At 71.4% G+C, this 53,944-nt stretch carries 55 protein-coding genes and 1 pseudogene; 31 read left to right on the top strand and 25 right to left on the bottom strand.

The annotated features are described in order from the left end of the window. Window positions 1-70 precede the first annotated feature (70 nt). Window positions 71-454, bottom strand: coding sequence for a thioredoxin (trxA, locus tag ACFWZ2_RS03700; protein ID WP_384541239.1), 384 nt, complete (start codon window positions 452-454; stop codon window positions 71-73). A gap of 165 nt (window positions 455-619) precedes the next feature. Between trxA and ACFWZ2_RS03695 the strand changes: the two genes are divergently transcribed. Continuing rightward, entirely contained in the window at window positions 620-2,053 is a 1,434-nt protein-coding gene (locus ACFWZ2_RS03695) for a dihydrolipoyl dehydrogenase family protein (RefSeq protein WP_384541237.1), read from the top strand. A 23-nt stretch (window positions 2,054-2,076) separates the two neighbouring features. Here the strand turns inward: ACFWZ2_RS03695 and ACFWZ2_RS03690 are convergent, their stop codons facing one another. From ACFWZ2_RS03690 to ACFWZ2_RS03680, 3 genes are all read right to left on the bottom strand, one after another. Beyond that, a complete protein-coding gene (locus ACFWZ2_RS03690; RefSeq protein WP_384541234.1) occupies window positions 2,077-2,538 on the bottom strand; it encodes a hypothetical protein in 462 nt (153 codons plus the stop codon). 174 nt (window positions 2,539-2,712) lie between these two features. Further along, on the bottom strand, window positions 2,713-3,033 hold the full coding sequence (locus tag ACFWZ2_RS03685) for a hypothetical protein (RefSeq protein ID WP_384541231.1): 321 nt from the start codon (window positions 3,031-3,033) through the stop codon (window positions 2,713-2,715). A 97-nt stretch (window positions 3,034-3,130) separates the two neighbouring features. After that, window positions 3,131-4,195, bottom strand: a complete 1,065-nt coding sequence (locus ACFWZ2_RS03680) for a methyltransferase (RefSeq protein ID WP_384541228.1) — start codon at window positions 4,193-4,195, stop codon at window positions 3,131-3,133. 154 nt (window positions 4,196-4,349) lie between these two features. On the opposite strand from ACFWZ2_RS03680, the gene ACFWZ2_RS03675 reads away from it, so the two are divergent. From ACFWZ2_RS03675 to ACFWZ2_RS03665, 3 genes are read left to right on the top strand one after another with little or no spacing between them, the layout of a single operon-like run. Further along, window positions 4,350-4,757, top strand: a complete 408-nt coding sequence (locus ACFWZ2_RS03675; RefSeq protein WP_384541226.1) for a lipocalin-like domain-containing protein — start codon at window positions 4,350-4,352, stop codon at window positions 4,755-4,757. Then, window positions 4,754-5,887, top strand: a complete 1,134-nt coding sequence (locus tag ACFWZ2_RS03670) for an acyl-CoA dehydrogenase family protein (RefSeq protein ID WP_384541224.1) — start codon at window positions 4,754-4,756, stop codon at window positions 5,885-5,887. The genes ACFWZ2_RS03675 and ACFWZ2_RS03670 overlap by 4 nt, the downstream gene beginning before the upstream one ends. Continuing rightward, window positions 5,880-7,511, top strand: coding sequence for a phytoene desaturase family protein (locus ACFWZ2_RS03665; RefSeq protein WP_384541222.1), 1,632 nt, complete (start codon window positions 5,880-5,882; stop codon window positions 7,509-7,511). Before ACFWZ2_RS03670 ends, ACFWZ2_RS03665 begins: the two co-directional genes overlap by 8 nt. On the opposite strand, the gene ACFWZ2_RS03660 is transcribed toward ACFWZ2_RS03665, so the two are convergent. Genes ACFWZ2_RS03660 through ACFWZ2_RS03650 form a run of 3 tightly spaced genes read right to left on the bottom strand, consistent with a single transcriptional unit; the run spans window position 7,480 to window position 10,238 of the window. Next, a complete protein-coding gene (locus tag ACFWZ2_RS03660; RefSeq protein ID WP_384541220.1) occupies window positions 7,480-8,433 on the bottom strand; it encodes a fumarylacetoacetate hydrolase family protein in 954 nt (317 codons plus the stop codon). The two genes, ACFWZ2_RS03665 and ACFWZ2_RS03660, sit on opposite strands and share 32 nt — an antisense overlap. Window positions 8,434-8,468: 35 nt before the next feature. Next, complete coding sequence (locus ACFWZ2_RS03655; protein ID WP_384541217.1) at window positions 8,469-9,398, bottom strand: VOC family protein; 930 nt, start codon at window positions 9,396-9,398, stop codon at window positions 8,469-8,471. A gap of 18 nt (window positions 9,399-9,416) precedes the next feature. Beyond that, window positions 9,417-10,238 (bottom strand): BTAD domain-containing putative transcriptional regulator, encoded by an 822-nt coding sequence (locus ACFWZ2_RS03650; protein ID WP_384541215.1) that lies wholly within the window; start codon window positions 10,236-10,238, stop codon window positions 9,417-9,419. 163 nt (window positions 10,239-10,401) lie between these two features. On the opposite strand from ACFWZ2_RS03650, the gene ACFWZ2_RS03645 reads away from it, so the two are divergent. From ACFWZ2_RS03645 to ACFWZ2_RS03605, 9 genes are all read left to right on the top strand, one after another. Beyond that, the gene (locus ACFWZ2_RS03645) at window positions 10,402-11,226 is read left to right on the top strand and encodes an aromatase/cyclase (protein WP_384541213.1); all 825 of its coding nucleotides are present in this window, start codon (window positions 10,402-10,404) and stop codon (window positions 11,224-11,226) included. After that, on the top strand, window positions 11,223-11,981 hold the full coding sequence (locus ACFWZ2_RS03640; protein ID WP_384541211.1) for a cyclase family protein: 759 nt from the start codon (window positions 11,223-11,225) through the stop codon (window positions 11,979-11,981). Before ACFWZ2_RS03645 ends, ACFWZ2_RS03640 begins: the two co-directional genes overlap by 4 nt. A gap of 15 nt (window positions 11,982-11,996) precedes the next feature. Continuing rightward, a complete protein-coding gene (locus tag ACFWZ2_RS03635) occupies window positions 11,997-12,608 on the top strand; it encodes a malonic semialdehyde reductase (protein ID WP_384541209.1) in 612 nt (203 codons plus the stop codon). 74 nt (window positions 12,609-12,682) lie between these two features. After that, window positions 12,683-14,398 (top strand): acetyl-CoA carboxylase, carboxyltransferase subunit beta, encoded by a 1,716-nt coding sequence (gene accD, locus ACFWZ2_RS03630; protein ID WP_384541207.1) that lies wholly within the window; start codon window positions 12,683-12,685, stop codon window positions 14,396-14,398. Beyond that, the gene (locus tag ACFWZ2_RS03625) at window positions 14,395-14,865 is read left to right on the top strand and encodes an acetyl-CoA carboxylase biotin carboxyl carrier protein (protein WP_384541204.1); all 471 of its coding nucleotides are present in this window, start codon (window positions 14,395-14,397) and stop codon (window positions 14,863-14,865) included. Before accD ends, ACFWZ2_RS03625 begins: the two co-directional genes overlap by 4 nt. Window positions 14,866-14,879: 14 nt before the next feature. Then, window positions 14,880-16,241: an acetyl/propionyl/methylcrotonyl-CoA carboxylase subunit alpha gene (locus ACFWZ2_RS03620; protein WP_384541201.1), complete on the top strand. Its 1,362-nt coding sequence runs from the start codon at window positions 14,880-14,882 to the stop codon at window positions 16,239-16,241. Then, window positions 16,238-17,506: a beta-ketoacyl-[acyl-carrier-protein] synthase family protein gene (locus tag ACFWZ2_RS03615; protein WP_384541199.1), complete on the top strand. Its 1,269-nt coding sequence runs from the start codon at window positions 16,238-16,240 to the stop codon at window positions 17,504-17,506. The genes ACFWZ2_RS03620 and ACFWZ2_RS03615 overlap by 4 nt, the downstream gene beginning before the upstream one ends. Then, window positions 17,503-18,753, top strand: coding sequence for a ketosynthase chain-length factor (locus tag ACFWZ2_RS03610; protein WP_384541197.1), 1,251 nt, complete (start codon window positions 17,503-17,505; stop codon window positions 18,751-18,753). The genes ACFWZ2_RS03615 and ACFWZ2_RS03610 overlap by 4 nt, the downstream gene beginning before the upstream one ends. Window positions 18,754-18,767: 14 nt before the next feature. Beyond that, window positions 18,768-19,025: an acyl carrier protein gene (locus ACFWZ2_RS03605; protein WP_384541195.1), complete on the top strand. Its 258-nt coding sequence runs from the start codon at window positions 18,768-18,770 to the stop codon at window positions 19,023-19,025. A 35-nt stretch (window positions 19,026-19,060) separates the two neighbouring features. Here the strand turns inward: ACFWZ2_RS03605 and ACFWZ2_RS03600 are convergent, their stop codons facing one another. From ACFWZ2_RS03600 to ACFWZ2_RS03590, 3 genes are read right to left on the bottom strand one after another with little or no spacing between them, the layout of a single operon-like run. Continuing rightward, on the bottom strand, window positions 19,061-20,224 hold the full coding sequence (locus tag ACFWZ2_RS03600; RefSeq protein ID WP_384541193.1) for an MAB_1171c family putative transporter: 1,164 nt from the start codon (window positions 20,222-20,224) through the stop codon (window positions 19,061-19,063). 40 nt (window positions 20,225-20,264) lie between these two features. After that, entirely contained in the window at window positions 20,265-20,825 is a 561-nt protein-coding gene (locus tag ACFWZ2_RS03595; protein ID WP_384541191.1) for an ImmA/IrrE family metallo-endopeptidase, read from the bottom strand. A gap of 9 nt (window positions 20,826-20,834) precedes the next feature. Beyond that, window positions 20,835-21,260: a helix-turn-helix domain-containing protein gene (locus ACFWZ2_RS03590; protein ID WP_384541188.1), complete on the bottom strand. Its 426-nt coding sequence runs from the start codon at window positions 21,258-21,260 to the stop codon at window positions 20,835-20,837. Between the two features lie 212 nt (window positions 21,261-21,472). Here ACFWZ2_RS03590 and ACFWZ2_RS03585 point away from each other — a divergent pair, with 212 nt between their 5' ends. The 3 genes from ACFWZ2_RS03585 (at window position 21,473) to crcB (ACFWZ2_RS03575) (ending at window position 23,384) form a co-directional block, all read left to right on the top strand. Then, window positions 21,473-22,363: a BTAD domain-containing putative transcriptional regulator gene (locus ACFWZ2_RS03585; RefSeq protein ID WP_384541185.1), complete on the top strand. Its 891-nt coding sequence runs from the start codon at window positions 21,473-21,475 to the stop codon at window positions 22,361-22,363. Between the two features lie 158 nt (window positions 22,364-22,521). Beyond that, window positions 22,522-23,013 (top strand): fluoride efflux transporter CrcB, encoded by a 492-nt coding sequence (crcB, locus tag ACFWZ2_RS03580; RefSeq protein WP_384541182.1) that lies wholly within the window; start codon window positions 22,522-22,524, stop codon window positions 23,011-23,013. Continuing rightward, a complete protein-coding gene (crcB, locus tag ACFWZ2_RS03575) occupies window positions 23,010-23,384 on the top strand; it encodes a fluoride efflux transporter CrcB (protein WP_384541177.1) in 375 nt (124 codons plus the stop codon). The genes crcB (ACFWZ2_RS03580) and crcB (ACFWZ2_RS03575) overlap by 4 nt, the downstream gene beginning before the upstream one ends. A gap of 87 nt (window positions 23,385-23,471) precedes the next feature. On the opposite strand, the gene ACFWZ2_RS03570 is transcribed toward crcB (ACFWZ2_RS03575), so the two are convergent. Continuing rightward, a complete protein-coding gene (locus tag ACFWZ2_RS03570; protein WP_384541174.1) occupies window positions 23,472-24,755 on the bottom strand; it encodes a glycosyltransferase family 4 protein in 1,284 nt (427 codons plus the stop codon). 183 nt (window positions 24,756-24,938) lie between these two features. Here ACFWZ2_RS03570 and ACFWZ2_RS03565 point away from each other — a divergent pair, with 183 nt between their 5' ends. Then, a complete protein-coding gene (locus tag ACFWZ2_RS03565; RefSeq protein ID WP_384541170.1) occupies window positions 24,939-25,661 on the top strand; it encodes a response regulator transcription factor in 723 nt (240 codons plus the stop codon). Between the two features lie 8 nt (window positions 25,662-25,669). After that, the gene (locus tag ACFWZ2_RS03560; RefSeq protein WP_384541167.1) at window positions 25,670-27,118 is read left to right on the top strand and encodes an ATP-binding protein; all 1,449 of its coding nucleotides are present in this window, start codon (window positions 25,670-25,672) and stop codon (window positions 27,116-27,118) included. A gap of 62 nt (window positions 27,119-27,180) precedes the next feature. Here ACFWZ2_RS03560 and ACFWZ2_RS03555 read toward each other — a convergent pair whose 3' ends face one another. From ACFWZ2_RS03555 to ACFWZ2_RS03535, 5 genes are all read right to left on the bottom strand, one after another. After that, on the bottom strand, window positions 27,181-27,528 hold the full coding sequence (locus ACFWZ2_RS03555) for a tetratricopeptide repeat protein (protein ID WP_384541276.1): 348 nt from the start codon (window positions 27,526-27,528) through the stop codon (window positions 27,181-27,183). A 99-nt stretch (window positions 27,529-27,627) separates the two neighbouring features. Beyond that, window positions 27,628-29,301: an ABC transporter family substrate-binding protein gene (locus ACFWZ2_RS03550; protein WP_384541165.1), complete on the bottom strand. Its 1,674-nt coding sequence runs from the start codon at window positions 29,299-29,301 to the stop codon at window positions 27,628-27,630. Between the two features lie 53 nt (window positions 29,302-29,354). Then, on the bottom strand, window positions 29,355-31,466 hold the full coding sequence (locus ACFWZ2_RS03545) for a dipeptide ABC transporter ATP-binding protein (protein ID WP_384541163.1): 2,112 nt from the start codon (window positions 31,464-31,466) through the stop codon (window positions 29,355-29,357). Continuing rightward, window positions 31,463-32,368, bottom strand: coding sequence for an ABC transporter permease (locus ACFWZ2_RS03540; protein ID WP_384541160.1), 906 nt, complete (start codon window positions 32,366-32,368; stop codon window positions 31,463-31,465). The genes ACFWZ2_RS03545 and ACFWZ2_RS03540 overlap by 4 nt, the downstream gene beginning before the upstream one ends. A 1-nt stretch (window position 32,369) precedes the next feature. Then, complete coding sequence (locus ACFWZ2_RS03535; protein ID WP_384541158.1) at window positions 32,370-33,350, bottom strand: ABC transporter permease; 981 nt, start codon at window positions 33,348-33,350, stop codon at window positions 32,370-32,372. Between the two features lie 386 nt (window positions 33,351-33,736). Between ACFWZ2_RS03535 and ACFWZ2_RS03530 the strand changes: the two genes are divergently transcribed. The 6 genes from ACFWZ2_RS03530 to ACFWZ2_RS03505 all read left to right on the top strand — a co-directional run bounded on the left by ACFWZ2_RS03530 (window position 33,737) and on the right by ACFWZ2_RS03505 (window position 38,307). After that, on the top strand, window positions 33,737-34,654 hold the full coding sequence (locus ACFWZ2_RS03530) for an endo-beta-N-acetylglucosaminidase H (protein ID WP_384541156.1): 918 nt from the start codon (window positions 33,737-33,739) through the stop codon (window positions 34,652-34,654). Between the two features lie 140 nt (window positions 34,655-34,794). Beyond that, the gene (locus ACFWZ2_RS03525) at window positions 34,795-35,154 is read left to right on the top strand and encodes a hypothetical protein (RefSeq protein ID WP_384541154.1); all 360 of its coding nucleotides are present in this window, start codon (window positions 34,795-34,797) and stop codon (window positions 35,152-35,154) included. A gap of 130 nt (window positions 35,155-35,284) precedes the next feature. Beyond that, window positions 35,285-36,205 carry a zinc metalloprotease HtpX gene (htpX, locus tag ACFWZ2_RS03520; protein WP_384541152.1) on the top strand — a complete coding sequence of 307 codons (921 nt, stop codon included), beginning with the start codon at window positions 35,285-35,287 and terminating at the stop codon, window positions 36,203-36,205. Then, window positions 36,202-36,798: a hypothetical protein gene (locus ACFWZ2_RS03515; protein WP_384541149.1), complete on the top strand. Its 597-nt coding sequence runs from the start codon at window positions 36,202-36,204 to the stop codon at window positions 36,796-36,798. The genes htpX and ACFWZ2_RS03515 overlap by 4 nt, the downstream gene beginning before the upstream one ends. Before the next feature lie 149 nt (window positions 36,799-36,947). After that, window positions 36,948-37,442: a hypothetical protein gene (locus ACFWZ2_RS03510; protein ID WP_384541147.1), complete on the top strand. Its 495-nt coding sequence runs from the start codon at window positions 36,948-36,950 to the stop codon at window positions 37,440-37,442. Window positions 37,443-37,488: 46 nt separating this feature from the next. Further along, the gene (locus tag ACFWZ2_RS03505; RefSeq protein WP_384541144.1) at window positions 37,489-38,307 is read left to right on the top strand and encodes a barstar family protein; all 819 of its coding nucleotides are present in this window, start codon (window positions 37,489-37,491) and stop codon (window positions 38,305-38,307) included. A 34-nt stretch (window positions 38,308-38,341) separates the two neighbouring features. Here the strand turns inward: ACFWZ2_RS03505 and ACFWZ2_RS03500 are convergent, their stop codons facing one another. Beyond that, complete coding sequence (locus tag ACFWZ2_RS03500; RefSeq protein ID WP_384541142.1) at window positions 38,342-38,740, bottom strand: hypothetical protein; 399 nt, start codon at window positions 38,738-38,740, stop codon at window positions 38,342-38,344. A gap of 70 nt (window positions 38,741-38,810) precedes the next feature. On the opposite strand from ACFWZ2_RS03500, the gene ACFWZ2_RS03495 reads away from it, so the two are divergent. Further along, window positions 38,811-39,419, top strand: a complete 609-nt coding sequence (locus tag ACFWZ2_RS03495; RefSeq protein WP_384541273.1) for a TetR/AcrR family transcriptional regulator — start codon at window positions 38,811-38,813, stop codon at window positions 39,417-39,419. Between the two features lie 26 nt (window positions 39,420-39,445). On the opposite strand, the gene ACFWZ2_RS03490 is transcribed toward ACFWZ2_RS03495, so the two are convergent. After that, entirely contained in the window at window positions 39,446-40,201 is a 756-nt protein-coding gene (locus tag ACFWZ2_RS03490) for a phosphotransferase family protein (protein WP_384541140.1), read from the bottom strand. 173 nt (window positions 40,202-40,374) lie between these two features. Between ACFWZ2_RS03490 and ACFWZ2_RS03485 the strand changes: the two genes are divergently transcribed. The 3 genes from ACFWZ2_RS03485 to ACFWZ2_RS03475 all read left to right on the top strand — a co-directional run bounded on the left by ACFWZ2_RS03485 (window position 40,375) and on the right by ACFWZ2_RS03475 (window position 42,839). Further along, window positions 40,375-40,536: a hypothetical protein gene (locus tag ACFWZ2_RS03485; RefSeq protein ID WP_384541138.1), complete on the top strand. Its 162-nt coding sequence runs from the start codon at window positions 40,375-40,377 to the stop codon at window positions 40,534-40,536. Between the two features lie 91 nt (window positions 40,537-40,627). After that, a complete protein-coding gene (locus ACFWZ2_RS03480) occupies window positions 40,628-41,530 on the top strand; it encodes a LysR family transcriptional regulator (protein WP_384541136.1) in 903 nt (300 codons plus the stop codon). Between the two features lie 67 nt (window positions 41,531-41,597). Continuing rightward, on the top strand, window positions 41,598-42,839 hold the full coding sequence (locus ACFWZ2_RS03475) for an MFS transporter (protein ID WP_384541133.1): 1,242 nt from the start codon (window positions 41,598-41,600) through the stop codon (window positions 42,837-42,839). 45 nt (window positions 42,840-42,884) lie between these two features. On the opposite strand, the pseudogene ACFWZ2_RS03470 reads toward ACFWZ2_RS03475, so the two are convergent. Further along, a pseudogene (locus tag ACFWZ2_RS03470) lies at window positions 42,885-43,001 on the bottom strand (GNAT family N-acetyltransferase); the annotation flags it as partial. Between the two features lie 56 nt (window positions 43,002-43,057). Next, the gene (locus ACFWZ2_RS03465; RefSeq protein ID WP_384541131.1) at window positions 43,058-43,855 is read right to left on the bottom strand and encodes an SDR family oxidoreductase; all 798 of its coding nucleotides are present in this window, start codon (window positions 43,853-43,855) and stop codon (window positions 43,058-43,060) included. Window positions 43,856-44,053: 198 nt separating this feature from the next. Here ACFWZ2_RS03465 and ACFWZ2_RS03460 point away from each other — a divergent pair, with 198 nt between their 5' ends. Beyond that, window positions 44,054-44,989 carry a helix-turn-helix transcriptional regulator gene (locus ACFWZ2_RS03460; RefSeq protein WP_384541129.1) on the top strand — a complete coding sequence of 312 codons (936 nt, stop codon included), beginning with the start codon at window positions 44,054-44,056 and terminating at the stop codon, window positions 44,987-44,989. Here the strand turns inward: ACFWZ2_RS03460 and ACFWZ2_RS03455 are convergent. The 3 genes from ACFWZ2_RS03455 to ACFWZ2_RS03445 all read right to left on the bottom strand — a co-directional run bounded on the left by ACFWZ2_RS03455 (window position 44,887) and on the right by ACFWZ2_RS03445 (window position 48,365). Continuing rightward, complete coding sequence (locus ACFWZ2_RS03455; protein ID WP_384541127.1) at window positions 44,887-46,293, bottom strand: M20/M25/M40 family metallo-hydrolase; 1,407 nt, start codon at window positions 46,291-46,293, stop codon at window positions 44,887-44,889. The two genes, ACFWZ2_RS03460 and ACFWZ2_RS03455, sit on opposite strands and share 103 nt — an antisense overlap. 69 nt (window positions 46,294-46,362) lie before the next feature. Beyond that, window positions 46,363-47,094, bottom strand: coding sequence for a response regulator (locus ACFWZ2_RS03450; RefSeq protein ID WP_384541124.1), 732 nt, complete (start codon window positions 47,092-47,094; stop codon window positions 46,363-46,365). Next, on the bottom strand, window positions 47,091-48,365 hold the full coding sequence (locus ACFWZ2_RS03445) for a sensor histidine kinase (RefSeq protein ID WP_384541122.1): 1,275 nt from the start codon (window positions 48,363-48,365) through the stop codon (window positions 47,091-47,093). Before ACFWZ2_RS03445 ends, ACFWZ2_RS03450 begins: the two co-directional genes overlap by 4 nt. A gap of 145 nt (window positions 48,366-48,510) precedes the next feature. Here ACFWZ2_RS03445 and ACFWZ2_RS03440 point away from each other — a divergent pair, with 145 nt between their 5' ends. Together ACFWZ2_RS03440 and ACFWZ2_RS03435 are read left to right on the top strand one after the other, a co-directional pair. Next, window positions 48,511-48,927, top strand: a complete 417-nt coding sequence (locus ACFWZ2_RS03440) for a DUF4190 domain-containing protein (RefSeq protein WP_384541120.1) — start codon at window positions 48,511-48,513, stop codon at window positions 48,925-48,927. A gap of 43 nt (window positions 48,928-48,970) precedes the next feature. Next, window positions 48,971-50,500, top strand: coding sequence for an alpha/beta hydrolase (locus ACFWZ2_RS03435; RefSeq protein ID WP_384541118.1), 1,530 nt, complete (start codon window positions 48,971-48,973; stop codon window positions 50,498-50,500). A 37-nt stretch (window positions 50,501-50,537) separates the two neighbouring features. Here the strand turns inward: ACFWZ2_RS03435 and ACFWZ2_RS03430 are convergent, their stop codons facing one another. Further along, window positions 50,538-51,503, bottom strand: a complete 966-nt coding sequence (locus tag ACFWZ2_RS03430; RefSeq protein WP_384541116.1) for a pirin family protein — start codon at window positions 51,501-51,503, stop codon at window positions 50,538-50,540. A 92-nt stretch (window positions 51,504-51,595) separates the two neighbouring features. After that, complete coding sequence (locus tag ACFWZ2_RS03425) at window positions 51,596-53,809, bottom strand: hypothetical protein (RefSeq protein ID WP_384541114.1); 2,214 nt, start codon at window positions 53,807-53,809, stop codon at window positions 51,596-51,598. Window positions 53,810-53,944 lie beyond the last annotated feature (135 nt).

Below are 53,944 nucleotides of genomic sequence, written 5' to 3'. Positions count from 1 at the left end.
ACCCTGGCCAGCACCCTCATCTGGCTCACCACATGATCGACAAGACGCTCCCTAGGCCCGGCTCATCGGCTCACTGCTCCTGCTGCTTGGCCTGCTCCTCGGCGACCTGGCGGCGGACCTCGTCCATGTCCAGCTTCCTCGCCTGACCGATGACGTCCGTGAGCGCGGCCTCGGGGAGCGCGCCGGGCTGGGCGAACACCGCGACCTGGTCCCGGATGATCATCAGGGTCGGGATCGACTGGATGTTGAACGCGGCGGCCAGCTCGGGCTGGGCCTCCGTGTCGACCTTGGCGAAGACCAGGTCGGGGTTGGCCTCCGCGGCCTTCTCGTAGACCGGGGCGAACTGACGGCAGGGCCCGCACCACGACGCCCAGAAGTCGATCAGGACGAATCCGTTGTCCGTGACCGTCTGGTCGAAGTTCTCCTTGGTGAGCTCCACGGTCGAGCTGCTCATGGTGTTCCCTACTTCCTGGTATCGGGCGTAGCCGCTGTGCACAACCGCCGGGGTGACGGACGTATTCCGACCGTCCCACGCGCGGGGCGGCCCGCGCGCGCAACCGGGGTGTTCCGCGCGCGTACCCGTGTGGCCACGGCGCACACCTGCGGAGAGACTGTCCTCATGACGGAAGCCATCACGTACGACGTAGTAGTCATCGGAGCGGGCCCCGTGGGGGAGAACGTCGCCGACCGCGCGAGGGCCGCAGGGCTCAGCGCGGCGATCGTGGAGAGCGAACTCGTGGGCGGCGAGTGCTCGTACTGGGCGTGCATGCCGAGCAAGGCCCTGCTGCGCCCCGTCATCGCCCGCGCCGACGCCCGCAAGGTGCCCGGCCTGCGGCAGGCGGCGCAGGGCCCCCTCGACGCGGCCGCGGTCCTCGCGCACCGCGACGACTACACCTCGCACTGGAAGGACGACGGCCAGGTCGGCTGGCTGGAGGGCGTCGGCGTCGACCTGTACCGCGGGCACGGCCGCATCGCGGGCACCCGCAAGGTCACGGTCACCGGCCAGGACGGCACCGAGCGGACCCTGGAGGCCCGGCACGCCGTCGCCGTCTGCACCGGCACCCGCGCGGCGCTGCCCGATCTGCCGGGCCTCGCCGACGGCGGACCGGTCAAGCCGTGGACGAGCCGCGAGGCGACCAGCGCCGACCACGTGCCCGGGCGGCTGCTCGTCGTCGGCGGGGGAGTCGTCGCCGTGGAGATGGCCACGGCCTGGCAGGCGCTCGGCTCGGCCGTGACGGTGCTCGTGCGCGGCGGCGGTCTGCTGCCCCGCATGGAGCCGTTCGCCGGTGAGCTGGTGCGCGAGGCGCTGACCGAGGCGGGCGCACAGGTCCGTGACGGCGTCTCCGTCACGGCCGTACGGCGCGAGAACGGCACGGTGACGGCGACCCTCGACACCGGCGAGACCCTCGACGCCGACGAGATCCTCTTCGCCACCGGGCGCGCGCCGCGCACGGACGACATCGGCCTGGAGACGGTGGGCCTGGAGCCCGGCTCCTGGCTGCCCGTCGACGAGAGCCTGCGGGTCCAGGGCAGCACCTGGCTGTACGCGGTGGGCGACGCGAACCACCGGGCGCTCCTCACCCACCAGGGCAAGTACCAGGCCCGCATCGCCGGTGCCGCGATCGCCGCCCGCGCCCAGGGCGTGCCCCTCCTGGAGACCGACCGGTGGGGCGCCCACGCGGCCACCGCCGACCACGCCGCGGTCCCCCAGGTCGTCTTCACCGACCCCGAGGCGGCCTCGGCGGGGCTGACCCTCGCCGAGGCCGAGGCCGCGGGCCACCGCGTCCGCGCCGTCGACTACGACCTCTCCGGTGTCGCCGGTGCGGGCCTCTACGCCGACGGCTACCGGGGCAAGGCCCGCATGGTCGTCGACCTGGACCGCGAGGTGCTGCTCGGCGTCACGTTCGTCGGCCCCGGCGTGGGCGAGCTCATCCACTCGGCGACGATGGCCGTGGCGGGCGAGATCCCCATCGACCGGCTGTGGCACGCGGTCCCTGCGTACCCGACGATCAGCGAGGTGTGGCTGCGGCTCCTGGAGACGTACCGGGGCTGAGCGGGCCGGGGAGGCGGGTGCTCTCAGAGCGACAGGGCGGCGTGGTTGGTCCACACGACCTTGTACGGGTACTTCGCCTGCCATCTGGTCCGGAAGTCGTTGAGCGGCTGATATCCCGTGAGGCGCTCCAGCGTGGCCAGGTCCTTGCAGCGGAGTTCGGCGATGCCGCTGGAGACGAAGACGGGGGCCTGGGCGTCGTCGGGCAGCGGCAGATGCGGCTTGTGGTCGACGCTCAGGGCGAGCCCGGAGCCCATGACGACGTCGCGCAACTCGTCGTAGAACGTGGCCTGTTGGTCGGCGGGCATGGTGCCGGGGAACGAGAAGATCAGGGTGTGGACGACCGACGTGTCCGCGGCCGCGCGCGCCGGGGCCGCGGCCGTCACCTCGGCGGTGCCGATCGCCAGCGCGGCGACGCCCCCGGCGATGAGGAAGGAACGGCGGCCGAACCCGCCGCGGGATATGGGTGAGGTGTGGTCAGCAGCCACGGGATGCCTCCGGAGTGTGGGGTGTCGTCGAACAACGCGGGGTGTCTTCACCGAACAACGCGGGGTGTCTTCAACCAAACAGAAGAGGCGCCTCCCTCCCGTGGCTGATGACGCGTGCGAGTCATCAGCCAGGCGAGACGGAGACGCCTCAGACTTTGACCGGGTCCCGTGACCTCAGACGGTCAGCTTCTCGTGGTTCACCCAGATCACCTTGTACGGGTACTTGGCCTGCCACTTGTCGCGGAACTTGCCGAGCTCCGGGTACCCGGTGAGCTTCTGCAGGGTGGGCAGGTCCTTGCAGCTGATCTCGGCGATCGCGCTGGAGACGAAGACGGGCGCGTAGTCGTCGTCCGGCAGCCGGAAGTGCGGCTTGTGGTCGATCTTCTCGGCCAGTCCGGAGCCGAGGATGACTTCGGTCATCTCGACGAAGAACTGGTCCCGTTCCGCGTCGGGCATCTCGTCGGAGAAGGAGAAGACCAGCGTGTGGATGATCATGTTCGCCTCTGAACCTCTGGGGTGTGGTCAGTTCGTACGTGCCGACACAAATGATCCTTAGCCGTACTCAAGGAGCACTAAAGCCGGATGGTGCAGGTCAGGACGCGGGGATGGCCGCCTCGACGGCGTGCAGATGCGAGTTGATCGGGCCGACGCCCACCACCTGGAGGCCCGCCCGCTCGATGAGCGCGGTCACGCCCTTCTTCGTGTGGCGCTTGCCGTTGGTGTTGAGCAGGAAGAGCAGGTCGATGCCCGTCGCGTAGCGGATCTCCGGGCTGTCGTCGACGAGGTTGGTGATCAGGACGATGCGGCTGTCGGGGCGGCCCGCCCGCGCGGCGTTGCGCAGCGCCGTCACCGTCTGGTCGTCGCCCCATTCGAGGATGCTCTTGAAGAGGTACACGTCGGCCTCCACCGGCACCTCCTTGAGGCAGTCGCCCGCAAGGACCCGCGACCGCGAGGCCAGCGCGCCCCCGGGGCGCAGCCGCGGGTCGGGCGTGGCCACGGCCGCGGGCAGGTCGACCAGGACGCCGTCGAGGTGCGGGTTCTTCTCCAGGAGCGTGGCGAGCGTGAAGCCGCGGCCGCCGCCGATGTCCGCGAGCGTGCGCACACCGTCCAGGTCCAGGCGGTCGGCGACCGCGTCAGAGGCGAGCCGGCTCAGCTCGGTCTGCGACTTGTTGAAGACCTCGGTCGACTCCGGCCACTCCTTGTGCAGATAGGTGAAGAAGTCGGTGCCGTACACCTCCTCGAAGTCGCCCTTGCCCGTGCGGACCGCCTTCTCCAGGCGCGGCCACAGCTCCCACGTCCACGGCTCGGTGACCCAGAGCACCCAGAACTTCAGGCTCTCGGGGTGGTCGTCGCGCAGCAGCCGGGAGGCGGGGGTGTGCACATGGCCCGCCTCGGTCTCGGTGAAGATGCCGTAGTGCTTCAGGGTGCGCAGCAGCCGCTCCAGGATGTCCGGGTCGACCTTGAGGGCCCGCGCGAGGTCGCCCGCGGTGGCCGGTTCGTCGCCCAGTTCGTCCGGCAGGCCGACCTGGACGGCGGCCCGCAGCGCCGCCGCGCCCGCCGAACTGAGGGAGAGCTCCCGCAGCACGGTCATCGGGACGGGTCCCGTGTCGCCGCCGCCCGCGCCCTGCTCGACCTGATCGGTCCGAATGATGCTCATTCACGCCTCCGCAGTCAGGAACCGCACTGATCCGCACGGCCCGGTGGCCGCCGACCCCTCCGACCCTGGTGACGCGTCCTCAGACGACACTCAAGTCCGGCTAACCAATGGGCGCTTGACATGGTCTTGAGCGGTGCCCGACAGCGTGACGGGCATGCAGCGAAGTGATCTCTCCGGCGTGTGGAGCCTCGTCGCGTTCGACGACCTCGGCTCCGGCGACGAACGACTCGAGGGCCCGCTGGGGCCCGACCCGCGCGGCCTGCTGATCTACAGCGGGGACGGACACATGTCCGTGAGCATCATGCGGACCGCCGACTCCACCCGCCCCCCTTCGACTCCCGTGCCGCTCGACTTCATGGGATACGCGGGCACGTGGCGGCTCGACGGCGACCATGTGATCCACCGGGTCACCGTCACGCACACGCCGCGGATGAAGGACCACGACCAGGTGCGGGAAGTCCGCCTCGACAGCGACCGCCTGAGCCTGTTCGGCACGGTGCGCGGCGGCGACGGGCCGCTGCGGCGGGTCCTCGAGTGGAACCGGGCCGGTGACCGCGGATGACCACGACCACCGGGACCACGACCGCGGCCACGTCGTCGGACGGCGTGCTGGCCGCGGCGCGACGCCTCGCCGATCTGCTCGATGGCCACGCGGCCGAGGCCGACCGCACCGGGCAGTTGCCCCCCGAGGTGCTGAAGGGCCTGCTCGACGCCGGATTCGCCCGGCACTTCGTACCGGCCCGGCACGGCGGCACCGAAGGCACCTTCACCGACCTCGCGCACGCGGTGCGCGACGTCGGGACCGGCTGTGTGTCGACCGCCTGGGTCGCCCTCATCTACGCCACCGCGGGCCGCATGGCCGCCTTCCTGCCCGAGGCGGGACAGGACGAGCTGTGGGCCGAGGGCCCCGACGTCGCGGTCGCCAGCGCGCTGCGCCCCTCGGGGAGCGCGACCCTCTCCGGCGACACCTGGACCCTGACCGGACGGTGGGACTTCCTCAGCGGCGTCGACTTCGCCGGGTGGGCGCTGCTGTGCGTCGCGGGCGACGCCTGCACCGGCGAACCGGCGCAAGGGGTGCGGTACTTCGCGGTGCCCCGCGACGCATGGACCGTCGAGCAGACCTGGGCGCCCACCGGCATGCGCGCCACGGCCAGCAACTCCGTGCACATCGACCGGGTGCGGGTGCCCCGCTCCCGGTCCTTCGCGCACAGCAGGCTCCTCACCGGCACCGACGACCCGGACGCCGCCGCCTGCTACCGGGCGCCCCTGCAGGGCAGCGGCCCGCCGCTGTTCGTCGCCCCCGCGCTGGGCGGCGCCGCCCAGGCCCTGACCCGATGGGCCGAGCGGCGCACGAAACGGGACGACACCGCGCGCCTCGCCCTCGCCCGGGGCACCGCCGAACTCGACATCGCCGAACTGCTCCTCGACCGCTCCGTGGCGGCCGCCGACACACCGGGCATGTCCCGCGAGACCGTCGCCCGCGTCATGCGCGACGCGGCGGTGGCCGCGCGGCTCGTCAGGGACGCCGTCGACCGCCTGGTCGACCTGTCCGGGTCCGCGATGCTCTCCGAGGCCGACCCGTTGCAGCGCGCCTGGCGCGACGTACGCACCGCGACCGCGCACGGCGCCCTCGATCTGGACCGAAGCAGCACACAGTACGTACGAGACGTCTGGGGATGGACACATGACTGAACCCCTGCACACCGGGACCACGCGGAGCGACGTCGTGGTGATCGGCGCCGGTCACAACACGCTGATCGCCGCCGCGTACCTCACCCGCGCCGGCCTGTCGGTGACGGTCCTGGAGGAACAGGACGAGCCGGGCGGCGGCACCTCCACGCGCGAGGTGACCCTGCCCGGATTCCACGACGACCTGGCGTCGACCTTCCACATGTACGCCCAGCTCAACCCCGCCGTGGGCGGCGACGAGCTGGGCCTGGTCGCCGAGCACGGACTGCGCTACGTCGCCCCCGACCCGGCCCTGGTGTCCCTCCAGGACGGCGCCGAACCGGTCGTCATGGAACGCTCCGTCGAGGCCACCGCCGACGCCATCGGGCGCTACTCCGCGGCGGACGCGCAGGCGTTCAGGGAGATGGTCGCCTCGTACGAACCGCTGCTCGCCGAGCGCGTGCGGCGGTCCGCGGTGCCGCCCGGCACGCTGCCCGACAACGACGCGTCGCGCCGGCTCGACGCGCTGGCCGCCCGCGACGGCTACAGCGTCGTCCACGAAACCTTCGCCGACGACCGCACCCGCGCCCTGCTCCTAGGCTTCGCCGCGGCGATCGGCGACCTGAGCCGGCCGGGATCGGGCTTCGTGCCCGCGGAGTTCGCGCTGCTGCTGACCCGGATTTCCGGCGTCACCCCGATCGGCGGCTCCGCCGCGCTGCCCCGCGCCCTCGCGGAGGCCGTCCGCTCCGGCGGCGGGCAGGTCCTGTGCGGTCGGCGGGTCGACCGGATCGTCGTCGAGAACGGGCGCGCCACCGGGGTGCTCACCACCGGCGGCGAGCGCTTCGACGCGGCGAAGGCCGTGCTGTCCGGGGCCCATGTGACCCAACTGGCCGCGCTGCTCGGCCCGGACGTGGCGCTGCCCGCCGAGTTCGACGCGCTGCGCCGGTGGAACAACGGCGGATCGGTGTTCCAGGTCCACCTCGCCCTGCGGGACGCACCGGCCTTCCCAGGACCCGGCGGCCCGCTGCGGCCCGTCACCGCCACCATCGGCACGGCGGGCGGTCTCGCGGCCCAGTGGCGGGACATCGCGGCGGGCACCCTGTCGGGCGACGACCGGATGACCGTCGCGCTCGCGCCGTCGGTCGTCGACCCGAGCAGGACACCCGAAGGGCGCGCATCGGTACGGCTGTTCACCTACGCCCCCTACCGGCTGAACGGCGATCCGGCGCGGTGGGATGCGGAGAAGGAGCAGTACGCCGAGCAGCTCGTGGCCGCCTACGCGCGCAACGTCACGGGGTTCGCGTCCGGCGACGAACTCGCCCGCTCGGTGCACACCCCGGTGGATCTCGCCACGATGAACCGGCACTTCGTCGACGGCGGCTACATGGGCGGTGCGATGGTCCCCGACCAGCTCGGCGTCAACCGCCCCGTCAAGGGCTGGAGTTCCTACCGCATGCCGGTTCCCGGGCTCTACCAGACCGGCGCCTGTACGCACACCGGCGGCGGAGTGAGCGGCTGGCCCGGGCGCAATGCCGCCCGGGCGCTGCTCGAAGACCTCGGGATCGACCCGGGCAAGGTCATGCGGGACCTGAAGGACCTCAAAGACCTGAAGGACCTCAAAGACCTGAAGGACCTGCAGAACCCGTAGGACCCGTAGAACCCGTAGGACCGGAGCGCGGCCCGACCGAGTGGCACAGCCTGCCGAGCCGTTCGATCTCGATGACGATCTCGTCGCCGGGTACCAGGAATTCGCCGAGAGCCATCCCGACACCGGCCGGCGAACCGGTCAGGATCACGTCGCCGGGCAGCAGGGTCATGTCCTTGGCGGCGACGGAGAGCAGCTCCATCACCGGCCTGATCATGTCGCCGGTGGTGGAGTTCTGCTTCACCTCGCCGTTGACCGAGAGCCGGATGCCGAGGTTCTGGGGATCGTCGACGAACCAGCTCGGGACGATGCCGGGCCCCAACGGGCAGAATCCGTCGAGGGACTTGGTGCGCAGCCAGTCGAACTGGAACGGCGGCCCCACCGCCTCCGGACGCTGCAGCGCGTCACGGGCCGACATGTCGTCGGCGATGGTGTACCCGGCGATGTACCCGGGCGCCTCCTCCGGGGAGAAGCCCTTGCCCTCGCGGCCGATCACGACGGCCAGTTCGGCCTCCCAGTCGAGCCGCCGCCCCGCGCCCGGGGGGTAGGGCACCGCGTCGCCGGGGCCGATCACCGTGGTCCGCGGCGTCTTGCTGAAGAAGTAGGCCTCGGCCGGTTCCGCGCGCTTCTCGACGCCCATCTCCTCCAGGTGGCCGTAGTAGTTGGCGCCCGCGCACAGCACCTTGGACGGGTAGGCCAGCGGTGTGCGCAGTTCCGCGTCGGGCACGACGGCCGCGGGATCGGGCCGCCAGGCCCGCAGCGTCTCGCCGAGCCGCTGCCACTCGCCGATGATCTCCAGGAGGGGTGTCTCCGCGAGGGTGCCCGGCGCGGCGTGCACGGTGCCGTCGGCGGTGCGGATGCCGGTGCGGGGCAGGTGCTTCCCGGGGGTCCCGTAGGTCACCAGCGACCAGGGTTCGTCCGTCACTGAGGGGGTCTCCTTCGTTGCTGCCGATGTGTTCGTCACGGGGTGGGCTCGTTGTTCTCGGTGAACTCGGCGGGGCGCAGGGGGCACCAGACGGTGGAGGGGACGTCCTGCCAGTCCCGCGGCTGCCAGTTCTCCGTGATCTGGTCCATGTCGAGGAAGTACTCGACCCAACTGCCCCACGGATCACGGATGTAGTGGAAGAGGTTGGAGCCGAAGGTGTGCCGCCCGAGGCCCCAGCCGAGTTCGCTGCCGCGGTCGGCGAGGTTGCGCGCGCCGAGCACGATCTCGTCGACGCTGCCGACCTCCCAGCTCGAATGGTGCAGTCCGGGATGGGTGCTCTGGACGAGGCCGAAGACATGGTGGTCGCCGGGGCCGCAGTTCAGGAACGTGACCACGCCCGGCACCCGGTCGGAAAGGCCGAGGCCGAGGACACCGGCGTAGAACCGCTCGGAGGCGGCCACGTCCGGCGAGAAGATCAGCATGTGGCCGAGCCTGCGGGGCCTTGCGGGGGCGTCGGCGGTCAGCCAGCGCGCGACGTCCTTGCGCCGGTAGTCGCCGGGAAGGTTCATCGGCGGCGCGTCGGCCGCGGCCGCGGGGAGCGGCGGCTGCTCGCGCACGGTGATGAGGTTGCCGTGCGGATCGCGGAACCACAGGCCGCCCGCCACGGCGTCCGGCAGACCCCGCGCCACGTCGTGCGCGGGCGCGTCCTCCAGACGTACGCCCTGCTGCTCCAGATGCCGCTGCATCGCGGGGAGTTCACCGGGGGCCACCCCGAACGCGACGTGGTGGAGGCGTTTGTCGGGCCCCTCCGTCAGCAGCGTGCGGTCCAGGTCCTGATCGGCGCAGCGCACGGCGAGGACGGAGCCGCGCTCGGACACCGAGAGGCCGAAGTCCTCGTAGAACTTTCCTCCCCGGCTCAAGTCCGGTACCTGCAAACCGTAATGGAGGAGACTGGAAACCCGCATTGCATACTCCTTTCACACTCAGGGACAGGTCAACGCCGGTGAAATGTCCGGCGCCGACGCATCGCCCTCTTCCGAAGCCAGGATCTCCCGCCGCAGCAACTGCAGTTCCTGGCCGGGTTCAAGGCCTATCTGTTCGGTCATCGCCCGGTGCAGCCGCTGAAATACCTCAAGGGCTTTCTCGCGGAAACCGCTGCGTTGCAGGGCGACCATGTAAGAGGCGTGCAGATTTTCGTCGAAGGGGTACTCGGCGATCAATTCGGCCAGTTCGGCAAGAAGAAACCGATGGTGCCCGAGGCGCAGATCGGCCTCGATGCGCAGGGCGCGCGCCGCCGAGCGGGATTGTTCGAGTCCGGCGATCTCGGCCCGCAGGGGCGAGCCCTGATCGACGTCGGACAGGGGCCTGCCGCGCCACAGCCCTTCGGCCTGGCGCAGGATCCCCACCCCCAGGTGCCGGTCGCCCTCGCGCAGCGCACGGCGGCCCGCGAGCACCAGCTCGCGGTACTGGGTGAGGTCGAAGTCGCACGTCTCCGTGTGGAAGACGTACCCCTTGTTCTTCGTCAGGAGCAGTTCGTTCCTGACGTCGGGGCCGTGCAGACCGAGCGCGATCGACAGGCTCCTGCGGATGTTGAGGACATAGGTCTGCAGCGCGGTGATCGCGGTCTTGGGCGGCCGCTCGGGCCACAGTTCGTCGATCATGGTGCTGATCGGCACGACCTGACCGGAATTCATCAGGAGCAGCGCGAGCAGCTCCCTTTCCTTGGGGGCGGTCGGTGTGGGTATCGAATCGCCGGAACGCAAGTGCAGCGGCCCCAGCACTCTGATGTCGAAGGAACTCTTCATCGATACTCCAGATGTCCGGTGGATCTGGAACTTTCGCCAGGATCTGCCGCACCGCTCAAGCCCCGGTCAAGGCGGTTTCCCTGAGCCGGGCTTGAGGACCGCTTGAGCCCCGCTTTCCAGGATGAATCAGGTACCGCAACCGCCGGGCACCGGGAAGGCATCCATGATTCTGCACACCCTGATCTACCGTTTCGACGCATCGGTCACCGAATCCGACCGGCGTCGATTCTTCGACGGACTGCGGGAATTGCTGCTCGACTCCGAGTACATCGAGGGCTTCGCCGTCGAGCCGCACCACTGGCTGCCCGTGGACGAGAACTCGCGCGGCATGACCGGCACGGCGATCGCCCAGTACGCGGCGCGGGACCTGGACTCCCTGCGGAAGTTCTCCGAGCTCCCGCAGGTGCACGACTTCCTGGCGGGCTGGCACTCGAAGATCTCGTACGAGGCCGCCTACGCCAACCACCGCGAACTCACCCTCACCGGAAGGCGCGTCATGCGACACACCGAGCACACCGTCACCGTCGATGCCCCCGTCGCCGCGGTCTGGGACGTCCTGGTCGACGTCGAGGGCTACGCCCGGATCTTCCCGCCCACCCAGGAGGCGAAGATCATCGAGGACTCCGAGACCCACCAGATCGTCCGCCTCGTCGTCGACGTCAACGGCGAGACCCAGTCGTGGGTGTCGCGCAGGGACATCGACCACGACCGTCACGTGATCGCCTACCGCCAGCTCGAACTCGCCCCGATCATCGGCCACATGGGCGGCGAATGGCGCGCCTACCCGCTCACCGAGAACCGCACGCAGCTCGTCCTCACCCACGACTTCAAGCCCAAGGACCCGGTCGAGGGCAAGGTCGCGGGCAAGTTCACCTACGAGGAGGCCGACGAGCTGCTCCAGGGCGGCGTCGAGCGCAACAGCGTCGACGACCTCGGCGCGGTCAAGACCGAGGCCGAGCGCCGCGTCGGCGGGGCGTCCGCGGCATGACGCGCCTCGTCGATCTGAGCGTGACCACGCGGTCGACGCCGAGCGAGGCCACCCCGGTCACCGTCGAACTGCTCGACCACGAGACCGGCGCCACGGTCCTCGGCCTCACGCCCGGGGACTTCCCCGACGGCATGGCGATCTCGAACGAGACGGTCACGCTGACCACCCACACCGGCACGCACATGGACGCGCCGCTGCACTACGGCCCGCTCAGCGGCGGCGTGCCGGCCAAGAGCATCGACCAGGTCCCGCTGGAGTGGTGCCACGGACCCGGCGTACGACTGGACGTACGCGACGTACCGCCGGGCGAGGGCATCACGACCGACCATCTGGAGGCGGCGTTCAAGGCGGCGGAGCACGATCCTGCCCCCGGCGACATCGCCCTCCTGTGGACGGGGGCCGACCGGCTGTGGGGCAGCGCCGACTATCTGCGGGAATTCCCCGGACTCACCGGCGAGGGAACGGCGTTCCTCGTCGAGCGGGGCATCCGCGTCATCGGCATCGACGCATGGGGCCTGGACCGCCCCATGCACCGCATGATCGAGGACTACCGCCGCACCGGGGACAACGCGCACCTGTGGCCCGCGCACATCTACGGCAGGACCGCCGAGTACCTCCAGCTGGAGAAGCTCGCCCACCTCGGCGACCTGCCCGCGGCCACCGGATTCACCATCTGCTGCTTCCCCGTGGCCGTCGACGGCGCAGGCGCGGGCTGGACCCGCGTCGTCGCCCTCGTCGACGACGCGTCCACCTGACCGTACGGAGGCCGCATGACGCCCACGCACACATCCCAGCTCCTGGCGCTCGAACCGGCGGCGCAGGACCTCCTCTTCCGCGAGGCCCGCACGGCCAACGTGTTCACCCCCGAGCCCGTCGGCGACGACCAGGTGCGGGCGATCTACGAGTTGGTGAAGTACGCGCCGACCTCGATGAACCAGCAGCCGATGCGCGTGGTGCTCCTGCGCTCCCACGGCGCCCGCAGGGAACTCCTCGGACACCTGGCCAGGGGCAACCGCGCCAAGGTCGCGGCAGCGCCCCTGGTCGCCCTGCTCGCCGCGGACCTGCGCTTCCACGAGACGCTGCCCGAGGTCTTCCCGCATCTGCCGGGCGCCAAGGACCTGTTCGCCGACGCGGCGGTCCGGCGGGAGTCGGCGCTGTTCAACACGGCGCTGCAGGTCGCGTACCTGATCGTCGGCATCAGGGCCGCGGGGCTCGCCGCCGGGCCGATCGTGGGATACGACGCCGACGCCATCAACAAGGCGTTCTTCGGCGACGGCAGCAGGGAGATCGTCACCGTCGTCAACATCGGCCACCCGGCCCCCGGCACGGGGCACCCCCGGCTGCCCCGGCTCGCCTTCGAGGACGTCGTCAGCACGGTCTGAGCCGCACCGGCCACGGTCCGCACCCCATCCGAACCCCGTGGGCCGCGCCAGCGGTCCGACGAGAAAGGGCCACGATGAAAGCAGGAGAGGACCCCGCAGGACAGGGGTCCGGCGACTGGGCGGTCTGCCCCCGCTGCCGGGACATGATCTACGGCCCGCGCCTCGAAAGGAATCTCCGGGTGTGCCCCGCCTGCGGGCACCACCACCGGCTCACCGCCCACGAACGCATCACCCAGCTCTTCGACGCGGACAGCGTGGAACTGCTCGGCACGCGGGTGCGGACCGGCGACCCGCTGCTGTTCGCGGACACCGAGCCGTACTCCGCGCGCCTCGCGGCGGCACGCGCCGCCACCGGCCTCGACGAGGCCGTCGTCCTCGCCGAGGGGTCCGTCCAGGGACACCGGGTGATGGCCGCGGTGATGGACTTCCGCTTCCTCGGCGGAAGTCTGGGCTCCGCGGTGGGCGAACTGATCACCCTGGCCGCCGAACGGGCGCTGGACGAGCGGCTTCCGCTGCTGATCGTGGCGGCGTCGGGCGGCGCCAGGATGCAGGAGGGCACCCTGTCCCTGATGCAGATGGCCAAGACCGCGCAGGCACTCGGCGCGCTCGACACGGCGGGCATCCTGACCCTCTCGCTCATCACGGACCCGACGTACGGCGGCGTCGCGGCCTCGTTCGCCACGCTCTGCGACGTGATCATCGCGGAGCCGGGGGCCCGCATGGGCTTCGCGGGTCCCCGCGTGATCTCCCAGACCATCCGGCAGACGCTGCCCGCCGGATTCCAGACGGCGGAGCACCTCCTCGCACACGGTCTGGTCGACACGATCAGGCCGCGCGCCGAACTGCGCGACACCCTGGCCAGATTGCTGGCCACGGTGGCGGAACCGGCCGCCCGCACCGGCCGCACGGAACCGCCGCCGGACGGCGAACCGCTGATCAGGGACCCCGCCCAACTCCCGGAGTCCGCCGTCTGGGAGACCGTCCAACGGGCCAGGCACCTGGGCAGGCCCACCACGCTCGACTACTTCGGACGCCTCTTCACCGGCTTCGAGGAGCTGCGCGGCGACCGCCAGGGCGGCGAATGCCCCTCGATCGTCGGCGGCACCGCCTGCCTGGACGGCATTCCGGTCATGGTGCTCGGCCACCAGAAGGGCCACACCAGCAAGGAGCTCAACGAACGCAACTTCGGCATGGCGACCCCCGCCGGATACCGCAAGGCCGCACGCCTGCTCCGGCTCGCGGGCAAGCTGGGCCTGCCGGTGATCACCCTCGTCGACACCCCGGGGGCGTTCCCCGGCCTCGAAGCCGAGGAGCAGGGGCAGGCCGTCGTCATCGCCGAGAACATCCGGCTCATGACGGCGCTGCCCGTGCCGGTGGTCACGCTCGTCACCGGCGAGGGCGGCAGCGGCGGCGCACTGGCGCTCGCCGTCGCCGACCGGGTCCTGGTGTGCGCCAACGCCGTGTACTCCGTCATCAGTCCCGAGGGCTGCGCGGCGATCCTCTGGAACGACGCGGCGATGGCGCCCGTCGCGGCGGAGGCCCTGCGCATCGACGCGGGCGCGCTGCTGCGCCTCGGCATCGCCGACGCGGTCGTCCCGGAACCCGCGGACGGGGCCCACAACGATCCGGCGCTCGCCGCCGACTACGTGCACGCCGCGCTCGCCTCGGTGCTCGACGAGCTGCGCCCGATGCCCGTCTCCGAACTCGTCGCCGCACGGTACGCGCGCTTTCGCGCCTACGGCGCCGTCGAGTCCTTCATGAATGCCACGGAAGAGGCGATGCAATCGTGACCACGACCACGGAGGGAACAGCGGGCGCACCGGCACCGGACGCGGCGGGCGCGCTGGACGAGCTGCGCCGCCACGCGGTGCGCCTCGCCGAGGAGTTCCCGCGACCGCCGAGGACGCTGCGCGTGCGCGCGGGCGACCTCCTGGTGGAAGCCGAATGGGACGAGCTGCGGGAACCGGCACCGGACCCCGCACGGACGGTGCCCGCCGAGGCCGGGCAGACGGCCGGCGAGGCACTGTGCGCCGAAACCGTCGGCGTCTTCTACCTCGCGCCGTCCCCCGAGGCCCAGCCGTTCGTCGGCGCGGGCGACGTGGTGGAGCCGGGCCAGCAGGTGGGGATCATCGAGGCGATGAAGCTGATGATCCCCGTCGAGGCGGACCGGTCCTGCCGCATCGTCGAGGTCCTCAAGAAGAACGGCGAGCCGGTCGAGTACGGCGAACCGCTCTTCGCCCTCGCCCCCGCGGCCTGACGGCGAGGACCCCGATGTTCAAGAAAGTACTGATCGCCAACCGCGGCGAGATCGCGCTGCGCGTGGCACGTGCCGCCCGCGAACTGGGCATCCGCACGGTCGCCGTGTACTCCTCCGCGGACGAGGAGTCCGCCGTCGTGCGGTGCGCCGACGAGAGCGTACGCATCGGACCGCCGCCCGCGGGCCGGAGCTATCTGTACGTCCCCGCCGTCCTCGAAGCCGCCCTGCGCACCGGAGCGGACGCCATCCACCCCGGGTACGGATTCCTCTCCGAGGACGCCGACTTCGCCGCGATCTGCCGCGACCACGGCATCGCCTTCGTCGGACCGCCGCCCGAGGTCATCGCCCGGCTCGGCGACAAGGCGGCGGCGCGCAGCGTGATGGCGGCGGCCGGAGTGCCGCTGCTGCCCGGCAGCCTGGAGCCGCTGCGCACGGTCGCCGCGGCGCGGGCCGTGGCCGACGACATCGGCTATCCGGTCATCGTCAAGGCGGTGGCGGGCGGCGGCGGACGCGGCATGACCGTCGTGCACGCGGCCGCCGACTTCGACGCCGCCTACCGCGACACGGTCGCCCGCGCACAGACCCTCTTCGGCGACCCGGCCGTCTTCGTGGAGCGCTATCTGCCCACGGGCCGCCATGTGGAGGTCCAGATCCTCGCCGACCGCACGGGCCGCACCGTGTACGTCGGCGACCGCGACTGCTCCGTGCAGCGCAGGCACCAGAAGCTCATCGAGGAGGCGCCCGCGCCGCACCTCTCCGACGACCTCAGGACCCGCATGGGCGAGGCCGCCGTGCGGGGCGCCAGGGCGGCCGGGTACGTGGGCGCGGGCACCTTCGAGTTCCTCGTGGACGACGCGGGCGACTTCTCCTTCATGGAGGTCAACTGCCGTATCCAGGTGGAGCATCCGGTCACCGAGATGATCACGGGCATCGACCTGGTGCAGGAGCAGTTCCACATCGCGGCGGGCCGGCCGCTCGCGCTGCGGCAGGAGGACGTGGACCCGCGCGGGACCGCGATCGAGTGCCGCATCAACGCCGAGGACCCGGAGCGGGACTTCGCGCCCGCGCCCGGCGAACTCACCGAGTTCGAAACCGCGGGCGGGCCCTTCGTCCGCGTCGACACCCACGCCCGTCCGGGCTACCGGGTGCCCGTCGCGTACGACTCGCTGCTCGCCAAACTCGTCGTCTGGGCGCCCACGCGCGAACAGGCGCTGCACCGCATGGACCGGGCGCTCGACGAATGCCGGGTGGCGGGTCCAGGGGTGCACACCACGCTCGGATTCCTGCGGCGCGTCATGGCCGACCACCGCTTCCGGTGCGGGGAGTACAACACGTCAATCGTCGCTCAGGTGCTGGGAATGGGGGCTTTCCAATGACACGTCGTGTGGTCATCACAGGGATAGGGGTACGGGCGCCGGGCGGCGCGGGCAAGAAGCAGTTCTGGGATCTGCTCAGCTCGGGCCGCACCGCGACCCGGCGGATCTCCTTCTTCGATCCGAGCCCCTACCGTTCACAAGTGGCCGGGGAGTGCGATTTCGACCCGGTCCACGAAGGATTGACGCCGCGTCAGATCAGGCGGATGGACCGCTCGGCGCAGTTCGCCGTGGTGTGCGCGCGGGAGGCGGCCGCCGACAGCGGCATCGAGTTCGAGGAACTCGACCCGCACCGCACCGGCGTCAGCCTGGGCAGCGCCGTGGCGGCCGCCACCAGCCTGGAGCGCGAGTACCTGGTGCTCTCCGACGGCGGCAGGCAGTGGCAGGTGGACCCCGACTATCTGTCCCCGCACATGTTCGACTACCTCACCCCCGGCGCCGCCGCCGCGGAGGTGGCCTGGGCGGTCGGCGCCGAGGGCCCGACCGCGATGGTCTCCGACGGCTGCACCTCGGGACTCGACGCGATCGGCCACGCCTGCCGGGTGATCCAGGAGGGCAGCGCGGACGTGATGGTCGCCGGGGCCGCCGACACCCCCGTCACACCGATCGTCGTGGCGTGCTTCGACGCGATCAAGGCGACGACCCCGCGCAACGACGAACCGGAGCGCGCCTCGCGCCCCTTCGACCGGACCCGCAACGGATTCGTCCTCGCCGAGGGCGCGGCCATGTTCGTCCTGGAGGAGTACGGGCACGCGCGGCGCCGCGGGGCGCACATCTACGGCGAGATCAGCGGGTACGCGACCCGGCTCAACGCCTACCACATGACGGGTCTGAAGGCCGACGGCCGCGAGATGGCCGAGGCGATCAGGGCCGCGCTCGACGAGTCGAGGACCGACGGCAGCGCGGTGGACTACATCAACGCGCACGGCTCGGGCACCAAGCAGAACGACCGCCACGAGACCGCCGCGTTCAAGCGCAGCCTCGGCGACCACGCCTACCGGGTGCCCGTCAGCTCCATCAAGTCCATGGTGGGGCACTCGCTCGGCGCGATCGGCTCCATCGAGATCGCCGCCTGCGCGCTCGCCATCGACCAGGGCGTGGTCCCGCCGACCGCCAACCTCCATGAACCCGACCCCGAATGCGACCTGGACTACGTGCCGTTGACGGCGCGCGAGATGCGCGTGGACACGGTGCTCAGCGTGGGCAGCGGATTCGGCGGATTCCAGAGCGCGATGGTGCTGCGCCGCCCGGAAGGAGTGCAGGAGTGACCGACAAGGCAGTGGTGACCGGCATCGGCGTGATGGCGCCCAACGGGCTCACCGTCGAGGACTTCTGGGCGTCGGTCGTCGAGGGCCGCAGCGGCATCGGTGAGATCGACCGGTTCGACGCCTCCGCCTACCCGGCCAGGATCGCGGGCCAGATACGCGACTTCGACCCGCTGGAACACATCCCGAAACGGCTCCTGCCGCAGACGGACGTCTCCACGCGCTTCGCCCTCGCGGCGGCCGCGGCCGCCCTGTCGGACGCCCGGGTCGATCCCGCCGAACTCGCCGAGTTCGACATGGGCGTGATGACGTCGAACGCCACCGGAGGCTTCGAGTTCACCCACAAGGAGTTCAAGAAGCTCTGGTCGGAGGGGCCTTCGACGGTCAGCGTCTATGAGTCCTTCGCCTGGTTCTACGCGGTGAACACCGGCCAGATCTCCATCCGGCACGGCATGCGAGGACCCGGCAGCGTCGTCGTCGGCGAGCAGGCGGGCGGGCTCGACTCGGTCGGCAACGCGCGCCGCGCCATCCGGCTCGGCACCCCGTTCATGGTCTGCGGCGGCGTCGACTCCGCCTTCGACCCCTGGGGCTGGGCCTCCCATATCTCCGGCGGCAGGGTCAGCACGACACCCGACCCGCGCCGCGCGTACACCCCGTTCGACGTCGGCGCGAACGGCTATGTGCCCGGCGAGGGCGGCGCGATCCTCATCGCCGAGAACGCCGACACGGCACGGACCCGCGGCCGCGCACCGTACGGCGAGATCGCCGGCTATGCCGCGACGTTCGACCCGGCCCCCGGCCTCGACCGGCCGCCGGGGCTGCGCAGGGCCGCCGAACTCGCCATCGCCGACGCCGGGTTGCGGCCCGGGGACATCGACGTTGTCTTCGCCGACGCGGCGGGCCTGCCGGCGCAGGACACCGCGGAGGCGGCGGCGATCAGGGAGCTGTTCGGACCCGGGGCGGTGCCGGTCACCGCACCCAAGGCGCTGACCGGGCGGCTGTTCGCGGGCGGCGGTCCGCTCGACCTGGTGGCCGCGCTCCTCTCGATCCGCGAGGGCCTGGTCCCGGCCACCGCGCACACCACCGAGGTGCCCGCCGCGTACGGCATCGACCTCGTGCTCGGGGCGCCCCGCCCCTGTCGCATCGACTCCGCCCTGGTGCTCGCGCGCGGCAAGGGCGGCTTCAACTCGGCCGTCGTCGTACGCCGTGCCGAGGCGGCGGACATCCCCCACAGCAACGCAAAGAACTGAAGGAGACGATCCACATGACCGAGATCACCGCACAGGACATGGTCCGCCTGCTCACCGAGAGCGCGGGGGACCTCGCGTTCTCCGGCGACGCGGAGGACGTCCTCGACCTCACCTTCGAGGACCTCGGCTGCGACTCGCTCGCCCTCCTGGAGACCACGGCACGGATCCAGCAGGACTACGGCGTCGAGCTGCCCGACGACCTGGCGACCCAGCTGGCCACCCCGCGCTCGCTGATGGAGGCGATCAACGGCACGCCCGCCAAGGCCTGTTGAGTCCTGCGGGGCCGCACGGCGCGGCCCCGCCCAGGTCAGCGGGCGCGCACGAAGGCGTCCGCGACCCGGCCCAGCCACACGATGTCGTCGCTGAGCCCGGCCGACTCCCGGCCGCCGCCCGAGGGCTCCGGTTCGACCGCGGCCGAGGGGTCGGGCGCGCTCGCGGCCCGCTTCTCCCGCAGCGCGATCCGCAGGGCGCGCGCCTCGGCCTCGGCGCCGGCCGGTCCGGCCTCGATCCGGTGGTCCTTCGGCAGGTAGGGGCGCAGCGCGTGCTGGCCGTCCCGGATCTCGATGACACGGCGGTAGAGCCGGTAGTCGAGATCCCGCAGCGGCAGCACGTCGCCGATCCTGTGCAGGACCGGCGGGTCCAGGACGATGTCCGGCACGGCCCTGCTGAGCGCGACCCACAGGGGCCGCAGCCGCCGGTAGGAGCGGTACTTGCCGATCCACCGCGCGGCGAGGCTCAGGCTGGGGCCCCACGCGGGCACGGTCCAGCCGAACACCTTGAGCGCGGCGCCGATGTCACCGGTCAACCAGTCGGGGGAGTGCAGGACGTTCATGCCGCGCCCCGACAACGTACCCGTGATCTCCCAGCAGCGGATGCCGCAGTGCAGGACGGAGAGGAGCGCGCCGAGCATGGCGGCCCGCATGCCCCAGCGCAGCCAGGGGCGTTGGGCGATGCGCATGTAGCGCAGGGAGAGCCGGAACGTCTCGAACTGCCCCAGCGCGCAGACCGCGAAGAAGAAGTAGAGGTACGCCGCGTATCCGGGGTCGTGCATGTCCGTGAGGGTGAGCCGCTCGGCCACGGCCCTGCGCCCGCTGAGACCGAGCGCGAAGTTCAGTACGACCAGGGCGAGGGCGAGGCCCGCGAAGACCAGCACCCGCCGTCGGGCCCTGCGGCGGGCCACCTCCGGAGGGTGGGACCAGTACATCAGGAAGACCGTCTGGGAACCGGTGAGCCCGACGACCGCCACCTCGGTCAGCAGGGGAGTCAGATGCTGTTGGTCGCGCAGCAGGATGCCGGTCGGGGGCAGCGCGCCGAGCTGTTCGAGGAAACTGAGGGACGAACACAGGAAGTGCACGCACAGGGCGAGCACGGCCGGGTCCCTGCGGCCGCGCAGCAGGAGCGGGATGGTGTAGAGGAAGGCGGCCAGCGCCGCCACGGCGCAGACCCACCCGATGAGTTGGCTGGGAAGCATGCCGGTTGTTCCGTCCCCCCGTGGCCGTACGACGGGCCATTCAGTGCGGGCCGAGCGTGGCCTCGATACGAGCGATGATCTCCGCGTCCGCGCACGGGACCTCGGGAACGGTCTCCTGCGGGGCCGACGCGGCGGCCTGTTTGAGGAACAGCGACGCGAGCATCTCCGCCTCGCGTTCCTGGGGGTCGGTGTACGCCGTGCGGTAGAGGGCGTCCCGCACCAGCGCGGGGTCCAGGTCGGGGAAGAGCGATCCCGCCGCACCCTGGTCGAGGGGTTCGTCGGATCCGCGGTGCCCGCACAGGATGTGGGCCAGTTCGTGCACGATGATGTGGTCCTGGTGCGCCGGGCTGGTGTCCGCCGCGTACACGATGACGTCGATGTCCTGCCAGGCGATCCACATGCCGCAGGGAGCCGGTGCCTTGAGCCGCATCGGGGCGGTCACCACCGGCCGTCCCCGCAACTGGCTGACGTGGGCGCACAGATGGGCGATGGTGCGTTCGCCGGGCATGCCGAGGGCGGCGAGGCGCAGCTCGCAGGAGCGGCGCAGCGGTCCGGAGTTCCTCCTGAACCAGTCCCGGCGGGGTCTTAATACGGAGGACACTGCTTCGATCTACTCCTCGACGGGCGGCAATCCCTGCAACTTGCGGACCTGGTCGATGACGGCGCTGATCGCCGCCAGGCTCTCCGGCGGCAACCCCACCGCTCGCAGGGCCACTTCACGCACCCCAGACTGGCTCAGTTCGTTGAGCGCCGCCAGCTGTGTGTCGACCCTGGCGGCGTGATCCGGATCGACGAAATAGGCCGGTGAGACACCGAAGAATTTCGCCAGCGCGCTCAGCAGATCGGTGGACGGGTTGGTCCGTTTTCCCGTACGCAGGGCGGATAGATAGGCACCGCTCACCTTCAGTCCGGGATTGGCCAGTTTCACCTCCTCTGCGACCTCGCGATTGGTCCAGGTCCTGCCCTGTGGGCGACTGGCGCGAAACAGATGGTTGAGTCTCGCGGCGAGCGGCGCCCCGTCGTCGTTCTCCGGCATGTCCTCACTCTCCACAGCGTCACTCTCCACAGCGTCATGGGCACCAGGGGTGCGGCACCGCGAGTCTGGTCGTTGACACCAAGTCTCCCCGATCAACCCACAGTTGACAATCCTTCCGGGATCCATGCAGACTGCAGTCAACTAACAGTTGTCTCCATAATCTCTACCGATCATTGGCTGGCCGCCTGCAGGCGCGGACACAGGGGGAGTCCATGGGAGTCCAGATCAGCATCGACGTACTCGGTTCGTTATCGCTCCACTCGGACCACGGGCAGGCGACCCCAACCGCCCCAAAAGAACGCAAAGTTATCGCTCTGCTCCTCATGAGCCACTCACGTGTCGTCCCCGTGTCGCAGCTGGTCGAGGAGTTGTGGCACGACAGTCCGCCGCGGACCGCGCTCACGGCGCTGCAGACCTACATCCTCAACATCCGCCGCAGCATCGCGGTGAACTTCGCCCTGCCGCAGAGCGTGGTGAGCAGTGAGCTGCTCCAGACCAAGAGCATGGGCTATGTGTTCAACACAGAGTCGTGCGCCTTCGACCTCGCGGAGTTCCGGCGGCTCGACGCGGCGGGACGGATGGCGCTGCGCGCCGGCGACCAGGCCGACGCGGTCCGCCAGCTTCAGCGGGCCGACGACCTCTGGCAGGGCGCCGCGCTCGTCGACGTCGAGCGGGGCCTTCCGCTGCAGGCCGAGGTGTCCGGACTCGAACAGTCGCGGCAGGCCGCCCGCGGGCTGCGCATCGAGACCGTGCTGCGGATCGGCCGCCACGAAGAGGTGCTCAGCGAACTGGCGTCCCTGGTCCTCCAGCACCCCTTCGACGAGCATCTGCACGCCTACTACATGCTCGCGCTGCAGCGCTCCGGACGCAGGACCCAGGCCCTTGAGGTCTACCACCACCTGCGCCGCGCCATGAACGACGAACTCGGCCTCGAACCTTCGCCCGATCTGCAGCGCCTCCAGCAGGAGATCCTCAGCTCCGCGGCGCCCCGCAGGCGCCCCGAGCGGCACCTGGAGACCGCGGGCGCGCCCTCGTCCGACTCCCGCAGGATGAACGACCTCCTCCAGCGCACCCGGCTCGGCGCACTGCCCCCCGCCGTGTGAGCCGCCGCGCGGGCGGTTAGCCTGGTGGAAGCGGCGGCCTCCACCGGGCGCCGCGCGGCGGTGGGGCCCGCCGTACCCGAACCGCGGCACGGACGCCGCCGACGGTCCCTACTTGCGAACGAGTGCGCCCCTCCACGGGCGACGCGAGTAGGAGGCACATGCCCACGCACGACCGGCGGCCCGCGGCGGTGGACGAACCCACGGACCCCGACATCGACCTGTCCGTGCCCGCGCAGCGGTACGAACTGACGCGCGGGCAGGGCCTGATCCTCGCGGCGGTCGCCGTCGGCGGCGCGCTCGGCGCCTCAGCCCGCTACGCCGCGTCCCTCGCCTGGCCGGTCGGTCCCGGCGCCTTCCCCTGGTCGACGCTCGCGGTGAACGCGGCGGGCTGCGCGCTGATCGGCGTCCTGATGGTGCTCGTCACCGAGGTGTGGACGGCACACCGCCTGGTGCGGCCGTTCCTCGGTACGGGCGTGCTCGGCGGCTTCACCACGTTCTCGACGTACGCCGTGGACATCGAGCGCCTGCTCGGCGGGGGCTATGCCCGCACCGGCCTGGCCTATCTGGCGCTGACCCTGCTCGCGGCCCTGGCGGCCGTGTGGTGCGCGGCGTGGACGACGCGCCGCCTGGTCGCGGGGAGGCGCCGGTGAACTGGCTGCTCGTCGCCGCGGGCGCGCTGGTCGGCGCCCCGCTGCGCTATCTGACGGACCGCGCGGTACAGGCACGGCAGGGCGCCGCCTTCCCCTGGGGCACCCTCACCGTGAACGTGGCCGGCTGTCTCGTCCTCGGCGTCGTCACGGGCGCGGTGGCGGTGGGCGCCGCCTCCTCGCACACTCAGCTGTTCCTGGGCACCGGCCTGTGCGGGGCCCTGACCACGTACTCGACCTTCTCGTACGAGACGCTGCGGCTCGCCGAGCAGGGCGAGGGGTTCTCCGCGGCGGCCAACGCGGTGGGCAGCGTCGTCGCCGGACTCGGTGCGGCCTTCGTGGGAGTGGCCCTCGCCGAGGCCCTGTGGCTGTGACGCCGGGCGAGGGGCGCGTACCGCGTCGGTGCGTGAGCTCGTGGCGGAGCAGGACGACGGCGTAGGCGTGCGGCCAGAGCGCTGCCATCAACTCCCAGGTGACCCGGCCCTCCAGGAACGCGCCACCCGCAAGCGGCCGAGCGCCGCTCCGCACCCTCGCCGTACGGCGCGGACGCGGGCCCGGGCCCAGGACCGTGCCCTGGCGCGGGAACGCTCCCTGGCGCGCCCGCGCCGCGTCGCCCGGAGCTCGGCGAAGAGCGCCTCGTGGCGGCGGACGATCGGGTCGGGGTCGAAGCGGCGGGCGCTGCGCAGCGCGGCCTCGCCCATCCGGTGGCGCAGCGGGGCGTCCTCGATCAGCTCGACGAGCGCCTTGGCCAGCGCGTGGCCGTCGCCGCACGGCACGAGACGGCCGTCGTGCCCGTCCTCGATGATCTCCGCGGGGCCCAGCGGGCAGTCGGTGCTGACCACCGGAAGGCCGCAGCGCATCGCCTCGACGAGCGTCATGCCGAAGGACTCCGCGTCGGACGCGGACGCGACCAGGGACGCCTGCCTGAACTCCGTCTCGAGCGGCGAGCGCACCCCCATGAGCGTGATGTGGCCGCCGAGCCCGAGCCCGTCGATCATGCTCTGGAGGCCCGCCTTGCCGGGACCGCCGCCGTAGATCCGCAGCCGCCAGTCGGGATGCTGCGCGGCGACCGCGGAGAACGCCTCCACGAGCAGGTCGAACCGCTTGCCCGGCACGAGCCGCCCCGCCGCGGCCACCACCTTCGCCGCACCGTCGCGGGGCCCGTCCGCCGGAGCGGGCACGATGTTCGGCACCGCGAGAACCCGCACGCCCGGCAGCGGCATCCGTCTGCGGTAGACGGCCGCGTCCGCCTCCGTGGTGGTCACCACGGCGTCCAGCACGCGGTAGTGGCGGGCGAGTTCGGCCCGCAGGCGCTTGCTGTGCGCGTCGTGGCGCAGATGCTCCTGGGCGATGCGCAGGGCGCGGCGCGGACCGAACCGGGCCAGATAGACGTTGAGCCCCGGGCGGGTGCCGATGACGACGTCGGCGTCGCAGCCGCGCAGAAAGTCCGCCGCGCGCACGTCATGGAGGCGGGTGTACTGGTGATGGCGCCGGTCGGCCACGGGGAAGTCCCGCGCGGGCTCGGCGAACAGCGGATCCGCCATGTCCGCGCCGCCCACCCGGATGTCCACGAGCGGCACCAGCACGACGCGCGGATCCACGGCGAAGCGCGGCGCCTCGCGGTGCCGCATCAGCGACACGACCCGGACCTCGTGGCGGTCGGCGAGCGCGGCCGCGAGGTTGAGGGTGGTGCGGATGGTGCCGCCGACCGCGTAGGCGTTGTGCAGCAGGAACACGACCTTCATGCGGTGCATTTCTCCCTGGTGGAGCGCGATGTGAGGGGCGCGGGCGGAATGGATCGGACGGAGCCCCACCCTGGCAGCGCGGGGTAAGCCGAGGGCCCGGCGAAGGTGAGAGCCGGGTAAGAGAAGCGGAGGCGCCGGGCCCCGGGGGACGGTCCTGCGCGGACGGCTTGGCAGACTGCCCGTATGCCCCACACCGTGCTGCTCGCCGAGGACGACCGCGCCATCCGCAACGCCGTCGCGCGTGCGCTGACCCTGGAGGGATACGAGGTCACGGCCGTCGCCGACGGCGTCCAGGCGCTCGCCACCGCCCATCGGCGGCCGCCGGACATCCTCGTGCTCGACGTGATGATGCCCGGCATCGACGGCCTCCAGGTCTGCCGGGTGCTGCGGGCCGAGGGCGACCGCACGCCGATCCTGATGCTCACGGCCAGGGTGGAGACCGCCGACCGGATAGCCGGTCTCGACGCGGGGGCCGACGACTACGTGGCCAAGCCGTTCGAGATCGAGGAGGTCTTCGCACGGCTGCGGGCGCTGCTGCGCAGGGTCGACGGGGAGACGCCCTTCGGCAGGGCGGCGGCACACACGGCTGAAGGTGTCCCTGCCGCGCTGGTCGAGACGGCCGACCTCAGGATCGACCCGCTGGCCCGCCGGGTCTGGCGCGGCGGCACGGAACTCGACCTCACCCGCACGGAGTTCGACCTCCTCGAGCTGCTCGCCCGCAACGCGGGGATCGTCCTCGACCACACCGCCATCTACGACCGCATCTGGGGCTACGACTTCGGGCCCAGCTCCAAGAACCTCGCCGTGTACGTCGGTTATCTGCGCCGCAAACTGGATGTCGTCGCCGACGGCGCCCCGCTGATCCACACGGTGCGGGGCGTGGGCTACGTCCTCAGGGAATCCTGAGCCCGCCCATGCCCGAGCCTCCCCGCCCCCGCCGTCCCGCCCGCGTGCGGCTGCCGCGCCGCTCCCGCACCAGTCTGCGGACGACCCTCGCCGCCTCGTTCGCCGCGGTCGCCGCCGGGGTCACGCTCCTCGTCGGCATCCTCAGTTACGACGCGGCGGCCCAACTCGTGCGCAGGGACCAGCAGTCGATGTTCATGGAGGTCGTCGGCGACCTGCGGGCCCAGGTGCGGTCCAGGAACCTGGACGCCGAGGACTACGCGACCGGGGACCTCGACCACGACGGCCTGCGCGACGATCTGGCCAAGCACACCCGCGCCGACATCCAGGTGCTCGCCGCGGGCGGCCGGATCGTCGACCAGGGCAGCCCCGCACTGCCGGTCGGCACGACGGACCGCACCCTCACGACCGACCTGGAGCCGGGCAAGGTGGCACGCCGCGACCTCGAGATCGGCGGCGAGGACTACCGCCTCGCGACCGTCGCGCTCGGCGGCGGCCGGGGCGCCGTGCAGGTCGCGCAGCAGTTCAGCGACACGGAGGACCTCCTCAAAGACCTCCAGGACCGCACGCTGCTCTTCGCCGGACTCGTGGTGTTCTCCGCGGGCCTGGTCGGCTGGTGGCTGGCCCGCCGCATCACCGGACGCCTCGTACGCCTCGCGCACGCGGCGGAAGGCGTCGCCGCCACCGGCAGGGTCGACACCCAGGTGCCCGTCGTCGGACGCGACGAGGTCGGCAGGCTCGGCCGCTCCTTCGACCACATGCTGGGCCGTCTCGCCAAGGCCGAGGACGACCAGCGCCGCCTGGTCCAGGACGCGGGCCACGAACTGCGCACCCCGCTGACGTCCCTGCGTACGAACATCTCCCTCCTGCACCGCATCGACGAACTGCCGCCCGGCGCACGGGCGGAACTGGTCGCCGATCTCGCCGATGAGTCCCGCGAACTGACCGACCTGGTCAACGAGTTGGTCGACCTCGCGGCGGGCAGGCCGGACGACGAGCGCGCCGAAGAACTCACGCTCGTCGAACCGGCGCAGGAGGCGGCCGCCGTGGCGCGGCGCCGCACCGGCCGCACGATCACCCTGCGGGCCGGGCATCCGCAGGTCTTCCGGGGACGTCCCGCCGCGCTGCAGCGCGCCGTCACCAACCTCCTGGAGAACGCGGCCAAGTTCGACCGCGACGGCACCGAACCCATCGAGATCGTCGTCGAGGGCCGCCGCGTCACGGTCCTCGACCGGGGTCCCGGCATCGATGCCGCCGACCTGGCCCATGTATTCGACCGCTTCTACCGCGCCCCGGTGGCCCGCAGCCTGCCGGGCTCGGGCCTCGGCCTCTCCATCGTGCGGGAGGTGGCCACGACGCACGGGGGCGTGGTCTTCGCCGAGGGGCGGCCGGGCGGGGGAGCGGTCATCGGATTCGTGGTGGGAGCGGGGGAGCCCTCCGGCGAGGGGTGGGACGCCTGAGGCGTGCCACCCCTGCCGGGGGCTCCCATGGGTTCCGCGCGGCCCGTCGGACCTGCGGCATGTCAGACCTGCGGCATGTCCCCGGACAGCGCCGCGGCCATCCGCAGATGCGGCGTCGCGTCCGCCTGCCTGCCCTGCCGCTCCAGGGTGCGGCCGAGCATCAGCCGGGCGTAGCTCTCGACCGGGTCGAGGTCGAGGACCTTGAGCAACTCGGTCTCGGCGCGCAGGAGCTGGGCCGAGTGGTAGTAGGCGCGGGCGAGGAGGAGGCGCGGGGCGACCTGCTCGGGAACCTCGTCGGCCAGGCCGTCGAGGATGCGCGCCGCCGTGGCGTACTCCTTGGCGTCGAAGAACTGCCGCGCGCGCTCCCAGCGCTCCGCCGCGGTCCCGTGGTCGTAGTAGGTCATTTCCAGCTTCTGCTGCACTGTCTGCCTCCTTCTGTGGGCTGCAACGACCACGGGTAGTTGAATATTCCACTTCGTGGCGGAGGGGGGCGGACGGGCGCCGCGGGGCTACTTCTCCCAGCCCACCGTCTCCGGCAGCGGGCTGTAGAAGATGGTCGCGCCCACGTTCGCCAGGCCCTTCCTGACGCTGTACGTCGACGGGCCGCTGAACAGCGGGAGCCGGGCGTACTCCTGGAAGGCCTTCTTCTCGAGCTTGTTCACCGCCGCCTGCTGCTCGTCCAGATCGCCGATGTCCGCGGTGGCGCGGATCTCCTTGTCCAGCGCGGGCGACCCGGCCCCCGTGATGTTGGAGTCACGGTCCGAGCAGAACATCTCGCACATGTAGCGGGCCCCGAAGGGGTCCATGGAGCGGTTGCCCGAGAGGATCAGATCGAACTTCCGCTCGTTGATGACGCTGGCGAAGTCCGCCTCGGCGACCTTCTTGACCGTGAGGTGGACGCCGATGGGCTTCAGCATCGCGGCGAACGCGCCGGCGGTGGCCTTGTCCAGCGGGGCGTCGCCCACAAGCGTGTAGCTGATCTCCAGCTTCTTGCCGTCCTTCTCCCGGATCCCGTCGCTCCCCGGCTTCCAGCCCGCCGCGTCGAGGTCCTTCTTCGCCTGGTCGGGGCCGTACTTCAGGACGGTGGAGACGTTGTCCTCGTACCCCTTCTGGAAGCTGTAGAACAGGGCCGAGCCGGGCAGCGGCTCCTTGTAGTCCAGGCCCTGGAACTGGATCTTCGCGATCTGGCTGCGGTCGACGCTCTCCTGGATCGCCTTGCGCACCGCCTTGTCCGCGAGGACCGGCGACTTGGTGTTGAAGTTGAGCGCGTACCCGAAGGGGCTGCCACCGCTGCGGATCTCGGTGCCCTTGAGCCCCTTGACCTGCTTCAGGCTCTCGGCGTCGATCGCGGAGACGTAGTCGAGCTGACCGTTCTTGAAGGCGTTGACCTCCGCGGTCTGCTCCAGGTTCACATAGACGCGCTTGTCGAGCCTGCCCTTCTTGCCCCACCACTTCGGGTTGCGGACGAAGGTGATGTTGCCCGAGTGGGTGTCCCACTTGCCGACCGTGTACGGGCCCGCACCCCACTCGGGGCGCGCCTTCTTCACGTACGCCTTGTTGAAGTTGTCGACCTGCGCGGCCTTCGGGTGCAGGAACGTGTAGAACAGGCTCGGCCAGGAGGCGTAGACGTCCTTGAAGGTGATGACGGCCTGCTTGTCGTCCTTGCCCCGCGCGACGTCGGTGATCTGGTCGTAGCCCTCCGTGGTCTGGGCCGCGTACTCCTTGTCGGAGCCGTTGTTCGCCTTCCACGTGGCCTTGATCGCGGTCCAGTCGATCGGCGTCCCGTCGTTGAAGGTGGCCTTCTTGTTGATCGTCAGGACGACCTTCTGCTTGCCGCCCTTGACGGACACCTGCACATCGCTGAAGTAGTCCGGGTTGTACTGCACGTCACCGGTCGGCGAGAAGGTGATCGCGTTCGCGTTGTACCAGGCCCACACCCGGGACGCCGCCAGCGTCCCATTGACCTGGAACGGGTTGCCCTGGTCGTCGAACGTCCCCGACGTCGTGTACGTCCCGCCGTCCCTGAGCTTGTCGTACGCCGTCGGGTTGTAGTCGGCGGCGCCCGGAGCGGCGGACGGGGTGTTCTTCGCGCCCGCGGCGTCGTCACCCGATGACTGGCACGCGGTGGCCGTGACGGAGAGGGCTGCTATGAGGGCGACGGGCAGGGCCAGTCTTGCGCGCATGGGAGTGGTTCCTTGGGTTGGGGATGGGACGTGGAATGGGGGTCGGCCGTCGGTCACGCGGCGTGGCAGGCGTACGCGTGATCCGGCCGCCCCGGCACCGGCCTGGGCGCGGGGCGCTCCGTACGGCAGCGCTCCTGGGTGTCCGCGTCGGCGAGGCGGTACAGCGGGCAGCGGTCGATGAACACACAGCCGCTCGGCAGGTCCGTGGCGCTGGGCTGCTCGCCGTTCAGGACGATCCGCTCGCGGGTGCGTTCGCGCTCCGGGTCGGGCACGGGGATCGCCGAGAGGAGTGCCCGGGTGTAGGGGTGCTTCGGGTCGGAGAACAGCGTCTCCGTGTCGCCGGTCTCGACGACGTGCCCCAGATACATCACCGCGATGCGGTCGCAGATGTAGCGGACCACCGCGAGGTCGTGCGCGACCATGAGATAGGCGAGGCCCAGCTCACGCTTGAGCCGGCCGAGCAGGTTGATCACCCCGGCCTGTACCGATACGTCCAGGGCGGACAGCGGCTCGTCGAGCGCGACCAGTTTCGGGTCCGTGGCCAGCGCGCGGGCGATGCCGATGCGCTGGCGCTGGCCGCCCGAGAGCGCCGCGGGGAAGCGGTCGCCCACCGAGGCGTCGAGGCCGACGAGCTCCAGCAGTTCATGGACGCGGGAGCGGATCGCGGCACGGTCGCGGCCGATGGCCTGAAGAGGTTCGGCGAGCAGTTGGTGGACGGGCAGGCGCGGGTCCAGGGCGCCCATCGGGTCCTGCATGACCATCTGCACGTCGTGCCGCAGGGTGCGCGCACCCCCGCCGGAACCGGCCGCGGCACCGGCATCCGGGCCCGCCGCCGCCCCGATCTCCCTCCCCGCGATCTCGATCCGGCCGCCCTCCGGCCGGCGCAGCCGCAGGATCTCCATCAGCGTCGTCGTCTTGCCGCTGCCCGACTCGCCGACCAGGCCCAGCGTCTCCCCGGCCCGCAGCTCGAAGCTGACCCGGTTGACCGCGTGCAGCGTGCCGACCCTGCGCTTGATGAACGCGCCCTTGGTGACGGGGAACGTCTTGACGAGATCCTCGACGCGCAGCACCACATCGCCGCTCCCGGCGGAACCCGGGCCCGCCTCCCGGTCGACGGGCGTGACACCCCCGGTGGGATCCAGCGTGCCCCCGGCGATCTCGGCCGCGCGCAGGCAGGCCACGTCCCCGTGCCCCGTGACGCGGCGCAGCTCCGGTTCCTCGGAGCGGCACGCGTCGAGCGCGACGGCGCACCGGCTCGCGAAGGGGCAGCCGTCCGGCAGGCCCGACAGGGCGGGTGGCTCTCCGCCGATCGGGAGCAGCGGACGACGGACCCCGCCGTCCACGGTCGGCACCGCGGCGAGGAGCCGCGCGGTGTACGGCATCGTCGGCCTGCGGAACAGCGCGTGCACGTCCGTCTTCTCCACGAAGCGCCCCGCGTACATGACGGCGACGTCGTCCACATGGCCCGCCACCACCCCGAGGTCATGGGTGATCAGGACGAGCCCGGCGCCGGTCTCCTGCTGCGCCAGGCGCAGTACGTCGAGGATCTGCGCCTGCACCGTGACGTCGAGCGCGGTGGTGGGCTCGTCGGCCACGAGCACGCTCGGCCGGTTGGCGATCGCCATCGCGATGACCACGCGCTGGCGCATGCCGCCGGAGAACTCGTGGGGGAAGGCCGAGGCCCGGCCCCGCGGATCGGGGATGCCGACGAGGTCGAGCAGTTCGACGGCCTGCTCCCAGGCCGCCTTCTTGGTCAGGTCCTGGTGGACCCGCAGCGCGTCGGAGAGCAGTCGGCCCACGGAGAAGATGGGGGTGAGTGCGGACAGGGGGTCCTGGAAGACCATGCCGATGGACTTGCCCCGTACCCGCGAGAGGGCCCGGTCGTCGAGGCCGACCAGGTTCTGGCCGCCGAGCAGGACCTCGCCGCGCAGATCGGCGGTGGGCGGCAGCAGGCCCATGACGCCCATCGCGGTGGCCGACTTGCCCGAGCCGGACTCGCCGACGATGCCGAGGGTCCTGCCCGGCAGCAGATCGAAGCTGACGCCGCGCACCGCTTCGACGGTCCCGGACTCGGAGGGGAAGGAGATCCGCAGGTCCCGCACGGAGAGCACGGGGGTGGCGCCGGTGGGCGGGACCGTGTCGCGCAGGGGAATGGTGAGTGTCATCGTCGGCCTCCCGCCGCGCCGGTCACAGAGGTGGGGTCGAGGGCGTCGCGAAGCCCGTCGCCGATGAAGGTCATCGACACGGTGAGCAGGACGACGAGGCCCGCGGGAAAGGCGAAGAGCCAGGGGGCGCTGGTGATGGTGGTCGCCCCGTCGGCGAGCATCGTGCCGAGCGACACGTCCGGGGTCTTGACGCCGAACCCGAGGAAGGACAGCGCGGTCTCGCTGAGCACGGTCGCGACGACGCCGAGCGTCAGATTGACGATGAGCAGGGAACCGAGGTTGGGGATGATGTGGCGCAGGATGATGCGCAGCGGGCGGACGCCCATGAACTCCGCCGCCGTCACATAGTCCCGTTCGCGCAGCGAGGTCGAGACGGACCAGACGACCCGGGCCGTGGACATCCAGCCGAACACGGTGAGCACCAGGATGAGGACCCGCCAGTCACCGGCCAGGTGGTTGGAGACCAGGGCGAGGATGAGGAACGAGGGGACGATCAGCAGGAAGTGGATGACGGCGAGCGTCAGCCTCTCCACCCGGCCGCCGAAGTACGCGGCGCTCGAGCCGATGACCGCGGCGACGACGATCGTCAGGACGGACACGCTCACGGCGATCACCAGCGAGCGCCGCAGCCCGTGCACGGCACTGGCGTAGATGTCGTTGCCGCCCTGGTTGGTGCCGAACCAGTGCACGTCGCTGGGCGGTTGGGTGAGGGCGGTGAAGTCGGCGTCGGTGTGGTGGTAGGACGTGAACAGGCCGCCGAAGACGCTGAAGAGCACCAGCAGCGCGAAGATCACGACGCCGGCCACGGCGAGGCGGTTGCGCAGGAAGCGTCGCAGATAGAGCCGGCCGCGGCCGAGGTCCCTGCGCGCCGTGACGGTGACGGTATCGGTCGCTGTCGCCATGTCAGTTCACCCGCACTCTCGGGTCGAGGAAGACCGTGGCGATGTCCGCGAGGATCGCGCCGATCGCGGTGAGCACCGCGGCGAACGCGGCCGTCGCGACCGCGCCGTGCACGTCGTTCTTGCTGATGGTCTGGACGAAGTAGCGGCCCATGCCATTCCAGCCGAAGACCGTCTCGGTGATGACGGCCCCGGTGAACAGGGCGGGCACGCTGAACGCCACGGAGGCCGCTGTCGGGATCAGCGCGGCCCGCAGGGCGTGCCTGCGAACGGCCTGGCTGCGGGTGAGGCCGGTGGCCTGGGCGGTGCGCACGAAGTCGGCGTTGATCGTGTCGAGCAGCAGCGAGCGCTGCGTCAGGTGGTACCCCACGTATCCCATCAGCGTCAGCGTGAGCGTCGGCAGGATCAGGTGCAGGAGGCGGTCACCGATCGTCGGGAGCAGCCCCTCGACATCGGGCGAGTTCTCCCCGGCGACGTAGAGGAAGTCGAACCCGGCGTGCTCGTTGAGCCAGATGGCGACGAAGACCACGCCGAGGGCCGCGACGGACGTCGGGACGTTGAACACCGCGATGGAGATGGCCTGCGAGATGCGGTCGGCTGGGCCGTACTGGCGTGCGGCGGTGTAGACGGCGAGCGCGACACCGATCACGACGGACAGGACGGTCGCCGTGACGACCAACTCGGCGCTGATGAGGGCGCGGTAGCCCACCTCGCCGTTGACGGAGACGCCGGTGGGGGACCTGCCCCAGTCGAAGTCGAGGGTCACGGAGGTGAGCCAGTTCCACCACCGCTGCACCAGCGGCATCCCCGGGTCGAGGTTGTAGGGGGCGAGGGCCCCGGCGATCTGCTCCTCGCTGCGGACGGGCCGCAGCTCCCGGTAGTTCGATCGCGGGTCGAGGAACCAACTGGCCAGGAAGTACGTGGCGTTGGTCGCCACCACGATCATCAGGAGCCAGCCGGACGCCTTGCGCATCACATAGCGCATGGTGCCGACCGCCCCCTCTCCACACGCGCGGGGTGCGCCGGGACGGCGCCGGGGAGACAGGTCGAGTGCATGCGTGGTGGAGCTTTCTGCGGGCGTGTGGGTACGGAACGGTGCCGCGAAGGGGCGAATGTCAGCTTGGTCCGTACTAAGGGGCGGCACCAGGTTTTGGCCGGTTTCGCCATGAGCCCGCAATGTTGCCGTAGAGATCGCAATGTTGCCGTAGCAGAACGATCTCCGACATGGGCGGGGCGCAGGATGCGTGGGAGTCGTGAAGAGTTCAGGCGTGATTACCGGGATTCGGTCACGAAAGCGAAAAACTCGGAGGGCTCACTCGGCGCTTTCGAACAGGTCGGGCGCCGCCCCAAGCGATGGGAGACCGATCAACGATGTTCACTCTGGTACGGAGCAGAGTGCGGAAGGCCGCGCTCGCGCTCTCGGCCGTCGCGGCCCTCGCCTTCGGCACGGCCGCCACGACCGGCGCGGCAGCCGCCCCCGCTCCCACGAAACAGGGACCGACCTCGGTGGCGTACGTCGAGGTGAACGACAACAGCATGCTGAACGTCGGCAAGTACACCCTCGCGAACGGCGGCGAGAACGTCTTCGACGTCGCCGTGATCTTCGCGGCGAACATCAACTACGACACGACCAAGAAGGAGGCGTACCTGCACTTCAACGAGAACGTGCAACGCGTCCTCGACAACGCCGCCACCCAGATACGGCCGTTGCAGCAGAAGGGCATCAAGGTCGTCCTCTCGGTGCTCGGCAACCACCAGGGCGCGGGCTTCGCCAACTTCCCGTCCAAGGCGGCGGCTTCGGCGTTCGCGAAGCAGCTGTCGGACACCGTGACCAAGTACGGCCTCGACGGCATCGACTTCGACGACGAGTACGCCGAGTACGGCAACAACGGCACCGGCCAGCCCAACGACAGCTCCTTCGTGCACCTGGTGACGGCGCTGCGCGCGAACATGCCGGACAAGATCATCAGCCTCTACAACATCGGCCCCGCCGCCTCGCGCCTCTCCTACGGCGGCGTCGACATCTCCGCCAAGTTCGACTACGCCTGGAATCCGTACTACGGCACCTGGCAGGTCCCCGGCATCGCACTGCCCAAGTCGAAGCTGTCGCCCGCGGCCGTCGAGATCGGCGGGACCTCGCAGGGCACGACCGCCGACCTCGCCCGCCGCACCGTCGACGAGGGCTACGGCGTCTATCTCACGTACAACCTCGACGGCACCGACCGCAGCGCCGATGTCTCCGCGTTCACCAGGGAGCTGTACGGCAGTGACGCCGTCTACACGCCGTAGGGCGCCCCGCGCCCCGCATCCCGTAAGGAAGTGACCCGTGCGAACCGCGCCTCCGACAACGATGTCGGAGGCGCGGTCGCCGCCGCCCGATGCGCGCAGCGGGACCCTGCGGCCTTTCGCCCCGGCGTTAGGATCCGGCTGTGAAAGTACATCTGACCAGGGACAGCGTCGCGATGGGCGACGACGCCTACGCCCCGCACGCCGAGACCATGGAGCTGCCCGACGGGATGCCGCTGCGCGAGGCGGTCACCGCCGTCGGCAAGGGCAGGTACCTCGCCTCGATCGCGGGGGGCGCGGCCACGTGGGTCCTGACCGGTGCCGACGGCCCGATCGCCGTGGTCGCACAGCAGTGGAACGAGCCGCGGCTTCTCCACTCCGGTCCGTCCGCGCCGACGTCACCCGCCACGGACGAGCGAGCCGTCCACTGGCACTTCCGCTACCTGGCTCAGCGGGACCCGGATGCGGTCTACGACGAGCTGAGGGCGGCTTCGACGACCTGAGGTGTTCAGGGGTCTTTCCGGCCGCGCCCCGTCGGGTGGAGGCCCGACGGCCCGGCGCCCGGGCCCGAATGGCCCTTGTGCGGATGGCCGACGGCGGACGACCGTGGCCTCGACGCATGGGGTGATGGCGATGACGACGCGCAGCCGATTCGAGCCCGACCGGCAGTTGACCGCCCGCATGCTGGTGGTGATGTTCCTGCTCGGGCTGGTGTACGTGATGTTCATCGGCGTGCTGATCGTGCTGGTCGAGAACATCGTCCTGGTGGTGGTCATCGCCGCCGGGGTCCTGGGCGCGCAGTACTGGTTCTCCGACCGGATCGCCCTGTACGCCATGCGCGGCCGGCTCGTCACGCGCGAGGAGGAACCCCGACTGCACGGCGTGGTCGACCGGTTGTGTGCCGCGGCGGACATGCCGAAGCCACGGGTGGCCGTCGCGCAGCTGGACATGCCCAACGCGTTCGCCACCGGCCGGGACGCCGACCACGCCGTCGTCTGTGTCACCACCGGACTGTTGCGCCGACTGGAGACCGAGGAACTCGAAGGAGTGCTCGCCCACGAGCTCTCCCACGTCGCGCACCGTGACGTCGCGGTGATCACCATCGCCTCCTTCCTGGGGGTGCTCGCCGGACTGATCGTGCGCTTCGCGTTCTACTCCCAACTGTTCGGCGGCCGACAGCGCGACCAGAACACCGCCGCCCTGATCGGGATCGTCATCACGGTCTCCGCCCTCGTCTACGCCCTCAGCTTCCTGCTCGTCCGGGCCCTCTCCCGCTACCGTGAACTCGCCGCCGACCGTGCCGCCGCGATGCTCACGGGGAAACCCTCGGCCCTGGCGTCGGCCCTCACCAAGGTCACCGGTGACGTGGCCCGCATCCCCACCAAGGATCTGCGGACCGCGCAGGCGTTCAACGCGTTCTTCTTCACCCCCGCCCTCGGATCCCGCTCGGTGCTCGGCGGCCTGTTCTCCACCCACCCCACCCTGGAGCGCCGCCTGAAGGCGCTGGAGGAGATCGCCATGCGTCTCGGCGGACCGGGCGGCGGGGCGCGATGAGGCGGCGGCGCGCCGTGGACTTCTGGGGCGTCCTGCTCGGCCGGAGCAAGCCGGTCGCGCCCGACCTGGACCGGCTCTTCGGACTGCCTTCGGCGGCGATCGCCCTGGAGGCCGCCCTCGGCTTCACCCCGACCGGCAAGGGCTCGGTGTGCTTCGCCGCCATCGAAGGCGGCGCGTTCGCGCGCATCCAGCAGGAGGTGCGCGCGCTCCTGGCCGCCGACGCGGCACGCGGGGGCACATCGGTGGAGTTCAGCCGCGATGCCTACGGCTACTCGTGGCTGCTGTCCCGCCGGAACCCCGACGACCTGCCCGCCCTCGTCAACGACCTGCATGCGGTGAACAGCGCGCTGCAGGACAGCGGATTCGGTCCCCAACTCCTGTGTTCCCTGGTGTTCTTCCGCGACGCCGACGAGCGCCCCCTCGCGCTGGTCTACCTCTACAAGCGCGGCACCTTCTACCCCTTCGCCCCGCTGCCCGGCGAGAGGCGCGACAACGCACTGGAACTGGAACTGAAAGCGGCGGTCGGCGGCGACCTGCCCATCGAACACGACCTGAACCGCTGGTTTCCGCTGTGGGGGGTACCAGGTCTGTGAGCCGAGCTGCGCCGGGCTGAGCCGGGCGCAGCCGCCGCCGCTCGATCGGCACGCGCCATCGGGCCGAACGGCCCGGCCCAGGGCCCCACTTGGCCTCTGTGGGGATCGCCTGCACGGCGATGCAATGACAGCGATGAGGGAGGGACATCATGATCACGTATCCGAAGGCGCGCCGCGTCACGACGGCCGCGTCGGTTCTCCTGCTCACACTCACCGTGCCGGTGGCGAGCGCGAGTTCCGCGGCGCAGGACACGCCGCCACAGACGCCGAGGACAGCCCCCGCACGCAGCGGAATCCCCACGTCCGCCGTCGACCACGTCGCGAACTTCTACGGCGCCTACGTCGATGTCCTCCACGACACGGGCCGCGGATCCCTGGCGAACAGCCTGCGCCACCACTACCTCACCGCAGGACTGCGCCAGGATCTGGCCCGCTGGGAGACCGCCCACCACCGCGACGGAGTTCTCCGGGGCAAGGGAGTGCCGACCGCGTGGAAGGTGACCTACGAGGACAGCGGCATGGGCCACTCCTGGACGCGGGTCAACCTGACGTGGCACGACCGGCAGCACCGCGCCCACCACAGCCACCTGACCGTCCAGTCGGACATCGCCACCATGAAGATCTCGGGCATCCGGACGGAATAGCCCGTGACCGGGCGTCGGTAGGATCAGCGCTCTCATGGGGAGTGCGATGCGAACATCAGGACGGGGCGGCGAGGGGCGGAAGTACGCGCTGACTTCGGACGAGGACGACGGCGACTTCTGGGGGTCCGCCCACGGGGCCGAGGGGTTGTTCACGCCGCTGCGGGACGAGGACGGAGCGCGCCGGGTGCACTTCACGGGGTGCCGCCCGCAGGGTGGCCTGCTGAAGAGCGTCGGCCACGTCGGCGGCCGTCGTGCCGTGGCGGGGAACGCCTGGTTGGAGCTCCTCGACGGCGAAGGCACCACGATGGGGGCCTACTTCGTCAACGAGGTCACCGTCGTCGACGCCAAGCCCTCCGCCGACGGAGCCGGCCTCGTCGACCTCACGGTGACGCTGTGGTGCGAGAACGCCCTGGCCGGAGCGGAACAGGTGTGGGACCTGATCCGCGCGGGGCACCTGAACCGCCCCGGCATGTGGCACGACCTCGGGCCCAAGGACAGACGCGCCTGGCTTTCGGTGGCGTTGTGGTCCCGGGAGTACCGACGTCAGGGACGGCCCGACGCTCCCGCAGGCCAGGTGTTCACTGTGGACGGCCGGCACATCACCGACAGGGACAGCTTCTCCTGCGCGATCGGTGAGGCCATCAACGGGCCTGGTGGCTACTTCGGTGGGAACCTCGACGCCCTGGACGACTGTCTTCGCGGCGGCTGGGGCGCCACCACTCCGTTCACCTTGCACTGGGATTCCTCGGCCGAGGCCAGGGCGGGTCTGGCAGAGAACATGCCCACCGATGATGGCGAGGCTTCACTGTTCGACCTGCTCCTGGAAATCTTCGAGGAACGGGGCGTCAGCGTCATCCTCCGATGACCGATGACCGACGGTCGAACGAGACGGGTGACCGTCACGCCCGTGGCCGCGCAGCCGCCAGCAGAGCGGCGAACACGAGTGGGGCAACTGTCTGGTACCCGATCCAGATCTCGCCGCCCGCGGTGTCCGCGTCGCCGCTCCGCCAGGCCAGCAGAAGGCCGGTGAGCGCGGTCAGTGCCCAGCCGCTGTCGTAGGCGATCATGAGCCGGGTGTACGTCGGTACGGTCCGGCTGCGCATGTACCCGAGTTCGATGCCGCCGCCGATGAGCAGGGCGACCCCCGAGGCGACCATGAGCCACTCGGGTACGCCGAGCAGGCGGCCGAGCGGGGCGGCGCCGATGGTGCAGACGGCGGCGAGGACCACCTTGACGACGCCGTCGGCGATGATCCCTGTTCTGTTGCGGGCAGGGGAGGCTGCCGCGGTCTGAGCCATGTGTACCCCTCCTTGGAGGTGTCCCGGACTGGTTCCGTAACGAGATTACGGCAATAATCTGGTTATGAGAATGACGAGAGCCGAGGCCAAGGAACGCAACCGCCGTGCCCTGCTGGACGCCGCGTTCGAGGTGGTCTCCCGGGACGGGTACCGGGCGAAGCTGGAGGAGATCGCCGAACGGGCCGAGGTGACGACCGGCGCCATCTACTCGCTGTTCGGCAGCAAGAACGGCCTGGTGGTCGCGGTGGTCGCGGACCATCTGCGGCCGCACTACGAAGAGATCGAACGGGCGGTTCCCGCGGACCTGGATCTACTGGAAGCGGTGGACGCCTTCGCCCGGCACTACCGGCGCGGCTGCGACGCCCCGAACGCGCGGTCCGCTCTGGCGCTCCAGATCACCTTGCTGGACATGGCCGTGCACGACCCGGGCCTGGGCGCCAGGCTCGGTGAATCCATCCGGCAGCAGGAGGGGCATCTCGTCGAGCTGTTCACCGGAAGACCCCATGACGGGGGCGTCGTGACGCCTGGTCAGGCACAGCGCCTGGTCACCGCGCTCAGGGCGCTGTTCGTCGGGCTCAGCCAGGGTGTGATTCTCGGCCTCGCGGACGGCGCCGACGAACAGTACTTCGCCGATGCGGCCCGCGCCCTGGCGTCCGGCATGCCGCCTCGACAATCCTGAAGGACTTCCGCCGGCGGCGACCGGCCTCACATCCGGGACTTCAGCACGTCGACCTCGCAGCCCGGCGCCGACGGGTCGAAGCCGTGCTCGGTCAGCCAGCGGACCACCAGCAGGCTGCGCAACGACCACCACCCGCGGATCACGTCGAGGTCGACGTCGGCGCCATAGCCGGCGACGACGTCACCGAGGTGCTCCTCGTGTCCGAGCGTCAGCGTGGCGAGGTCGAACAGGGCATCGCCCGGGCCCGCCTCGGACCAGTCGATGATGCCGGTGATCTCGTCGCCGTCGACGAATACGTGCGCGATCTGCAGGTCGCCGTGCGTGAACACCGGAGTCCACGGCCGGAGCGCGGCCCCGGCGACCTGGCGGTTGCGGGTGACCAGGTCGGCGGGCAGGACGTCGTTCGTCACGAGCCACTCGCACTCGCCGTCGAGCTCCGCCGCCAACTCGTCGATCCCTCGGGCCGCCTGGCCCGCCCGGCCGGGCCACGGCGGCAACGGCGCGTCGTGCAACTTCCGGATGGCGGCACCCGCCGCGGCCCACGCCGCGGGCGACGCGGTCGACGGCTCGCCGAGACGGCCGAGCGCCGTCCCCGGGACCGCGGCGATCGCCAGCACGGACGGCTTGCGCCACAGCACCTCCGGCGTCGGGACCGGCACCAGCGCCATGGCCTCGGCCTCGGCGTCGATGCGCGTCTGATCGGCGTCCACCTTCAGGAACACGTCGCCGACGCGCAGGGTCGTGCGCTCGGAATGGGCGACGACGACTTTGACCTCATCCATGGACGGCCAGTATTCCGGGGCTGATCGTCGACGTCACCGGGTTTATCGCGGGCGAGGAGTACCTGCCCGGGCCCGTGGGGGAGGATGGTCCCCATGTCGGTAGAGACCTTTCCTTCGCAGGTGTTCGAGCCAGACCGGCCCCAAGGCGGGGCGTCTGGGAAAGGACTCGAACGATGGCACACTCACCGCACCGCCGTTGGAAGGGCTGCTGTCAGCTGTGCGCACCGCACAAGGTGCGCGGCGTCGGCCGCTCGGAGAAGGATCCGGCAGCCGTCCGGCGCCGGCTCGGCAAGTCCCGTCGACTGACCCGCAGGGACCTGGGCGATCAGAGCTGATGCGCCGCGGTTCTCTTTCGACAGAGGCGGAGACGGACACAGACACAGGGGCAGCAACAGGTCGGCCGTGAGGCCGCGTTAACGTGACGGGATGCTGGAGCGTCTGGAGATCGAGAGCTTTCTGGTGCTGGCGAAGGAACTGCACTTCGGCCGCACCGCCGAGCACCTGCGGGTGTCGCGGGCCCGTGTCAGCCAGACGATCCAGCGCCTGGAACGCCGCGTCGGCGCCCCGCTGTTCGACCGCACGAGCCGCCGCGTCGCCCTCACCCCGCTCGGGCGGCGTCTGTACGAGGACGTGGCGGCAGGGAGCCGCCGCATAGAGGAGGGCCTGGCCCGCGCCCAGGACGAGGCGAGGGGGGTGGAGGGCGTGCTGCCGGTCGGCTATCTCGGCAGCGCGGCGGGGGAGTTCGTGATGGATGTGACCGAGGTCCTCACCCGTCGCTACCCCGGCATGGAGGTGCGGATCCACGAGACGCAGATCAAGGACATGTTCGGACCGCTGCGCGGCGGCCACGTCGACGTCCTGGTCACGCAGTTCCCGGTGGCCGAGCCAGATCTGGTGCGCGGTCCCGTGGTGGTGCGCGTGCCGCGCATGCTGGCGGTGTCCGCCCGGCACCCCCTCGCGCGGCAGGACAGTGTGTCGCTCGACGATCTGGCCCGTGACCACGTTTTCGCCTGCCTGGGCGATGTGCCGAGCTACTGGCAGGAGCATCTGGCGCCCGTCCGTACCCCTGCCGGGCACGAGGTCCGGCGCGGCCGGGGTGCGGCCACGCTCCAGGAGACGCTCGCCATGGTCGGCGCGGGGCAGGGCATCTCCCCGGTGGGCGCCGACGTCGCCCGCTCCTTCACACCGCGCGGTGTGGTCTACCGGCCGTTCCGGGATGCCGAGCCGCTGGAGTACGGCCTGGTCTGGCGTGCGTCCGGGCTGACGGCACGGGCGGGGACCTTCACCACGGCGGCGGCGGAGCTGGCGACGGTGGGCACTGATCGGTAAGCCGGGCTTACCGATCGGTTCCCGGACGGGAGCTGATCCCGGCTCACGCGGCGGCGAGCCTTGAGCCATGACTCAAGATCTCTCCACCCCACCGACCACGGGCGCGGAGCCGCGTACCCCGGCCACGCAGCCCCCGGCGTCCGCCCGCCGCGGAGCCGCCGCCGCGCTCTGCGCCCTCGCCCTGGGCGCCTTCGCGGTCGGCACCACGGAGGTCGTCATCGCCGGGCTCCTTCCGGGGATCGCCGACGACTTCGGTGTCTCGCTGCCCACGGCCGGATTCCTCGTCTCCGGCTACGCGCTCGGCATGGTGGTCGGCGCCCCGCTCCTGACGGTCCTCGGCGCGCGGGTGCCGCGCAAGCGCCTGCTCCTGTGGCTCGTCGCCCTGTTCGTGGCCGCGAGCCTGCTCAGCGCGGTCGCCCCCGGATACGGGGTGCTCCTGGCGGGCCGGGTGCTGTCCGCGCTCGCGGGTGGCGCCTACGTCGGCATCGCCGCGGTGGTGGCCGCCGGGATCGTCGCCCCCGAGCGCAAGGCCAGCGCGATCGCCACGGTCTTCATGGGTTTGAGCCTGGCCAACGTCCTCGGCGTGCCCGGCGGCACGGCCCTGGGCCAGGCCCTCGGCTGGCGGGCCACGTTCTGGGCGGTGACAGCCCTCGGCCTGCTGCTCCTGGCGGCGCTCACACTCCTGGTGCCACGAGTGGAACACGCTCAAGGACACGGCCTGCGCGGCGAGTTGTCGGTGTTCAGGCGCGGCGAGGTATGGCGGGCGCTGGCCGCGACGGCCTTCGGCTGGGCACCGTTCCTGACCGTCCTCACGTACATCTCCCCGCTGCTCACCGACGTCACCGGCTTCGCCGAGCACACGGTCCCGCTCCTCCTCGTCCTCATCGGCGTCGGCATGGTGATCGGCACGCCACTTGCCGGCCGCCTCGCCGACCGGGCGCTGCTTCCGACGCTGTACGGCGCGCTGGCCGGGGTCGCCGCCGTGTCGCTGCTGCTCCTCGCTGCCGTGCACAGCAAGCCCGCCGTCATCGTCGGCTTCCTGCTGTTCGGCCTGGTCGGAGCGGCCGTCATCCCGCCCCTTCAGACCCGCGTCCTCGCCACGGCACACGGTGCGGACCAACTCGCTTCGGCGGCGAACATCTCGGCCTTCAACATCGGCAACGCGGGCGGCCCCCTGCTCGCCGGAGCCGCCCTGTCGGCCGGCGCGGACTACACGGCATCACTGTGGATCGCCGCGGTCCTCGGCCTGGTGGGCCTGTCACTCGCTGCCGTACGCCGCCCGCGACGATCGCTGCCCGCCGGGGCCTGACCGAGTGACCGGGTCGCGGGTCATGCCGATCCGCTGCATCACCGTGTAACCCCGGCCCCAGGCCGAGCGGGCGAGCCGCCAACCGATCTCAACCCCCGTGAACGGCATGCCGCCATCCACCGGGTCCAAGCCCGCGAAGCCGATGAACTCATCCGTGGCCTGCGTAGCCCCGCTGATCGAACTCGGGACCGCCGCGCTGCCGCCGCTCGGAAGGAGAATTACGCCTCCCGCGTGGGCAGTACGGAGATCTGGGACAGGTTGACGTGGGGCGGGCGCGTCACGGCGAAGGCGATGAGTTCGGCGACGTCGGAGCCGGAGGGGATGCCTTCGATGGAGCCGACGGCCTCCTGGACGGCGGCGCTGATGGCCGGGTCGTCGATGTGGTCGCGCAACTCGGTGTCGACGGTGCCGGGTTCGATGTTCGTCACGCGGACGTCGGCGGGGCTGAGCCGGGCCCGCAGATTGCGGGAGAGGTGGCTGAAGGCGGCCTTGGAGGCGGCGTATCCCGCGAAACCGGGCAGGACGGACTGGGCGGCCGCGGAGGAGATGTTGACCAGGTCCGCGTGGCCCCGCTCGGCCGCCGCCGCGAGCAGGTCCGGGACGAACGCCTCCACGACGGCGAACGCACCGGTGACGTTCACGTCGATCATCCGCTGCCAGTTGGCGCCCGCGGAACCGTCCAGGAGGTCGGGCAGGGCGAGTCCGGCGTTGTTCACGACGAGGTCGACGCGGCCCAGGCGGGCGCGGATGCCGGCGGCGGCCGCGGTGAGCGAGGCGGGGTCGGTCACATCGGTCGGCAGGGCGAGGGCGGTGCCGCCGGCCGCCTCGATCCGGGCCACGTGCTCGTCCAGGCGATCGGCGCGCCGGGCCAGCAGGGCGACGCGCGCACCCTGCGCGGCCAGTTCGCGCGCGGTGGCCTCGCCGATTCCGCTGGAGGCTCCGGTCACGACGGCCACCCGGCCCGTGAGGGGGCGGGCGAGGGACGCGGTCTGCTCGGTGGTGCTGGTCGTGGTCATGGTGGTCTCCGGAGGTGCGTGTGCGGACCGCGTTCGGTGTGGGGTCCTTGGCCTTGGGTGTCTTGCGGGGCCGCGGTGTGTGTCGTACGAGTCCCGTGGCGTCCTGCGGTACCGACTCTGCGGGAGATCCACGCGCCCACCCAGGGCTCGGCTCGACCCTGGGTCTGGCAGAACCACCCTGTGACGGACACTTGATCCATGGACTTCCGCACCGAACTCGCCGCGTTCCTCCGCTCCCGCCGCGCCCGGCTGCGGCCGGAGGACCTCGGCGTACGCCCCTTCGGCGGCCGTCGACGCGTGCCGGGCCTGCGCCGGGAGGAGCTGGCGGATCTGGCGGGGGTCAGCGTCGACTACTACGTACGGCTCGAACAGGGCCGTACCCACAACGTCTCCGACAACGTCCTGGACGCCGTCGCCAGGGCCCTGCGCCTGGACGAGGCCGAACGCGCGCACCTGGGCCACCTCACCCGCGCCGTGCGCCACCCGGCCTCGGCGTCCCCCGTCCCGCAGCCGGTCAGGACGGGCGTGCGGGTCCTGCTCACGGCGCTCGACGAGGTACCCGCGTACGTGCTGGGACGCCGACTGGACATCCTGGCCTCCAACGCGCAGGCCCGGGCGCTGTTCACCGACTTCGACGCCCTGCCGTCCAGGGAGCGCAACGCGGCCTGGCTGCACTTCCTCGACCCGGCCGTGCGCGGCCTGTACCCGGACCGTCAGGCGTGGGAGGAGACCGCGCGCGGCATCGTCGCGGTGCTGCGCATGGATCTGGGACGGCACTCCTGCGACGACCGGCTGTGCGAGCTGCTCGGCGAACTGTCGGTGCGCAGCGAGGACTTCCGCGCCCTGTGGGCCGAGCACCACGTGGGCGAGCACCCGTACGGCACCGAGCGGCTGCGCCATCCCGCGGCCGGTGAGCTGACCCTGCGCCGCGAGACGCTGCGCCTGCCAGGCGAGAGCGATCAGTGCCTGGTCACGTACGCGGCCGAAGAGGGCACCCCGTCCCGCTCGGCCCTCGCCGCCCTCGCGGCGCCTCAGCGCTGCGGCGCGGGGAACGCGACGGGGCTGCGCAGGCCGGAGCGGCCGACCGCGCGTACGCCGAAGAAGACGTTGTCCTTGGACAGGTCGACGGTGTGACGGGTGGCGTCGCCGACGTCGATCACATGGGTCCAGTCGGTGTCGGTCGTCTCGCGCCACACGATCTCGTACCCGGCGAGATCGGCCTCGGTGCCGCGCTCCCACACCAGCTCGGTCTCATTCGTCAGCGCGGCGGTGAGGATCTTCGCGCCGCGCGGAGTGCCGGGGGCCTGGGCGAGGCTCCACAGGGCGGCGGCGTTGACGCGGGCGACGCGCGCGACGAACGGGAAGTCGCAGAACTCCGGCAGGTCCCCGTACTGCTTGCCGTCCACCACGCGGACGTCCTGGTGCTGGTGGGCGAAGTCCTCGGCGGGCTCGGTGAACCGGGCGGCGGGGTAGGCGCGTTCGAGGAAGGGGATGTGGTCCCCGCCGCGCAGATAGCGGTCGCGGCGGTACACGACGCGCACCCGCATCCCGGTCGCGTCGTTCTCGGCCACGTTCGCCACGAAGCGGGCGAGCTGGCGTGCCGGTGAGTCGTTCTCGCCGCCCACCGAGCGTCTGACGGCGGCCTCCTCCGGCGTCTCGGAGGTGGGGACGCCCTCCGCGAAGAGGCGGATCGTGCGCGGGTCGCGGGTGCCGTCGTCGGCGGTGGAGCTGCCGACGATGTCATTGGTGAACATCGCCTGGACGTCGGCCTTGCGCTGCTTGAACTGCTCCGCCATGTGCGCCGCGCCGAGCAGCCCCTGCTCCTCGCCCGCGACGGCCGCGAACACGAGCGTCGCGCCGATGCGCCGGGTCGCCATGACGCGCGCGAGCTCCATGACGAGCGCGACCCCGGAGGCGTCGTCGTCGGCGCCGGGCGCGTCGCTCGTGAAGTCCATGACGTCACTGGCGCGCGAGTCGTAGTGCCCGGAGACGACGTACAGGCGGTCGGGGGACGCCGCACCGCGCAGGGTGGCCACGACGTTGGTGATCCGCGTCGGAGTGGGGACGCGCGGGCCCGGTTCCTGGACGTACGACTGGAGCTCGACGCTCATCCGCCCGCCCGAGGGGCGTGCGTGGCGCCGCATCTCCGCGAGGATCCAGTCGCGGGCGGCGCCGATGCCGCGTACGGGGTCGTCCTGCGCGGACAGCGTGTGCCGGGTCCCGAACGCGGCGAGCCGCCGCACCGTCGCCTCGATGCGCCGGTGGTCGATCTCCCGCAGGATCGCGCGCAGTTCGCGCGGCGGCTGCTGGGCGAGGGGACCGCCCGCGCCGTCACGCGCGGCGGCGGTTCCCGTCTGCAGGCCGACGGCTCCGGCCGTGGTGGCGGCCGCGACTGCGGTCAGGACGGTACGCCGGGAAGTGCCCGTCTGCTGCGACATGCGGCCCATAGTCATGGACACCACAATGCTCCGCAAGGGTGCCGGGCGGCCGGACCGCCGGAAGTCGCGTCAGCCCGTGACCCCGGGCACGACCAGGCCGGTTTCGTACGCGATCACGACCGCGTGGGTGCGGTTCTGCGCACCCAGCTTGGTCAGCACGTTCCCCACGTGCGTCTTCACCGTCTCCAGGCTCACCCTGCACAACTCCGCGATGTCCGGGTTGGACCGGCCGGTGGCCATCAGGCGCAGCACCTCCTCCTCCCGGCTCGTCAGCGCCGCCTGCGGCAGCGCATCGGCGGAGCCCCGTGGGCGGACGGTGACCATCTGGCGCAGGGCCGCAGGGAAGAGGATCGCCTCGCCCGCCGCGACCACCCGCACCGCCTCCGCGATCTTGGGGACGGGGAGCCGCTTGAGCACGAAGCCGCTGGCCCCGGCGCTGAGCGCGGCGGTGACGTAGTCGTCGTTCTCGAAGGTGGTGATCACCACGACCTTCGGCGGCTCGGCCGTATCGGCGAGGAGCTGCCGGGTGGCGTCGATGCCGTTCCTGCGCGGCATCCGTACGTCCATGAGGACCACGTCCGGCCGCAACTGCCGCGCCAGCTCGACCGCTTCGACGCCGTCGGCGGCCTCCCCGACGACGGAGATCCCGGGCTGCAGCGCGAGCAGCATGCGCAGACCGCTGCGGGTCACCTCGTCGTCGTCCGCGATCAGGAGGGTGGTGCAGCCGGGAGTGTTTGGGGTGACGGCTGTGCTCGCGTCGGGGCCGGTCGCGACCGCAGCGCTCGCTTGTGAGCCGATCATGCGGGCAAGCGTACCGGCAGCCGGACCGCGAGCCGCCAGTGCTCCGGTCCGTCCGGACCGGTCTCGATCTCGCCGTGCAGGAGCCGCACGCGCTCCACGAGGCCGGGCAGTCCGTGCCCGGACGTCGGGAAGGCACCCGGGCCCATTCCGCTCCCGGCCCCGGTCCGGTTGGCCACGCCGAGCTCCAGCGAATCCGGCGCGGCCGCCACCCTGACCTGTATCGGACCGCCCGCGCCGTGCCGCAGCGCGTTCGTCAGCCCTTCCTGGAGGATCCGGTACGCCGCCCGGGAGAGCGTCCCCCGCAGCTGCGCGTAGTCGCCCGACAGCTCCGGCTCCACCACCGCGCCCGCGTGCCGCAGCCGGTCGAGCAGCTCGGGCAGGTCGGCCAGGGTCCGGGCCGGGGCCGCCCCCGCCTTCTCCTCGCGCAGCATGCCCAGCACATAGTCGAGGTCCTCGAGGGCGGCCCGGGTCGACTCCTCGATGCTGCGCAGGGCGGCCCGCGCCGCCACCGGGTCGGCACAGAGCACCTCGCCCGCCACCGCCGCCTGGATCGTGGCGGCCGTCAGGGTGTGCCCGATCGAGTCGTGCAGCTCGTGGGCCAGCCGATTGCGTTCGGCAAGGACCCGCTCCCGCTCGGCCGCGAGCGCGAGCCGCTCGGCCGACGAAGGACCGAGCAGCCTGGGCGCCAGCCACCGCAGGGCGTACGTCACCGCCAGGCACAGGGCCACCGCGAGCAGCAGACAGCCGAGCGCCGCCGCCCAGCTCTGCCAGCCGCTCTCCGCCCGCAGCGTCCAGCCGTTCACACTCACCCCGGCCTCGGCCCCTGCCCAACCGCCGGGAAGGAGCAGAGCCGCGACGAACAGCAGGACGCTCAGCTGCGCCCCCGCCCACCCCAGCAGCACATGCGAGAGGAGCCAGAGCGGGGTCCGCAGACGGTCGGCGCCCGACGCCGGTGGGAAATCCGCCCCGTCACCGGGCGCGCCCGCACGCCGACGCCCGCCCACAGGGTCCGGCAGCGGCACCCCGAGCATCCGCCGGGCGCAGGCGATCAGGACCCGCCGCGTCGTACGAGCCAGCCCGATCACACCGATCAGTACGGACCAGACCAGCACGGTCAGCGTGAACTGCACTCCTACGGAAGCGGATGGCAACGCCATTGCCGGTAGTGCCGCGAAAGGCAGCAGGGGAAGGCTCGCCAACGCGCCGCAATAGGCGAAGAGCGCACCCGAATATGTGGAGCCGCGCAGCAGCGGCCGGATTCCTCTGAACATGGCCCGGCAAGTATGACCGGCCGGTGCACCGTCGGCCTCCCCCGATCGGGGGAGCGAATTCTCCCGCCTTCCCGCGATGTGTCCGTGGGCCCCCGAAAAGCAGAATCGGGGCCTCACCAGCCGACGGGACGGAAGGACGGGCTTCATGAACGCTCAGGGGATCGAGACGCCGCCGAACGGAATGGCATCGAGCGGAATGGCGCCGAGCGGAATGGCACCGAACGGCAGGGCACCGGGCCTGACCGCACCCAAGAACAGGCTGGCCACGGCCGCCATGACCCTGGGCATCATCGGCCTGTGCACCTCGGTCGTCTTCATCGGCGGCCCGCTCGCCGTGATCGGCCTGATCCTGGGCATCGCCGCGCTGATGACGGCCAAGCGGACCGGTACGGGCCGGGGCAAGGCCGTTACCGCCGTGGTGACGTCGTCCCTAGCGATCGTGGTGTCCGGTCTGGTCGCCGTCTTCATGGCCTGGTACGCGAACAAGACGCAGGAGTGCTACCAGCCCGACAGCTTCCACGCGTACACGCAGTGCGTCCGCGAGCACCTGAACGCGAACTGACCGGCCTTCCCTTTCCCTCTCCTCGACAAGGAAAAGCACCATCGTGCGAAGCAGAAACACCCGCAAGGCCCCCCGATTCGCCGTCGGCCTCGCGGCGGCCGCCCTTTCGACGCTGACGCTCACCACGGCCTGCACCGCCTCCACGGCATCCGTCGCGTCCACGGCCAAGGCCCCCCTCAAGGACTCCCTGCGGACGTACACGCAGCAGAAGCTCCAGTGGAAACGCTGCGACGCGAAGAACCCCGCCGCCTTCCAGTGCGCGACGCTCACGGTGCCGCTGGACTACGGCGACCCCGGCGGCAGGACGATCGGCCTCGCGATATCCCGGCTGAAGGCGAGCAGCCCGAAGGCACGCCACGGCGTACTGCTGCTCAACCCGGGCGGCCCCGGCGCACCGGGCCTGGAGCTGCCTTCCGGCCCGCTCCTCAAGTTCCCCGCGGAAGTGAAGCGGCGCTACGACCTCGTCGGCTTCGACCCGAGGGGCGTCGGGAAGAGCTCACAGGTCAACTGCGGGCTGACCGCCGAGGAACAGGCCGACCATCCGTACAAGGCGGAGACCTTCGCGAAGGACGTGGACCGGGCCCGTACCATCGCCGGGAAGTGCCGGGCCAGGGCCGGTGACAAGCTGCGCCACCTCACCACCCGCAACAGCGCCCGTGACATGGACCTCATCCGCGCCGCGCTGGGCGAGAAGAAGATCTCCTACCTGGGCATGTCCTACGGCACCTACCTCGGCGCCGTCTACACGCAACTGTTTCCCGAGCGGGCCGACCGCATCGTGCTGGACAGCGCGACCGACCCGACCCGCATCTACCGGGGGATGTTCCAGGACATGGCGAAGGCGGCCGAGCAGGCGTTCGCGCGCTGGACCGCATGGGCCGCCCGTCGGCACACGGCCTACGGCCTCGGCGACTCTCCGGCCAAGGTCCGCAAGACCTACTGGGACCTGATCGCGAGGGCGAACCGCAAGCCCATCGTCCTCGACGGACAGCCCCTCACCGGCGACGCCATCCGCGCCGACAACAGCACGTTCTTCCACGTCCAGAAGGCCGCCGAACGGATCGCCGGACTGAAGAAGGCGGCCAAGGACAAGCACCCGACCCCGCTCGGCACGCCCGATCGGGGCCAGGCCCCCGACGACAGCTATTTCTCCGCCGCCTGGTCCTCCATGTGCGCCGACACCCGCACCTGGTCGCACGTCCCTGCGGAGTACCGCCGCGAGGCGATCCGCGACAAGGCCCTGTATCCGCTGTACGGCGACTTCGCGGCCGCCATCACCCCCTGCGCCTTCTGGGCGCAGGGCAGCGAGCCGCAGACCCGGATCGACAACAAGGTCGGTGCGCTGATCACGCAGAACCAGTGGGACTCCCAGACGCCCCTCTTCGCCGGCCGGGCCATGCACCGGTCCCTGCGCGGCTCCCGCATGCTCACCGTCGCCGGCGGCGAGGGACACGGCGTCCTCTACGCGCCCGACGGCAACCCCTGCGCGGACAAGGCCGCAACGTCCTACCTGACCACGGGCAGGCTCCCCACCAAGGACCTGACCTGCCGCGCTCCGGCCGGACAGCAGTAGCCATGCGCCGACGAGCGCCAGGGGCCGCACACCCGGTTCAGCGCACCCGCCCCCGGGGCTTCAGCGGCACTGGCGGCAGGGTCGGGGCGGGGAGCGGGCCGCCGTCGTAGCCCTTCACCTCGCCGAAGCGGGTGCCCGACATCCAGTCGGCGCGGGCCTGTTCGATCTCCTGCTGGGTGCGGCCGATGAAGTTCCACCACATGATCAGCTCCTCGTCGAACGGCTCGCCGCCGAGGAGCATGACGGCCGCGTCGGACTCGGCGCGCAGCGGGAGTTCGGTCCTGCCGCAGCCGAGGTAGAGCATGGAGCCGGGCAGCACGGGGACGCCGTCGACGTGGACCTCGCCGGACATGGACAGCACGCCGTACTCGAAGTCGGGCACCAGCGGCAGGCGCGTCTCGGTGCCGGAGGCGAGGGTGATGTCGGCGCCCACGATGGGGGTGTACGCGGAGCCGGGGGACTCGGCGCCGTCGAGGTCGCCGAGGAGCACGGTCGCGTCGAGGCCGGGAGCGGTGACCTTCGGCAGTTCGGCGTGGTGCTCGAACTTCGGGTCGGTGTGCCGGTGCGCGTCCGGCAGGGCGACCCACAGCTGCGCGCCGTGCAGGAAGCGGGCGTGCGACGCGGGGCTCTCCTCCGAGTGGGAGATCGCCCGGCCCGATGTCATCAGGCCCAACTCGCGGGGGCGGATGGTCTGCAGGCTGCCGGTGGAGTCGCGGTGCAGCACCTCGCCCTCGTGCAGCCAGCTGACGGTCTGCAGGCCCATGTGCGGATGCGGCGGCACCTGCATGCCGGGCTCGTCGGCGATGTCGTCGGGTCCGTACTGGTCGACGAACGCCCACGCCCCGATCATGCGGCGGCCCAGATTCGGCAGCAGTCGGCGTACTTCGGTGGATGCGCCGAGCTGGACCCGGCGGGGGCTGAGGAGTTCGCGCACGGGCTCGGCGACGACGAATCCGCGGCCGCCGCACAGCGAGGGGACTGCCTGACGGTCTAGGTTGCTCATGCCGCTCAACCTAGCCTGCGAGCACGCCGGTACGGCAGTCGCCTCGGCGCCCCGGATACGGCGAAACCGGCCGACGGCGGGCCGCGGGGCGCTCAGCGCGCGCTGTTGAGCGCGTCGACCGCGCCGAGCGCGTCACCGATCGTCGCGAAGTCGACGGCGACGAAGTTCACCGGGCGGCCGCGTGCGGCCTCGCAGCGGCGGGCCCGGTCCAGGATGAACCGGCGGGTGTTGACCACGGCGGCGTCCAGACGGCTGCCGCCCGCGTCGGTGATGAAGTGGTTGAGGAGGAAGAGCCGTTTGTCCGCGCCGCCGCGGTGCGGGACGCACGACATCTCCGCGGGCTTCTTGAACGCGAACGGCGTCTCCATGCCGTACCGGTAGAAGTTGCGGTACCACGGAGCCGGACCGTCCGCCTCCTCGGCGAAGACCACGAGGCGCTTGCCCGAACGCACCATCTGGCCCAGGGTCGGCCAGGGCTTCGCGGGGTCGGGGTCCGGGGTGAACAGCAGATGGTCGAGGCCCGCCTCGTGGAAGGCCTGCCGGGTCTGCTCCCCGGTGATGGCGTCCTGCACGACCAGGGTCACGACCTCGCCCGGGTGCTCGTCGAGCCAGTCGCCGATCTGCCGCAACGTCTCCACCAGGCCGATCGCGCCCGCCCTGCACACCCCGTGACAGAGCCACAGGCCGGGCCGTGGCGGGTTGGCCTTGGCGACCAGGTCGGTGATCTGCTGCTTCATGTCGTCCGGGAAGTCGGCCTGTTGGAGGCGCCCGGTGATCTCGTCGGGCGTCTCCCAGGTGTAGGTGTCGATCAGCAGACCGCGGGCCCCGGCATTGAGCTGGGCGACGATGTCCGGGTCCTGGAGCGGCCCGATGAACCGGTCCTCCGTCGTCGACATGGAGTTGTGGGTGGCGAGATAGGCGACCTCGTCGTAGCGCTTGTCGCACAGCGCGGCCGAGCCCAGGCACAGGTCCTTCGCGTCCTTGCCCGCCACGGCCGGGGCGAGCACGGACCCGGCGAGCGCCACGGACACCGCGATGCCGCCCGCGGCGGCGGCGACGCCCGTGCGCCGCCGGGCCGACCAGCCCTCGGTGCGCCGCGCCACGAAACGCTCGTAGAGCAGCGTCCCGCCGATCAGGAGCAGTCCGGCGAGGAACGGCACGGCGGCGGTGACGAGCCCGACCGTGCCCAGGGCGTCCGCCGCGGAGTGCTGCAGATCGTCGACGAGGCGGTTCAGGGACGGCGGCCAGCCGGGCGCGGGCTCCGCCATGAGGTCGTCCGCGGCCCCGCGCGCGAGCAGGCAGACGGCGGCGGTCAGGGCGCCGCCCGCCGCGAGCGTCCAGCCGACGGTACGCAGCCGTGCGGTCCTGGTGCCGGGGCCGCGGAACGTCAGGAGCGCGGTCGCGGCGAGGCCGAGCACGAGCGCGAGGGGCTGCACCACGCCGATGACGAGGCGGGTGAAGGACCTGGCGGTCTTGGCGGGGCCCAGGTCGACGCCCGCCGCCGCCAGATCGGGCACGATCTTCCAGTGTCCGCCGTCGGTGATCGTGGCCAGGTCGGCGGCGCCGCGCCCGGACTCGTCGCCGAGCAGATGGGGGCCGACCGCGGCCAGTGCGGTCGCCACGTCGCCGGTGGCGAGCGCCGCCTCCACCTGGGGGCGCAGGGACGGGCGCACCGACCGGGGCAGGGCGTTCACCAGGGTGTCGGCCGCGGCCTTCGCGGAGCTCTCGTCGAGGTACAGCTCGGGCAGCGAGTCGGGGCGGCGCCCCGCGGCGATGTCGTCCAGGGCGCCGGAGAGTCCCTGCACGAAGGCGGGGAAGTCGGGGGCGGGCCGGCCCTGGACCGAGGCGACGAGATCGCCGAGGTAGATCTCGGCGAAGCTGCCGATGTTGGTCAGGACCGGTGTGACGTCGACCGTGAGGCTCAGGACCGCTTCCTCGCCCCGCATGTACGCGACGACGTGCCCGATCTGCTCGTCGACGAGGGTGCGCAGGGTCGCGGGCGGCAGCACGTTCTTCAGGTTCGAGGTGAGCTGCGCGGGCGGCACCGGGATCCTGCCGAGCAGATCGCGCAGGGCCCGCGCGGACGCCGGGTCGACGAGGACCTCGTCGTACAGCCGCTCGTACGCGTCCTGTTCGTCGAGCACGCTCTGGTAGAACGCCCTGCTCAGCAGCGTGCTGCGCGCGGCGCCCGCCAGGGCCACCACCAGCACGCCGAGCACCGCGACGACGCAGGCGGCGGCCCGCGCCCAGCGCGGCAGCCCGCCTGCGCCGGTCGGGTTCACGGAGCCCTTGTGCGTATCGGCCACACCGCGATCATCTTTCATCCGGTGCCGTCCCGCGCGTGCTGCGTCGACCGGGGGCCCGGCGCCCGCCCCCGGGGCGGCGGCCGGGGCCGGGGCCGGCCCGGGGCGTGTAAACAAAAAACACCCCCCCCCACAACA

Origin of the sequence: Streptomyces sp. NPDC059002, from assembly GCF_042740435.1 — a bacterium.
GTDB lineage: Bacteria > Actinomycetota > Actinomycetes > Streptomycetales > Streptomycetaceae > Streptomyces.
The sequence above is the reverse complement of the archived record's forward strand: the minus strand, read 5'-3'. Positions and strand labels throughout refer to the sequence as shown.

What these genes read in the sequence shown, in the direction of transcription:
- ACFWZ2_RS03605 (WP_384541195.1), top strand. Translation starts at nt 18,768, where the DNA reads ATGACCGAGATCACCGCACAGGACATGGTCCGCCTGCTCACCGAGAGC.
- crcB (WP_384541182.1), top strand. Translation starts at nt 22,522, where the DNA reads ATGCCCACGCACGACCGGCGGCCCGCGGCGGTGGACGAACCCACGGAC.
- ACFWZ2_RS03600 (WP_384541193.1), bottom strand. Translation starts at nt 20,224, where the DNA reads ATGCTTCCCAGCCAACTCATCGGGTGGGTCTGCGCCGTGGCGGCGCTG.
- ACFWZ2_RS03650 (WP_384541215.1), bottom strand. Translation starts at nt 10,238, where the DNA reads ATGAAGAGTTCCTTCGACATCAGAGTGCTGGGGCCGCTGCACTTGCGT.
- ACFWZ2_RS03505 (WP_384541144.1), top strand. Translation starts at nt 37,489, where the DNA reads ATGCGAACATCAGGACGGGGCGGCGAGGGGCGGAAGTACGCGCTGACT.
- ACFWZ2_RS03485 (WP_384541138.1), top strand. Translation starts at nt 40,375, where the DNA reads ATGGCACACTCACCGCACCGCCGTTGGAAGGGCTGCTGTCAGCTGTGC.
- ACFWZ2_RS03665 (WP_384541222.1), top strand. Translation starts at nt 5,880, where the DNA reads ATGACTGAACCCCTGCACACCGGGACCACGCGGAGCGACGTCGTGGTG.
- ACFWZ2_RS03480 (WP_384541136.1), top strand. Translation starts at nt 40,628, where the DNA reads ATGCTGGAGCGTCTGGAGATCGAGAGCTTTCTGGTGCTGGCGAAGGAA.
- ACFWZ2_RS03670 (WP_384541224.1), top strand. Translation starts at nt 4,754, where the DNA reads ATGACCACGACCACCGGGACCACGACCGCGGCCACGTCGTCGGACGGC.
- ACFWZ2_RS03635 (WP_384541209.1), top strand. Translation starts at nt 11,997, where the DNA reads ATGACGCCCACGCACACATCCCAGCTCCTGGCGCTCGAACCGGCGGCG.
- ACFWZ2_RS03655 (WP_384541217.1), bottom strand. Translation starts at nt 9,398, where the DNA reads ATGCGGGTTTCCAGTCTCCTCCATTACGGTTTGCAGGTACCGGACTTG.
- ACFWZ2_RS03535 (WP_384541158.1), bottom strand. Translation starts at nt 33,350, where the DNA reads ATGCGCTATGTGATGCGCAAGGCGTCCGGCTGGCTCCTGATGATCGTG.
- ACFWZ2_RS03640 (WP_384541211.1), top strand. Translation starts at nt 11,223, where the DNA reads ATGACGCGCCTCGTCGATCTGAGCGTGACCACGCGGTCGACGCCGAGC.
- ACFWZ2_RS03510 (WP_384541147.1), top strand. Translation starts at nt 36,948, where the DNA reads ATGATCACGTATCCGAAGGCGCGCCGCGTCACGACGGCCGCGTCGGTT.
- ACFWZ2_RS03500 (WP_384541142.1), bottom strand. Translation starts at nt 38,740, where the DNA reads ATGGCTCAGACCGCGGCAGCCTCCCCTGCCCGCAACAGAACAGGGATC.
- ACFWZ2_RS03495 (WP_384541273.1), top strand. Translation starts at nt 38,811, where the DNA reads ATGACGAGAGCCGAGGCCAAGGAACGCAACCGCCGTGCCCTGCTGGAC.
- ACFWZ2_RS03585 (WP_384541185.1), top strand. Translation starts at nt 21,473, where the DNA reads ATGGGAGTCCAGATCAGCATCGACGTACTCGGTTCGTTATCGCTCCAC.
- ACFWZ2_RS03430 (WP_384541116.1), bottom strand. Translation starts at nt 51,503, where the DNA reads ATGAGCAACCTAGACCGTCAGGCAGTCCCCTCGCTGTGCGGCGGCCGC.
- trxA (WP_384541239.1), bottom strand. Translation starts at nt 454, where the DNA reads ATGAGCAGCTCGACCGTGGAGCTCACCAAGGAGAACTTCGACCAGACG.
- ACFWZ2_RS03685 (WP_384541231.1), bottom strand. Translation starts at nt 3,033, where the DNA reads ATGATCATCCACACGCTGGTCTTCTCCTTCTCCGACGAGATGCCCGAC.
- ACFWZ2_RS03440 (WP_384541120.1), top strand. Translation starts at nt 48,511, where the DNA reads ATGAACGCTCAGGGGATCGAGACGCCGCCGAACGGAATGGCATCGAGC.
- ACFWZ2_RS03615 (WP_384541199.1), top strand. Translation starts at nt 16,238, where the DNA reads ATGACACGTCGTGTGGTCATCACAGGGATAGGGGTACGGGCGCCGGGC.
- ACFWZ2_RS03490 (WP_384541140.1), bottom strand. Translation starts at nt 40,201, where the DNA reads ATGGATGAGGTCAAAGTCGTCGTCGCCCATTCCGAGCGCACGACCCTG.
- ACFWZ2_RS03445 (WP_384541122.1), bottom strand. Translation starts at nt 48,365, where the DNA reads ATGTTCAGAGGAATCCGGCCGCTGCTGCGCGGCTCCACATATTCGGGT.
- ACFWZ2_RS03475 (WP_384541133.1), top strand. Translation starts at nt 41,598, where the DNA reads ATGACTCAAGATCTCTCCACCCCACCGACCACGGGCGCGGAGCCGCGT.
- ACFWZ2_RS03680 (WP_384541228.1), bottom strand. Translation starts at nt 4,195, where the DNA reads ATGAGCATCATTCGGACCGATCAGGTCGAGCAGGGCGCGGGCGGCGGC.
- ACFWZ2_RS03565 (WP_384541170.1), top strand. Translation starts at nt 24,939, where the DNA reads ATGCCCCACACCGTGCTGCTCGCCGAGGACGACCGCGCCATCCGCAAC.
- ACFWZ2_RS03540 (WP_384541160.1), bottom strand. Translation starts at nt 32,368, where the DNA reads ATGGCGACAGCGACCGATACCGTCACCGTCACGGCGCGCAGGGACCTC.
- ACFWZ2_RS03515 (WP_384541149.1), top strand. Translation starts at nt 36,202, where the DNA reads ATGAGGCGGCGGCGCGCCGTGGACTTCTGGGGCGTCCTGCTCGGCCGG.
- ACFWZ2_RS03695 (WP_384541237.1), top strand. Translation starts at nt 620, where the DNA reads ATGACGGAAGCCATCACGTACGACGTAGTAGTCATCGGAGCGGGCCCC.
- htpX (WP_384541152.1), top strand. Translation starts at nt 35,285, where the DNA reads ATGACGACGCGCAGCCGATTCGAGCCCGACCGGCAGTTGACCGCCCGC.
- ACFWZ2_RS03460 (WP_384541129.1), top strand. Translation starts at nt 44,054, where the DNA reads ATGGACTTCCGCACCGAACTCGCCGCGTTCCTCCGCTCCCGCCGCGCC.
- accD (WP_384541207.1), top strand. Translation starts at nt 12,683, where the DNA reads ATGAAAGCAGGAGAGGACCCCGCAGGACAGGGGTCCGGCGACTGGGCG.
- ACFWZ2_RS03590 (WP_384541188.1), bottom strand. Translation starts at nt 21,260, where the DNA reads ATGCCGGAGAACGACGACGGGGCGCCGCTCGCCGCGAGACTCAACCAT.
- ACFWZ2_RS03545 (WP_384541163.1), bottom strand. Translation starts at nt 31,466, where the DNA reads ATGACACTCACCATTCCCCTGCGCGACACGGTCCCGCCCACCGGCGCC.
- ACFWZ2_RS03465 (WP_384541131.1), bottom strand. Translation starts at nt 43,855, where the DNA reads ATGACCACGACCAGCACCACCGAGCAGACCGCGTCCCTCGCCCGCCCC.
- ACFWZ2_RS03645 (WP_384541213.1), top strand. Translation starts at nt 10,402, where the DNA reads ATGATTCTGCACACCCTGATCTACCGTTTCGACGCATCGGTCACCGAA.
- ACFWZ2_RS03570 (WP_384541174.1), bottom strand. Translation starts at nt 24,755, where the DNA reads ATGAAGGTCGTGTTCCTGCTGCACAACGCCTACGCGGTCGGCGGCACC.
- ACFWZ2_RS03620 (WP_384541201.1), top strand. Translation starts at nt 14,880, where the DNA reads ATGTTCAAGAAAGTACTGATCGCCAACCGCGGCGAGATCGCGCTGCGC.
- ACFWZ2_RS03560 (WP_384541167.1), top strand. Translation starts at nt 25,670, where the DNA reads ATGCCCGAGCCTCCCCGCCCCCGCCGTCCCGCCCGCGTGCGGCTGCCG.
- ACFWZ2_RS03455 (WP_384541127.1), bottom strand. Translation starts at nt 46,293, where the DNA reads ATGTCGCAGCAGACGGGCACTTCCCGGCGTACCGTCCTGACCGCAGTC.
- ACFWZ2_RS03450 (WP_384541124.1), bottom strand. Translation starts at nt 47,094, where the DNA reads ATGATCGGCTCACAAGCGAGCGCTGCGGTCGCGACCGGCCCCGACGCG.
- ACFWZ2_RS03675 (WP_384541226.1), top strand. Translation starts at nt 4,350, where the DNA reads ATGCAGCGAAGTGATCTCTCCGGCGTGTGGAGCCTCGTCGCGTTCGAC.
- ACFWZ2_RS03530 (WP_384541156.1), top strand. Translation starts at nt 33,737, where the DNA reads ATGTTCACTCTGGTACGGAGCAGAGTGCGGAAGGCCGCGCTCGCGCTC.
- ACFWZ2_RS03550 (WP_384541165.1), bottom strand. Translation starts at nt 29,301, where the DNA reads ATGCGCGCAAGACTGGCCCTGCCCGTCGCCCTCATAGCAGCCCTCTCC.